General features: G+C 41.0%; 69 protein-coding genes, 4 pseudogenes and 2 riboswitches (1 of these 75 running past the window's edge). Of the genes and pseudogenes, 64 read left to right on the top strand and 9 right to left on the bottom strand.

The annotated features are described in order from the left end of the window. The 14 genes from FZC78_RS23870 to FZC78_RS19255 form a co-directional block, all read left to right on the top strand. Positions 1–53, top strand: the 3' portion of a protein-coding gene (locus FZC78_RS23870; protein WP_187445016.1) for a hypothetical protein. The gene continues 121 nt to the left of window position 1, outside the view; 53 of the gene's 174 nt are visible here — the last part of the coding sequence; the start codon falls outside the window, past its left edge; it ends in the stop codon at positions 51–53. Then, positions 50–211, top strand: a complete 162-nt coding sequence (locus tag FZC78_RS23865; protein ID WP_187445015.1) for a hypothetical protein — start codon at positions 50–52, stop codon at positions 209–211. Before FZC78_RS23870 ends, FZC78_RS23865 begins: the two co-directional genes overlap by 4 nt. Next, positions 208–768 (top strand): host-nuclease inhibitor Gam family protein, encoded by a 561-nt coding sequence (locus tag FZC78_RS19310; protein WP_148941715.1) that lies wholly within the window; start codon positions 208–210, stop codon positions 766–768. Before FZC78_RS23865 ends, FZC78_RS19310 begins: the two co-directional genes overlap by 4 nt. After that, a complete protein-coding gene (locus tag FZC78_RS19305) occupies positions 769–1,137 on the top strand; it encodes a zinc-finger-containing protein (RefSeq protein ID WP_252183688.1) in 369 nt (122 codons plus the stop codon). A gap of 14 nt (positions 1,138–1,151) precedes the next feature. Further along, complete coding sequence (locus tag FZC78_RS19300; protein WP_215727413.1) at positions 1,152–1,841, top strand: AAA family ATPase; 690 nt, start codon at positions 1,152–1,154, stop codon at positions 1,839–1,841. Continuing rightward, complete coding sequence (locus tag FZC78_RS19295; protein ID WP_148941714.1) at positions 1,841–2,275, top strand: DUF669 domain-containing protein; 435 nt, start codon at positions 1,841–1,843, stop codon at positions 2,273–2,275. Before FZC78_RS19300 ends, FZC78_RS19295 begins: the two co-directional genes overlap by 1 nt. A 70-nt stretch (positions 2,276–2,345) precedes the next feature. Next, on the top strand, positions 2,346–4,733 hold the full coding sequence (locus FZC78_RS19290) for a phage/plasmid primase, P4 family (RefSeq protein ID WP_148941713.1): 2,388 nt from the start codon (positions 2,346–2,348) through the stop codon (positions 4,731–4,733). A gap of 298 nt (positions 4,734–5,031) precedes the next feature. Further along, complete coding sequence (locus tag FZC78_RS19285; RefSeq protein ID WP_148941712.1) at positions 5,032–5,469, top strand: hypothetical protein; 438 nt, start codon at positions 5,032–5,034, stop codon at positions 5,467–5,469. Next, positions 5,466–5,864 carry a YopX family protein gene (locus FZC78_RS19280; protein WP_148941711.1) on the top strand — a complete coding sequence of 133 codons (399 nt, stop codon included), beginning with the start codon at positions 5,466–5,468 and terminating at the stop codon, positions 5,862–5,864. Before FZC78_RS19285 ends, FZC78_RS19280 begins: the two co-directional genes overlap by 4 nt. Before the next feature lies 1 nt (position 5,865). Further along, positions 5,866–6,405, top strand: a complete 540-nt coding sequence (locus tag FZC78_RS19275) for an ERCC4 domain-containing protein (protein ID WP_148941710.1) — start codon at positions 5,866–5,868, stop codon at positions 6,403–6,405. Next, positions 6,402–6,602, top strand: a complete 201-nt coding sequence (locus FZC78_RS19270) for a Fur-regulated basic protein FbpA (RefSeq protein WP_148941709.1) — start codon at positions 6,402–6,404, stop codon at positions 6,600–6,602. Before FZC78_RS19275 ends, FZC78_RS19270 begins: the two co-directional genes overlap by 4 nt. Then, on the top strand, positions 6,583–6,927 hold the full coding sequence (locus tag FZC78_RS19265; RefSeq protein WP_148941708.1) for an organic solvent tolerance protein OstA: 345 nt from the start codon (positions 6,583–6,585) through the stop codon (positions 6,925–6,927). Before FZC78_RS19270 ends, FZC78_RS19265 begins: the two co-directional genes overlap by 20 nt. A gap of 53 nt (positions 6,928–6,980) precedes the next feature. Beyond that, a complete protein-coding gene (locus FZC78_RS19260) occupies positions 6,981–7,169 on the top strand; it encodes a hypothetical protein (protein ID WP_148941707.1) in 189 nt (62 codons plus the stop codon). 121 nt (positions 7,170–7,290) lie between these two features. Further along, complete coding sequence (locus FZC78_RS19255; protein WP_148941706.1) at positions 7,291–7,629, top strand: hypothetical protein; 339 nt, start codon at positions 7,291–7,293, stop codon at positions 7,627–7,629. 107 nt (positions 7,630–7,736) lie between these two features. Here the strand turns inward: FZC78_RS19255 and FZC78_RS19250 are convergent, their stop codons facing one another. Beyond that, positions 7,737–7,958 (bottom strand): hypothetical protein, encoded by a 222-nt coding sequence (locus FZC78_RS19250; protein WP_148941705.1) that lies wholly within the window; start codon positions 7,956–7,958, stop codon positions 7,737–7,739. Positions 7,959–8,066: 108 nt separating this feature from the next. On the opposite strand from FZC78_RS19250, the gene FZC78_RS19245 reads away from it, so the two are divergent. Then, positions 8,067–9,533: a DNA cytosine methyltransferase gene (locus FZC78_RS19245; RefSeq protein ID WP_148941704.1), complete on the top strand. Its 1,467-nt coding sequence runs from the start codon at positions 8,067–8,069 to the stop codon at positions 9,531–9,533. A 30-nt stretch (positions 9,534–9,563) separates the two neighbouring features. Here FZC78_RS19245 and FZC78_RS19240 read toward each other — a convergent pair whose 3' ends face one another. After that, complete coding sequence (locus FZC78_RS19240) at positions 9,564–9,788, bottom strand: hypothetical protein (RefSeq protein WP_148941703.1); 225 nt, start codon at positions 9,786–9,788, stop codon at positions 9,564–9,566. 86 nt (positions 9,789–9,874) lie between these two features. Here FZC78_RS19240 and FZC78_RS19235 point away from each other — a divergent pair, with 86 nt between their 5' ends. The 22 genes and pseudogenes from FZC78_RS19235 (at position 9,875) to FZC78_RS19120 (ending at position 27,071) form a co-directional block, all read left to right on the top strand. Further along, positions 9,875–10,324 (top strand): ArpU family phage packaging/lysis transcriptional regulator, encoded by a 450-nt coding sequence (locus tag FZC78_RS19235; RefSeq protein WP_148941702.1) that lies wholly within the window; start codon positions 9,875–9,877, stop codon positions 10,322–10,324. 112 nt (positions 10,325–10,436) lie between these two features. After that, the gene (locus tag FZC78_RS19230; RefSeq protein ID WP_148941701.1) at positions 10,437–10,898 is read left to right on the top strand and encodes a hypothetical protein; all 462 of its coding nucleotides are present in this window, start codon (positions 10,437–10,439) and stop codon (positions 10,896–10,898) included. Positions 10,899–11,485: 587 nt separating this feature from the next. Next, the gene (locus FZC78_RS19225) at positions 11,486–12,082 is read left to right on the top strand and encodes a hypothetical protein (protein ID WP_148941700.1); all 597 of its coding nucleotides are present in this window, start codon (positions 11,486–11,488) and stop codon (positions 12,080–12,082) included. A gap of 382 nt (positions 12,083–12,464) precedes the next feature. Further along, entirely contained in the window at positions 12,465–12,761 is a 297-nt protein-coding gene (locus FZC78_RS19215) for a hypothetical protein (protein WP_148941698.1), read from the top strand. Further along, positions 12,761–13,120 carry an HNH endonuclease gene (locus FZC78_RS19210; RefSeq protein ID WP_148941697.1) on the top strand — a complete coding sequence of 120 codons (360 nt, stop codon included), beginning with the start codon at positions 12,761–12,763 and terminating at the stop codon, positions 13,118–13,120. The genes FZC78_RS19215 and FZC78_RS19210 overlap by 1 nt, the downstream gene beginning before the upstream one ends. A gap of 111 nt (positions 13,121–13,231) precedes the next feature. Then, positions 13,232–13,381, top strand: a pseudogene (locus tag FZC78_RS19205) (phage terminase small subunit-related protein); the annotation flags it as partial. A 93-nt stretch (positions 13,382–13,474) separates the two neighbouring features. After that, on the top strand, positions 13,475–13,771 hold the full coding sequence (locus FZC78_RS24915) for a hypothetical protein (RefSeq protein ID WP_148941736.1): 297 nt from the start codon (positions 13,475–13,477) through the stop codon (positions 13,769–13,771). After that, entirely contained in the window at positions 13,768–15,513 is a 1,746-nt protein-coding gene (locus tag FZC78_RS19195; protein ID WP_148941696.1) for a terminase large subunit, read from the top strand. Before FZC78_RS24915 ends, FZC78_RS19195 begins: the two co-directional genes overlap by 4 nt. Before the next feature lie 160 nt (positions 15,514–15,673). After that, positions 15,674–16,159: a hypothetical protein gene (locus tag FZC78_RS19190; protein ID WP_148941695.1), complete on the top strand. Its 486-nt coding sequence runs from the start codon at positions 15,674–15,676 to the stop codon at positions 16,157–16,159. Between the two features lie 140 nt (positions 16,160–16,299). Next, entirely contained in the window at positions 16,300–17,502 is a 1,203-nt protein-coding gene (locus tag FZC78_RS19185; RefSeq protein WP_148941694.1) for a phage portal protein, read from the top strand. Next, positions 17,480–18,055, top strand: coding sequence for an HK97 family phage prohead protease (locus FZC78_RS19180; RefSeq protein WP_215727412.1), 576 nt, complete (start codon positions 17,480–17,482; stop codon positions 18,053–18,055). Before FZC78_RS19185 ends, FZC78_RS19180 begins: the two co-directional genes overlap by 23 nt. Next, positions 18,052–19,428: a phage major capsid protein gene (locus FZC78_RS19175; protein WP_148941692.1), complete on the top strand. Its 1,377-nt coding sequence runs from the start codon at positions 18,052–18,054 to the stop codon at positions 19,426–19,428. The genes FZC78_RS19180 and FZC78_RS19175 overlap by 4 nt, the downstream gene beginning before the upstream one ends. Positions 19,429–19,441: 13 nt before the next feature. Further along, positions 19,442–19,747, top strand: a complete 306-nt coding sequence (locus tag FZC78_RS19170) for a phage gp6-like head-tail connector protein (RefSeq protein WP_148941691.1) — start codon at positions 19,442–19,444, stop codon at positions 19,745–19,747. Next, positions 19,747–20,082: a head-tail adaptor protein gene (locus FZC78_RS19165; RefSeq protein ID WP_148941690.1), complete on the top strand. Its 336-nt coding sequence runs from the start codon at positions 19,747–19,749 to the stop codon at positions 20,080–20,082. The genes FZC78_RS19170 and FZC78_RS19165 overlap by 1 nt, the downstream gene beginning before the upstream one ends. Further along, positions 20,072–20,401 (top strand): hypothetical protein, encoded by a 330-nt coding sequence (locus FZC78_RS19160; RefSeq protein ID WP_148941689.1) that lies wholly within the window; start codon positions 20,072–20,074, stop codon positions 20,399–20,401. Before FZC78_RS19165 ends, FZC78_RS19160 begins: the two co-directional genes overlap by 11 nt. After that, on the top strand, positions 20,401–20,781 hold the full coding sequence (locus FZC78_RS19155; protein ID WP_148941688.1) for an HK97-gp10 family putative phage morphogenesis protein: 381 nt from the start codon (positions 20,401–20,403) through the stop codon (positions 20,779–20,781). Before FZC78_RS19160 ends, FZC78_RS19155 begins: the two co-directional genes overlap by 1 nt. 8 nt (positions 20,782–20,789) lie before the next feature. After that, positions 20,790–21,419, top strand: a complete 630-nt coding sequence (locus FZC78_RS19150; RefSeq protein ID WP_252183687.1) for a major tail protein — start codon at positions 20,790–20,792, stop codon at positions 21,417–21,419. Between the two features lie 5 nt (positions 21,420–21,424). Beyond that, positions 21,425–21,820, top strand: coding sequence for a hypothetical protein (locus FZC78_RS19145; protein WP_148941687.1), 396 nt, complete (start codon positions 21,425–21,427; stop codon positions 21,818–21,820). A gap of 237 nt (positions 21,821–22,057) precedes the next feature. Next, positions 22,058–24,277 (top strand): hypothetical protein, encoded by a 2,220-nt coding sequence (locus FZC78_RS24910; RefSeq protein WP_148941685.1) that lies wholly within the window; start codon positions 22,058–22,060, stop codon positions 24,275–24,277. After that, positions 24,274–25,068, top strand: a complete 795-nt coding sequence (locus FZC78_RS19130; protein ID WP_148941684.1) for a phage tail domain-containing protein — start codon at positions 24,274–24,276, stop codon at positions 25,066–25,068. The genes FZC78_RS24910 and FZC78_RS19130 overlap by 4 nt, the downstream gene beginning before the upstream one ends. 12 nt (positions 25,069–25,080) lie before the next feature. Beyond that, complete coding sequence (locus tag FZC78_RS19125; RefSeq protein WP_148941683.1) at positions 25,081–26,664, top strand: hypothetical protein; 1,584 nt, start codon at positions 25,081–25,083, stop codon at positions 26,662–26,664. Beyond that, the gene (locus tag FZC78_RS19120) at positions 26,661–27,071 is read left to right on the top strand and encodes a hypothetical protein (protein ID WP_148941682.1); all 411 of its coding nucleotides are present in this window, start codon (positions 26,661–26,663) and stop codon (positions 27,069–27,071) included. Before FZC78_RS19125 ends, FZC78_RS19120 begins: the two co-directional genes overlap by 4 nt. A 26-nt stretch (positions 27,072–27,097) precedes the next feature. On the opposite strand, the gene FZC78_RS19115 is transcribed toward FZC78_RS19120, so the two are convergent. Then, complete coding sequence (locus tag FZC78_RS19115) at positions 27,098–28,348, bottom strand: hypothetical protein (RefSeq protein WP_148941681.1); 1,251 nt, start codon at positions 28,346–28,348, stop codon at positions 27,098–27,100. A gap of 179 nt (positions 28,349–28,527) precedes the next feature. Here FZC78_RS19115 and FZC78_RS19110 point away from each other — a divergent pair, with 179 nt between their 5' ends. From FZC78_RS19110 to FZC78_RS19085, 6 genes are all read left to right on the top strand, one after another. Further along, positions 28,528–30,426: a phage tail protein gene (locus FZC78_RS19110; RefSeq protein WP_148941680.1), complete on the top strand. Its 1,899-nt coding sequence runs from the start codon at positions 28,528–28,530 to the stop codon at positions 30,424–30,426. After that, positions 30,426–30,608, top strand: coding sequence for a hypothetical protein (locus tag FZC78_RS19105; RefSeq protein WP_148941679.1), 183 nt, complete (start codon positions 30,426–30,428; stop codon positions 30,606–30,608). Before FZC78_RS19110 ends, FZC78_RS19105 begins: the two co-directional genes overlap by 1 nt. Positions 30,609–30,675: 67 nt before the next feature. Further along, a complete protein-coding gene (locus FZC78_RS19100) occupies positions 30,676–30,957 on the top strand; it encodes a hemolysin XhlA family protein (protein ID WP_148941678.1) in 282 nt (93 codons plus the stop codon). Between the two features lie 15 nt (positions 30,958–30,972). Continuing rightward, positions 30,973–31,215: a PTS mannose transporter subunit IID gene (locus FZC78_RS19095; protein WP_148941677.1), complete on the top strand. Its 243-nt coding sequence runs from the start codon at positions 30,973–30,975 to the stop codon at positions 31,213–31,215. Positions 31,216–31,265: 50 nt separating this feature from the next. Then, positions 31,266–31,934, top strand: a complete 669-nt coding sequence (locus FZC78_RS19090) for a M23 family metallopeptidase (RefSeq protein WP_148941676.1) — start codon at positions 31,266–31,268, stop codon at positions 31,932–31,934. Between the two features lie 140 nt (positions 31,935–32,074). Then, complete coding sequence (locus FZC78_RS19085) at positions 32,075–32,356, top strand: AbrB/MazE/SpoVT family DNA-binding domain-containing protein (RefSeq protein ID WP_148941675.1); 282 nt, start codon at positions 32,075–32,077, stop codon at positions 32,354–32,356. 11 nt (positions 32,357–32,367) lie between these two features. Here the strand turns inward: FZC78_RS19085 and FZC78_RS23860 are convergent, their stop codons facing one another. After that, the gene (locus FZC78_RS23860) at positions 32,368–32,517 is read right to left on the bottom strand and encodes a hypothetical protein (RefSeq protein WP_187445014.1); all 150 of its coding nucleotides are present in this window, start codon (positions 32,515–32,517) and stop codon (positions 32,368–32,370) included. After that, a complete protein-coding gene (locus FZC78_RS19080; protein WP_148941674.1) occupies positions 32,495–32,710 on the bottom strand; it encodes a hypothetical protein in 216 nt (71 codons plus the stop codon). The genes FZC78_RS23860 and FZC78_RS19080 overlap by 23 nt, the downstream gene beginning before the upstream one ends. A gap of 130 nt (positions 32,711–32,840) precedes the next feature. Here FZC78_RS19080 and FZC78_RS19075 point away from each other — a divergent pair, with 130 nt between their 5' ends. The 12 genes and pseudogenes from FZC78_RS19075 to FZC78_RS19020 all read left to right on the top strand — a co-directional run bounded on the left by FZC78_RS19075 (position 32,841) and on the right by FZC78_RS19020 (position 38,280). Next, positions 32,841–33,047 (top strand): hypothetical protein, encoded by a 207-nt coding sequence (locus FZC78_RS19075; RefSeq protein ID WP_148941673.1) that lies wholly within the window; start codon positions 32,841–32,843, stop codon positions 33,045–33,047. Positions 33,048–33,130: 83 nt separating this feature from the next. Continuing rightward, the gene (locus FZC78_RS19070) at positions 33,131–33,400 is read left to right on the top strand and encodes a hypothetical protein (protein WP_148941672.1); all 270 of its coding nucleotides are present in this window, start codon (positions 33,131–33,133) and stop codon (positions 33,398–33,400) included. Positions 33,401–33,405: 5 nt separating this feature from the next. Then, positions 33,406–33,660 carry a hypothetical protein gene (locus FZC78_RS19065; RefSeq protein WP_148941671.1) on the top strand — a complete coding sequence of 85 codons (255 nt, stop codon included), beginning with the start codon at positions 33,406–33,408 and terminating at the stop codon, positions 33,658–33,660. Between the two features lie 28 nt (positions 33,661–33,688). Continuing rightward, a pseudogene (locus FZC78_RS19060) lies at positions 33,689–34,321 on the top strand (ATPase, T2SS/T4P/T4SS family); the annotation flags it as partial. After that, the gene (gene comGB, locus FZC78_RS19055) at positions 34,318–35,352 is read left to right on the top strand and encodes a competence type IV pilus assembly protein ComGB (protein ID WP_148941670.1); all 1,035 of its coding nucleotides are present in this window, start codon (positions 34,318–34,320) and stop codon (positions 35,350–35,352) included. The pseudogene FZC78_RS19060 and the gene comGB, both read left to right, overlap by 4 nt. Before the next feature lie 381 nt (positions 35,353–35,733). Continuing rightward, entirely contained in the window at positions 35,734–36,042 is a 309-nt protein-coding gene (comGC, locus tag FZC78_RS19050; protein WP_148941669.1) for a competence type IV pilus major pilin ComGC, read from the top strand. Further along, a complete protein-coding gene (gene comGD, locus FZC78_RS19045; protein ID WP_148941668.1) occupies positions 36,032–36,478 on the top strand; it encodes a competence type IV pilus minor pilin ComGD in 447 nt (148 codons plus the stop codon). Before comGC ends, comGD begins: the two co-directional genes overlap by 11 nt. After that, complete coding sequence (locus FZC78_RS19040) at positions 36,465–36,794, top strand: hypothetical protein (protein WP_148941667.1); 330 nt, start codon at positions 36,465–36,467, stop codon at positions 36,792–36,794. Before comGD ends, FZC78_RS19040 begins: the two co-directional genes overlap by 14 nt. Beyond that, positions 36,791–37,210, top strand: coding sequence for a competence type IV pilus minor pilin ComGF (comGF, locus tag FZC78_RS19035; RefSeq protein ID WP_148941666.1), 420 nt, complete (start codon positions 36,791–36,793; stop codon positions 37,208–37,210). The genes FZC78_RS19040 and comGF overlap by 4 nt, the downstream gene beginning before the upstream one ends. Next, complete coding sequence (gene comGG / locus FZC78_RS19030; RefSeq protein WP_187445013.1) at positions 37,200–37,559, top strand: competence type IV pilus minor pilin ComGG; 360 nt, start codon at positions 37,200–37,202, stop codon at positions 37,557–37,559. The genes comGF and comGG overlap by 11 nt, the downstream gene beginning before the upstream one ends. A 1-nt stretch (position 37,560) precedes the next feature. Then, positions 37,561–38,058, top strand: a complete 498-nt coding sequence (locus FZC78_RS19025; RefSeq protein ID WP_148941664.1) for a shikimate kinase — start codon at positions 37,561–37,563, stop codon at positions 38,056–38,058. Positions 38,059–38,103: 45 nt separating this feature from the next. Next, a complete protein-coding gene (locus FZC78_RS19020; RefSeq protein WP_148941663.1) occupies positions 38,104–38,280 on the top strand; it encodes a YqzE family protein in 177 nt (58 codons plus the stop codon). Positions 38,281–38,783: 503 nt separating this feature from the next. Here FZC78_RS19020 and FZC78_RS19015 read toward each other — a convergent pair. Then, a complete protein-coding gene (locus FZC78_RS19015) occupies positions 38,784–39,569 on the bottom strand; it encodes a YqhG family protein (RefSeq protein WP_148941662.1) in 786 nt (261 codons plus the stop codon). Then, on the bottom strand, positions 39,538–41,235 hold the full coding sequence (locus FZC78_RS19010; protein ID WP_148941661.1) for a DEAD/DEAH box helicase: 1,698 nt from the start codon (positions 41,233–41,235) through the stop codon (positions 39,538–39,540). Before FZC78_RS19010 ends, FZC78_RS19015 begins: the two co-directional genes overlap by 32 nt. 171 nt (positions 41,236–41,406) lie before the next feature. Next, positions 41,407–41,499, top strand: a riboswitch (glycine riboswitch). Between the two features lie 3 nt (positions 41,500–41,502). Continuing rightward, positions 41,503–41,583, top strand: a riboswitch (glycine riboswitch). A gap of 121 nt (positions 41,584–41,704) precedes the next feature. Here FZC78_RS19010 and gcvT point away from each other — a divergent pair. The 5 genes from gcvT to FZC78_RS18985 all read left to right on the top strand — a co-directional run bounded on the left by gcvT (position 41,705) and on the right by FZC78_RS18985 (position 47,841). Then, positions 41,705–42,811: a glycine cleavage system aminomethyltransferase GcvT gene (gene gcvT / locus FZC78_RS19005; RefSeq protein ID WP_148941660.1), complete on the top strand. Its 1,107-nt coding sequence runs from the start codon at positions 41,705–41,707 to the stop codon at positions 42,809–42,811. A gap of 17 nt (positions 42,812–42,828) precedes the next feature. Next, positions 42,829–44,175, top strand: coding sequence for an aminomethyl-transferring glycine dehydrogenase subunit GcvPA (gene gcvPA, locus FZC78_RS19000; protein WP_148941659.1), 1,347 nt, complete (start codon positions 42,829–42,831; stop codon positions 44,173–44,175). Next, positions 44,168–45,631: an aminomethyl-transferring glycine dehydrogenase subunit GcvPB gene (gene gcvPB / locus FZC78_RS18995; protein WP_148941658.1), complete on the top strand. Its 1,464-nt coding sequence runs from the start codon at positions 44,168–44,170 to the stop codon at positions 45,629–45,631. Before gcvPA ends, gcvPB begins: the two co-directional genes overlap by 8 nt. Before the next feature lie 179 nt (positions 45,632–45,810). Further along, a complete protein-coding gene (locus FZC78_RS18990; RefSeq protein ID WP_187445022.1) occupies positions 45,811–46,425 on the top strand; it encodes an ArsR/SmtB family transcription factor in 615 nt (204 codons plus the stop codon). A 159-nt stretch (positions 46,426–46,584) separates the two neighbouring features. Beyond that, positions 46,585–47,841 (top strand): MFS transporter, encoded by a 1,257-nt coding sequence (locus tag FZC78_RS18985; protein WP_148941734.1) that lies wholly within the window; start codon positions 46,585–46,587, stop codon positions 47,839–47,841. A gap of 286 nt (positions 47,842–48,127) precedes the next feature. On the opposite strand, the gene FZC78_RS18980 is transcribed toward FZC78_RS18985, so the two are convergent. After that, a complete protein-coding gene (locus FZC78_RS18980; RefSeq protein WP_187442743.1) occupies positions 48,128–48,442 on the bottom strand; it encodes a rhodanese-like domain-containing protein in 315 nt (104 codons plus the stop codon). 807 nt (positions 48,443–49,249) lie between these two features. Here FZC78_RS18980 and FZC78_RS18975 point away from each other — a divergent pair. The 4 genes and pseudogenes from FZC78_RS18975 to FZC78_RS18960 all read left to right on the top strand — a co-directional run bounded on the left by FZC78_RS18975 (position 49,250) and on the right by FZC78_RS18960 (position 54,709). Next, positions 49,250–50,086 (top strand): lipoate--protein ligase family protein, encoded by an 837-nt coding sequence (locus FZC78_RS18975; protein WP_148941655.1) that lies wholly within the window; start codon positions 49,250–49,252, stop codon positions 50,084–50,086. 380 nt (positions 50,087–50,466) lie between these two features. Beyond that, a pseudogene (locus tag FZC78_RS18970) lies at positions 50,467–51,261 on the top strand (ribonucleotide reductase N-terminal alpha domain-containing protein); the annotation flags it as partial. Positions 51,262–51,672: 411 nt separating this feature from the next. Then, positions 51,673–53,442: pseudogene (locus FZC78_RS18965) on the top strand (vitamin B12-dependent ribonucleotide reductase); the annotation flags it as partial. Positions 53,443–53,821: 379 nt separating this feature from the next. Then, a complete protein-coding gene (locus FZC78_RS18960; protein WP_148941652.1) occupies positions 53,822–54,709 on the top strand; it encodes a patatin-like phospholipase family protein in 888 nt (295 codons plus the stop codon). A gap of 87 nt (positions 54,710–54,796) precedes the next feature. Here FZC78_RS18960 and FZC78_RS18955 read toward each other — a convergent pair. Then, a partial coding sequence (locus tag FZC78_RS18955) for an IS30 family transposase (protein ID WP_148941651.1) occupies positions 54,797–55,235 on the bottom strand: 439 nt, incomplete at its 5' end.

The following is a 55,235-nucleotide window of genomic DNA, read 5'->3' as shown; positions in this document are numbered from 1 at the left end:
ACTTAATCCAAACTTATGAGTCATTAGACCAAAGTTATAAGGAGAAAAAATGAGTGAGTCTCGCACCGATAAGCTATTCAGATACTTTGAACTTCTAAGCAAAGCTTATTACACAGATGATCCTTTAAATGTTAAGCCCAGCATCGAAAAAGTCATGCTCCTAATTGAAATGGAGATCAATAAAAATTATGAATCGGAGGAATCGAAATGAATCAGTTACAGCAAAATGAATTGGTTGATGAACAATATATTGAAGAGGTGGAAAGCAGTCCACAGAGATTTGAAATCACAGATATTGATTCTCTGAATTGGGCCTTCCGTAAAATGTCTGCCTTAAAAGCCAAAGAAAAAGAAATTCAAAGATTAGCAGATTCAGAGCGCGACAGAATTTCATCTTGGGAACATAAGGAAACAGCTCCAATTAAGAGTAGCCTGGAGCACTTTGAAACTCTGATTGCACAATACCATGCTAAGCAGCTGCAGGAAGATCCAAAGGCCAAAACAATCAGTACTCCTTATGGTAAGTCCAAGACTAGAAAATCTAAGGAAACTCCAGAGAAACAAAATGAAGATCAGTTGTTGCAGCATGTTATGGAATCTGAGCTCTTCGAATATGTGAAGCAATCACTTAAATGGGGTGACTTCAAAAAGAATCTTAAGATCGTTGAGATTGCCGGGGATAAAGTTGTTGTGGATGATACCGGTCAGATTGTCCCTGGTGTATATGTAAAACCTGAATCCGTTTCTTACAGCGTTGAGGTTGAGTAGGTGATCGTCGCCTGCCCATACTGCGGCAACAATGCAAAGTTTATAACCAGCAAGGAATTTTACGGTAAGGATTACGGGACAAACTTATACAGCTGCCGGCCATGCGATGCCTATGTTGGTACTCATGGGAGATCTAAAACTCCCTTAGGGACATTGGCAAATAGAAGCCTAAGAGAAATGCGAAAAAGAACGCATGCTTCCTTCGATCCACTTTGGAAATCTCGGAGAATGAGCCGTTCGGAAGCTTATCAATGGATAAGTGAAGTAATGCAGTTGCCACCGGAAAAGGCTCATATCGGAATGTTTAATGAGAAACAGTGCTTTGAATTACTAAAACACATCAGAAACTTATCATTAGTTCATTTTTAGAAAGGAGTGCAGCAATGATTCAAGTTACAAATGCCAAGGAGATAAAGACAGAAGTTGCCACCTATCTCATTTACGCTCCGCCGGGTATGGGGAAGACATCAACTGTAAAATACTTCCCAGGAAAGACATTAGTCCTTGATGTGGATAGAACTACCCGGGTCCTGAAAGGCCAAGAGAATATCGACATTGCTTATGTTGATAACACAAATACTTGGGAAGTCTGGGAAAAAATCATTATGGACCTTAACAAGAACTACAAAGGAAAATACGACAATATTGTCGTTGATAATATCAGTGAGCTGGAACGATGCTTGCTCTCAGATCTCGGCAGTAAAGGGAAAAATAAAGGCGTCCCATCACAAGGGGATTATCAATACATGCAATTTCGAGTGGTTAACAGCTTGAGATTCATGAAAGGCTTAGGTGCCAATCTCATCTGGACAGCTTGGGAAACCGATGATCTTTACACGGACAGCAGCGGGCAACAATATAACCGGAGTTACCCGCAAATTAATAAGAAAATCATGAACAATGTTTTAGGGTTATGTGATGTTGTTGGCAGGCTCATGGTCAAATCCGAAGGTGAACGAGGGTTTGTTCTCAGCGCTTCAAATAGCACATATGCGAAGAATCAAATCGATGATCGAAGAGGTTGCCTGCAAAGTGAATTATTAAATGCTACAGAAAATAAGGAGGAAAATTAATGTTTAAAGTAGATCACAGTCAAGGAGATTCATTTGAAATCGTTAAGCCAGGTGAGTACGAAGTTACCGTTGTAAATTACGAATTGAAGAAAGCAGAATCCGGTAACAATCGTGTAGTTGTGGATTATGAAATCAGATCTGATTATGACCAACCATCCCAGGGACAAAAAATCTTATTCGATAACTTCACAGTTACAGATAATGCTATGTGGAGATTCCAGCAAGCATCAAAGGCAGCGCAGTTCCCGGATGGAAAACAGTTTTCTTCTTTCAAAGAATGGGCAGAAAATTTCCTGAATAAGCATCTACGGGTAGTTGTGGGAGAGCGTGAGTATAACGGTAAAAAATACCCTGAGGTAAAAGGATTTAAGGTCTCAGAAATCACTGCGCCGTCCACTGGAGTAACCATAAATGATGATGACATTCCATTCTAAAAAATACTTAATAGATTCAATGAATAGGAGGGAGCTATAAAGGCTCCCTTTCTAAAAAGGGAGTAATTAAATGACGCACCAATTTCACAACATACCAACTGAATTAAAAAACACTCCTCATTGGATCCTGTGGCGGTCTGAAAGACGTGATGGCAAACCTACAAAGGTGCCATACCAAATAAATGGGGAGATGGCCCGGTCGAATGATAAGCGCAGCTGGTCGACATTCCCTACCATCATTAAGTTTTTTGAAAAAGGCGGGTATGACGGAATAGGCTTTATGTTCTCAAAGGATGACCCATTTATCGGAATAGATGTTGACCATTGCGTTAATGAAGGTGCTCTTACTGAATTGGCTGAGGACGTTATAGAAATAGTTCAAAGCTATACGGAATATTCCCCAAGTGGTGAAGGAATACACATCATCACCAAAGGTAAGCTTCCTCTCAAAGGGCCTGGAACCGGGCGGAAGAATCCATCAATTGGACTTGAAGTTTATAGGCATGGGAGATACTTCACCTTTACCGGGAATAGCCTGGGCGCTGGGAAGATTGAGGAGAGGACAGAGGAGCTTAGGGAATTATTTGATAAGCACCTTAAGGAAAAACCTAAACCAGAGTCAAAACCTAAATCAAACCCAGTTAGTGATCGTGAAGATATTAGCAGCCTTTCAAACTCTCAACTTTGGGAAAGAATGTTCAACAGCAAAAACGGAGGTAACATAAAAGACTTGTTCCAGGGTGTATTGATAAACAATGATCACTCTGCAACTGACATGGCACTTTGTAATCACTTGGCATTCTGGACAGATAAGGATGCTGCCAAAATGGATTCGATGTTCCGGGAGTCCTCACTGTTAAGAGAGAAGTGGGACCGACCGCATTCATCTGATGGAAGAACATATGGAGAAATGACAATCGACACAGCCATTGTCTCAACACCATCAACCATTGCCGACTATGAACCTCCAGAAGAAAAAAAGTATGAGATATACATTTCTGATGGTGATTCCGAAATTGAAGATACTGAGGAAATCATTGATAAGGCACCAAGCTTTCACCTTACTGAGTTAGGGAACGCCGAGAGGATTGTTTACTACCATGGTGAAGATCTTAAATATTGTAACGAACTCGAGTGGCTGATCTGGAACGGTAAGCAATGGCAAGAAGACAGCAAACGTAAAATTGAAGCTTTAGCTGCTAAAACATTACGCGGCCTTTATGCAGAGGCAAAAGCTGAAGAAGATAAATATAGATCCAAATTGTTGAACGATTGGGCCAAGAAATGCGAGAAACGGGCAATACGGATTAACAGCATACTGGATGCCCGGCCTATGGTGTCTGTGAGAAAAAAAGACTTCGATGCACATAGTTTTCTTTTTAACTGTGATAACGGAATTATTGACTTGCAAACTGGAGAGCTTCAGCAACATGATCGTGAACTTTTACTCACAAAGATTTCTCCAATTGAATATAAGAAAAATTCCAAATGTCCGAACTGGATTGCTTTCTTGGAAAGTATATTTTTAACTCCAGCAGGCAAGCCGGATAAAGAATTAATCACATATCTCCAGAAAGCTATCGGGTATTCACTGACAGGGGTAACAAAGGAGCAAATAATGTTCTTCCTCTTCGGAAATGGCCGGAATGGTAAATCAACTTTCATTAATGTAATTCAGGACTTAATGGGAGATTACGCAAAGCAAACCAACAGTGACACTTTTCTTAAGAAGAAAAATGACTCTGGGATAAACAATGATGTGGCCAGATTGGACGGGGCACGTTTTGTATCAGCTGTAGAGAGTGAGGAAGGGCAGCAGTTGTCTGAAGCGCTTGTCAAACAGATAACCGGTGGAGAAAAAATGTCGGCCCGTTTCCTTAGACAAGAATACTTTGAGTTTACACCTGAATTTAAGGTTTTCTTTACAACAAACCATAAGCCAATTGTAAAAGGTGGCGACAATGGGATTTGGCGAAGAATCAAACTGATTCCATTTACAGTTACCATTCCAGAAGAAAAGATTGACGCGGATCTTCCGGAGAAATTAAAAAAAGAAATGCCAGGTATTCTTCGCTGGGCTGTTGAGGGGTGCTTGATGTGGCAGGGTGAGGGAATGAGGGATCCTCAAGCTGTTAAGGAAGCAACCGATAGTTACCGTCAAGATATGGATATTCTCGGACCATTCATTGATGAGAATTGCACTCTTCATCCAGAAGCAAAAATTGAAGCCAAGACACTTTATGAAAATTACACAAAATGGTGTTACCAGAACAGTGAATTGGAATTAAAAAACCGAGTGTTTTATCGACAGCTGGAAGTGAGAGGGTTCAAAAAGGAAAACGGTGCTAAAAACAGAGTGTACTTCCATGGCATTACATTGAACCAATATGGAACTAACTTATTCTCCAAGGGTGAAGAAGAGGAGAAAGTAACACCGATTTCAAGGAAAAAGCTATAAGGGTTAATGAAGGGTTAACGGGAGTGAAGTGTTATTAACCCACTTTAACCATTGATATGAAAGGGTTTATAGAGGGTGGGTTAATGAGGGTTAATGGTTTTCTATAACCATTCCCACGAAAAATAAATAAATAAATAAAAAAATAATATATATATAAGGCTCTAATACCAAAATAGATAACCCTCGTTAACCCATTAACCCATTTAGGGGGATAAACCTTGATATATCAACGTTTTGAAGGGTTAACGAGAAAATTTCGCCATTAACCCCATTAACCCAAAATTGTAGAGGTGGTTAAATGCATCCTAAACAAATGTGTTCAGATGTTGAGTCAATGGGAGCCAAACTTGTTCTGGATGGTGAGGATCTATTCATTGAGCAACCAGAGAAAGTACCTCCAGAAGTGATTGGCTTAATTAAAGAATATAAGAACAGGATAATCAAATATCTAAAAGGCTCCTACTCAGATAAAGAGCATTCAGTTAGACAGACCATTGATAAAATCATTGATTTTTACCATAAAGGCTGTCCGGTAGATTCCAAGATTAATAAGTGGCTGCAGCAGGATATAAAAGCACTTGAATTACTTCTTATTCTTTGGAGGGAACTTTATGATAACGGCTGGTCCTACAGTGTTCATATTTGTAACTTTGAAAATGAAAAAACCGTTGAATTATCAAAACAGATATATGACCGGGCAATGCATTTCTTTAAGAAAGGAGCTGTGATGGAGTGAAAGAGATTAAGTATCAAGTTTGGATAGGACACACGATGTTACAAGTTACGAAAATGAGCTTCATGAAAGACACTTTCGGAAATTATGTTGATCATGGCAGAGGGTATTTCTTGAACGGAGAAAACAAAGGCGTGCATACCGGCTTCAAAATGTCAGAAGTGAAATTTCGGGAGTACACGGGATTAAAGGATAAAAACGGCAAGGAAATTTATGAAGGGGATATTGTTATAAGTCACTTTAAGGATGTAAATGGATGGAGCTACAGGCAATTCACCATTAGATGGAGTGATAACCCTTATTCTTATGGTGGTCGATGCTTAGGATTTGATTTAAGCGGAACAAACTTTGAAGTTGTCGGTAATATCTACGAAAATCCAGAACTATTGGAGCAATAAAATGAACAGCCTAAATTATAGATTCACAGATAAAGAGCTTAAAACTCTCCTGGATAGTTTGATAATAACTGTGGATACCAGGGAGCAGAAAAACCAACATGTGCTTGACTACTTCCGGAAGAAAGAAGTTCAGTATCGCATCAGAACGATGAAGACAGGAGATTATTCCGCCTTGATCCCGGCTAATCCCGAATTAGGACTTAACCGTGATATATTCCTTAACTCTCTTGTCGAGAGAAAAAACGGGGTAGACGAGCTGGTTGAATCGATTAAGGACCGGACTAGATTTGAAAATGAATTAATCAGAGCGTCCAGATCCCCATTCGTTCTGATTGTGGAAGACCTGGAGGGTTACCAGAAAATCTTAAAAGGTGAATACCGAAGTAGATACAAGCCTGAATCATTACTCGGCAGCTTGAAAACATTTGAAGCACGGTATAATTTTTCAACTGTTTTTATATCAGCAAATACAACAGGAAACTACATATATCATCATTTGCTGTATGCGGCCAGAGAGTGTCTGAAAGGAGGGTTAATATGATTAGCAAAATCCCCTTTGGACAGTTAAGAAAAGGTGTCGAAGCCAAAAAGGATTTTTATAAAAGTGAGCTGCTAAAGATGGGCTACTTCAAAACACCAGATGGATCACAATTATATGAATTGAATTTAACTGAGTCAGAACAGGTTTATGAAAACGAAAAAGCTAGGAGGAACCAAAATGTCAAAAGTACAACTTAACCAAAAAGAGCAACATTATGCAGATACTCGCGAAGAAGCAGAAGAAATCATTTCAGCTGCTAAAGAAAACGACAATCTACAAATGCATAAAATCACTGAGAAATATAACAAGTACGGTCAATATTTCTTAATCGATTTAACTTATGCTTATCAAACTCCAAAAGAAGTAATGGAAAGCCGTCCGAAAGATGACAACGTACCGGAAGGACAAATGAGCATAGACGATCATAATGGCATTGAGTATTCTGTGGACGGCCAGGGCAATGTCGAGGTATCGGATGGGCAGCAAAGTAATGATGAAGACGATGAAAAGGAAGTTCACTAATAGATTGAGAGGGCAGTGTTGCGACACTGCTTTCTCCTTAAATAGGGGTGGAAATGATGGATGAAAAGATAAAAGCTTACCAGGAACATTCAAGCACCTTTGCCCAATTACAACTTCAGAGAGCTCAAAAGGAACGAGATATGCTGAAGCTCAAATATGAAAAAGCTGATTTTGCTCGTTTTGGATGGAAGCTGGCCTCGGTGGCCCTGGCAGCCTTTATCGTTGGTCAGTGGCTAGGGTGAAAGTGGAGCTGAACCTTCTGGAACTAATCAGGGATTGTATCTATTCGGTTCCGGAGGCTCTTGAAAAATATGAGAGGTTGTTCGGTAGGACTTTCAAGAGCTTAATAAAGGAGGGAAATAAATGAAAATTATATATGAGTTAGGTGACAAGGTGAAGTTCTCTAAACACTTGATAAAAAATGAAGGTCCGAACTTAGAAAAGTTATTAGAAGATGATGAAATTGTGGATTATCAACACCATAAATATAAAGCTATTGAGCATAACGAAATGACAGGAATGATTGTCGGTAAAAGATTAATCGGTAAGACTAGTTATTTATCGTACGAAGAGAACACTTATACAAGCGAGTTTAATTGGGTTTGTACAGACACAATTTATCAGACTGTCTACTTGGTCGCAACAAACATGGCTGGTCTAAATCGCGTAAGAGAAGAAGATATAAAGTTTATAGGCAATTAATTCTAGATAGGAGTTGATAGTAATGGCAACTTACAACTCTGTGAAACTAACAAATATAGAAGCTCATTGTTAAATAAGAAGGGGGATACATACATATCCCCTTTAGATTACAGTTCTTTCACAAGTTCAAGCACAAGTTTGTCGATATCTTCACCTGATGGATGATGTTGGCTCGCTGGACCGAAAACTCTTTTACCTGTTAATGCATCTTCAACAAAGATTACTCTATGCGCACCAACATTGCTAGTACACACTAGAATATCTCTAGAGTTTACCTGAACAACAGCGAAAGAAACTTTACCATTAGTTAACCAATTCGAAATTGACATAATACGTCCTCCTTTCTAATTACTAACAGGAATGTAAGCTGTTTACCATAAGGTTGTCAATGCATTTTTTGAAATTTTTTAAAGAATTACAATTGCTGAGGTGAGAATTTGATACATCAATTAGATTTATTTAGAGAAATAATCGTAGACAATTTTGCTGGCGGTGGCGGGGCCAGTACAGGTATTGAAATGGCAACCGGATTATCGGTGGACATAGCAATTAATCATGACCCAGCTGCTATAGCAATGCACAAAGCTAACCATCCTGATACTGAGCATTATTGCGAATCAGTGTGGGACGTTGATCCAGTGAAGGCTGTCAAAGGAAGAAAAGTTGGTCTTGCCTGGTTTTCCCCGGACTGTAAACATTTCTCCAAGGCAAAGGGCGGGAAGCCGGTTGAGAAGAAAATCAGAGGACTGGCTTGGATAGCCGTTAAGTGGGCAATCGCGGTCCGGCCGAGGGTAATCATGCTGGAGAATGTGGAAGAGTTTAAAACTTGGGGCCCATTGAATGATGGAGGTTATCCTGATGAAACTCAGAAGGGGAAAACGTTTAAATCCTTTGTTAAAGCACTGACATCGCTTGGGTACCAGGTAGAGTTCAAAGAGATGAGCGCATGTGATTATGGGGCTCCTACGACAAGAAAAAGGTTTTTCATGGTTGCTCGCTGTGATGAAAAGCCTATTGTCTGGCCAGACCCATCGCATGGTGATCCAACTAGTATTCAAGTACAGGCAGGAAAGATTAAGCCCTGGAGAACTGCTGCTGAAATAATTGATTGGAGCATAGAAGCACCTTCAATATTCGCCAGAAAGAAACCGTTAGCTGAAAATACCTTACTCCGGATAAGTAGAGGTATCCAGAAGTTTGTTATTGAAGCTGAGAATCCATATGTAGTTGATGATAAAGCTCATTTTATCCAGCACTACTATACTCACCAGGGAAAAGAGACTAGGGGAAGCAGCCTGTATGAACCAATTGCAACTATTCCTACAGCGAATCGTTTTGGACTGGTTACAGCCTTCCTCGCTAAGCACTATGGAGGAAATTACACTGGAGCAGGAATTAGTTTAGAAAATCCTTTGCATACCATTACAGCTGTAGATCATCATGCCCTAGTGACAGCATTCCTTACCAAATACTATGGACAAGGTGTAGGACAGGGGTTAAATGAACCTATTCACACCATACCTACCAAAGATCGGTTTGGTCTTGTAACAGCCTTTATGATGAAATATTACGGAACAAATATTGGGCACAGATTAAGTGAACCCTTGCATACCATTACTGCCGGCGGCAATAAATTCGCTTTAATAACTGTGAACGGCGAAAATTATCAAATTACGGACATAGGCATGAGGATGCTCCAACCTAGGGAGCTTTATAACGGAAATGGTTTTCCGGGGACATATATTATTGATCGGGATTATAAAGGGGATCCTTATCCAAAGACAGCGCAGGTCGCTAGATGTGGAAACTCAGTTCCTCCTCCATTTGCTTATGCACTAACGAGAGCCAACTTACCCGAATACTGTTACGGTAAATCTAGATATAATATATCTGTTGCAAATTAAAAAGCCAGGATTTGTCCTGGCAGGAGTTAATTAAATAAATAATCTTTGTAAATCCAAATAAAACATCCCATAAATCCATAAAGCAAAGCCACCAAGGATAATTGGACCGACAAGGAAGTTAATTACTTTCTTAGAAATACCCAATCTTTCTAATATTACTAAGGGAACAACTGCAATGATTGTAACAAAAATAACTAAAGAGAATAAGGCCCAAGCAATTCCGTCAAGCGATGAAGTATCAATATTGTCAAACATATTTTCACATCCAAATAAAAAAGACCAGGAGTTATCCCGGTGGTAAAACTTCTCGACAAGAATATTTTACCATGGGAGGGGTCTAGATGGGGAAACAATTATTCATGCTTCCTGAAATAGACAGAGATAAAACAAAGGAAGCTGTTGAGTCGGCCTTGGAGAAATACCGTTTTTATTTGTTAACCGTTCCAGAAGATAAATTGCCAAAAGTCACTGCTACGTATTCACTCGTTCCTCCTTCATTTTCAAATGAGTTTCATTCATCAACAGAGCAGGCTGTGATGGATCGTATAGAATTAGAAATCGCCAAGAGTAAGCACATCGAATGGGTCCTAAGGGGAGTCAACAGGCTGAGCAAGATGGAGAGGGAAATCATCTATAAGCGATACCTGGAGGATGAAGAGATCTTCGATTATGAAATATATAATGAAATTGGAATGAGTGAAAGAAGGTATTACCGGCTGAAGGCAAGGGTGTTTTATAAGCTGGCTTTCATTTTAAGAATTGAGGTTTATAAGAGTGAAAGACTCCCTTGAGAAGAGGGGGTCTATTTTTAGGATTCGTAGGTAATTTATTACATTTATTGAATCATTGAACAATTTATGATACATTTAGACAAGTTGTGCTAAAGGAAAAGGTGATCAAAAAATGAGATCTATAAAAATTGTGCTGTTTTTTATAGGAATAATTCTAATGAGGTATGTAGGTGGTGTGCCTACAGATTCTCATAATTTTTTTATTACCCATTTTGTTTTTTTTACACCTTTTTTGTTAGATTATTATAAGCTATTATCAGTTGAAAATAAGTTAATAAAATTTTTTGTTATTCTTGGTTTTGCGGCAGGGATTGGAATACTATTGTTGAATATTATAGGTATATTCCAAATTGTTGAAATAACTGGAGATGTGCATTCATATACTCTAACGATATCAAACGAATATTATATGGGGTTTGATAACTTAATGTCTATGCCGTTTTTCCTTAATTTAAGTGGGGTAGTATATGGGTATATCTTCTTTGGTTATATTGTTTTTGAGGATTTGATTAATGTGTCACCAAAAATTTCAGAGGCGAAAGGTAGGAGAGAGGCTCATGCTAATACTGGATGATATTCTAATGGTATTTGGTTTCTTTTTCGCTTTCTTTATATTATTTACCTTTTTAAGAATGTATATTCAAGCTAAACACTTTTTTACTTCAGTTGTACTAACTTTCTTTTTCTTCGATATATTTTTTAGGATGCCGTTTACTTTCGTAAATCAAGTATATGATCAGAGGCACGAAATATTGAAAAATGCTTCTAAAAATAAAAAGGCAGAAAAGGTTTTTAATTCCAAAATTCGACTCTTCATATTATTTTATAAACAAGGACTGTTTTCTTATTCAAGGGTTCTTGGTGTTATGATGAAAAGATATAAGATGAGACCATTTAAATGTAGAATTTCTGTAAATATTGCTAATAAGAGACAGTCAATCGAAAAAGGATATATAAAGGATATCTCTAAAGAGTTATATGTCTAATTAAAAAACACCACCAACTTATTGGTGGTGTTTTTTTATGTTTCATAAAAAAGGATATAAGACTCCCGGATAGAATATCTTATAAGTTGGCTTTTTATAATGTAGGTCGAGGTTTATAATGGGCTGGGCATCCATATTAGATTATTGGGGCCTTTAGACACAAGGAGAGGATTATTTGACTCGAGGGTTAACTCATATTGTAGTAGCATACATAGGTCTAGCGATAGTTTTTATTGGTATCTTTTATTCGGATTTACAAGTTCCAGGTATTTTTATTTCCTGTGCAACTTTGTCGGCTTTATTTTTTACAATTGTAGATTTTTTTTCCCTTTTCGATAATAAAATGAATTTGGAAATTGAGAAGAAGGATAGTTTCTCGGATAGGATAACTAAGAAAATGATTAATAAGCTTATTGAGAAAAGAAGAGATGTCATTCAGATTTGTTTGCTGTTTGCCATTTTTTCAATCATTTTTATTCCCTACATTCCTAATATAAATAGTTTCTTAACTGAGGATAGTAACAATAAGATAACTTTAGTATCTTTAGGTTTAGTTATTTTTATTATTAGTTTTAGGCAAATAAAAACAGAAGCAGAATATGAAAAAGAGTTAAAGAGAAATATTGAAGAGTTAACAAGTATAACTGCTGAATATAAAGAATGGTCCAAAAGCGGAATGGCTGCCTTGGAAGAATCTCAAGATAAAAATGAAAAGCTCCTTGAACATATTAAGGAGTTAAACAAGAAGCTTGAAAAATATCAAAGTAGATAACATGGCAGACAATAGGCAGAAAAATGGCAGTATTACGGCAGAGCATTTCTCTTTAGAGGTGCTATTATGGTATTAACGAAATATATCAAAGAGGCGTCTATCTAACCGATAGGCGCTTTTTGTATGCAATCATATTCGGATGGTTCATAAAATTGAATCTGAGCCAATCTGAGAAGAATGTGAAGGTGAATGTGATGAAGTTTGCTGATCATTTGTCACGAAAGGAAATACAGAAATTCAATCAGCTTAGAAGAAAGAAACATAATGCAAAGCCAATCAAAGTCCAAGAGCAGCTGTCCAGGAGAGAATGGGAGGAAGTTATGGGAACAAATAGGGACACTTACAAAAGGCACAATGGTGCTATTAGGAGGAGATGAATGCAATGAATGTTGAAACAAGAAAAACTGCACAAGGAACTGAATACTGGGATTCAAAAGAGAAGCGTGTAAGGTTTGTACCTGCAGGTAAGGAGCCTGACTTTGAGGTGGCTGAGAATCCTAAATCAATGGTTAAAGAAGAGAAGCAAGATACTGAAACAGACATTGATTTAGATAAAATGGATGCTGACCAGCTGCTTGCCTTTGCGGAACAGAATGATATTGAGGTTCCAGGCAATATGAAGAAGGCGGAGACTATCCGTAATCATATTGAGGAATCGCTTACTGCAGCTGAAGAGTAATGAGATATTGTGGTGAACAAGGCTGCAAGACGTTAATATCTTCTGGCCGGTATTGTCCGAATCATAAGCGTAAGAAGAAGGAGAAGGCTGTGTATTCTAAGAACAAATCCTTTTATAACACTCAAGCATGGAAAGACTTGAAGGCATACTGTTATGAAAGAGACAAAGGTTGTTGTCAACGATGCGGCAAGTTTGTGTTTGGTAAGAGAGCACACCACCATCATAAGGTACCGATCAGTGTCAATCCATCATTGAAGTTATCGAAGAGGAATGTGATCACTCTTTGTCCAAGGTGCCACATGATTGTGGAGAATGAGGGCAAGACGAAAAAGAATACCGGCTTCGACTGGAAGCTATAGCCCCCCTACCCAAAAGGGCTTTTTCACATTTTAGGGAGGATAGGGAGAGAGGGTGCTTCCGCGCACCTCAGAAAAAATTTTTGAAAAAAATCGAGTACTGCAAAAGGGGAGGTGAATAGGTTGCCGAGGAAGAGAGACCCGAATCGCGACAAGGCATTTTTAATTTTTCAGGAGCACAAAGGAGATATTACAAACCGTGCCATTGCTGAAGAATTAGATGTTTTGGAAAAAACAATTTCCGCGTGGAAGAGCCGGGATAAATGGTTGGTGAAATTGGGTGGGGACGTTTGTAGTACTACAAAAAAGAAACGTAGTACTACAAAAAAAGAATCGGGTGGCAAAAACGTCCGAGAAATAAAAAAGCAGCAGGTTGTGGAAGCCCTGGTTGAAGCCGGGACCTATTCACCTGCTCTTGATTTACTTATTGAAATCTACTTGGATGCTTATGAAGAATACGCCAAGGACAGGAGCGAAAAGCTTCGAAAGGAATTGGCCAAGTATCTTGGGCAGCTGGGGCTTGATGGTAAGAATAAGGATCTAATTAAGAAGAGCGGTGTTCTCCTCGAAAAAAGTAAAGAAGAACCACCGGAAGAAAAGCCAGCTGCTGAAACCAATAAGCTACTCCAGTTTAGGCAGAGGATGAGCAAATGATTGACTTTGAAACTAACTATGCCGACATATTTATTTCTGAGGTCGAGGCGGCTCCTGAAAAATATCCGGACTCCATTCATCTGGCGGTAAAGCGGTATAAGCGCTGGAAGAAACGGAAGGATTTTTGGTTCGATGTAGAAAAGGCTAACGCAATGCTGTATTTCACTGAGACTTTCCTGAAACATGCAAAAGGAAAGTGGGCGGGACAGCCTTTAATTCTGGAATCATGGCAGCGTTTCTTCTTTGCAAATATCTATGGATGGCAAAAATATAATGAACATCAGAAGGCAGTTCGGGTAATCCGGACGGCTTATTTGCAGGTTCCCAAGAAAAATGGAAAGACCATCATGGGTGGGAGCCCGGTCATTTATGGTGTGTATGGCGAGGGTGTGAAAGGAGCCGACATCTACATCTCGGCCAACACCTTCGAACAATGCCAGAATGCGGCCGTCCCCATTGCACTTACTATTGAAAACAGTCCGGACCTGCGGCCAGATACGCGTATCTACAAGGGTAAAGAGGACACAATCAAGTCCATCAAGTACACCTTTGTGGAAGATGGAATGAAATTCGCGAACATGATTAAAATCCTCACAAAGGATAATGCGGGTAATGAAGGTAAAAACCCATACATCAACTACTTTGATGAGGTTCATGCCCAAATGGATCGTGAGCAGTTTGACAACTTGCGTTCAGCACAGATTGCCCAGGAGGAACCACTCAACATCGTCACCTCCACAGCCGGAAAGCAAACGGGATCCTTGGGCACTCAAATCTATACCTATGCCAAAGATGTTGTTGAAAACGATAATGATGACTCTTGGTTCGGTATGATTTATGAACCGAATAAAAAGTTTGACTGGGAAGACCGGAAAGTATGGCAGATGGTAAATCCAAACATTGGTGTTTCAGTAAATATGGAATTCTTGGAGAATGCCTTTAAAGAAGCACAGAACAACAGCTTCAACAAAGCTGAGTTCCTTTCCAAACACTTGGATGTATTCGTCAATTATGCTGAGACCTATTTCGATAAAGCGCAGTTGGAGAAGATGTTGGTTGATGATCTAGGTGAGGTGCTTGGTGAAACTGCAGTTATAGGTGTGGATTTATCCAGACGGACGGACCTTGCTTGTGTGAGTGTGGACATCCCTACCTTTGATGATAATGGCCATCCACTTTTAAAAGTCTTGCAGAAGTATTTCATTCCCGAGTTCGGTATCGAAGAAAAAGAGCAGCAGAGAAATGTTCCTTATCGGGAGCTTGCGGAAAAGGGTTATGTCACTCTTTGTCCTGGTAAGACGGTGGACGAGGATATGGTCAATGAATATGTGGAATGGGTATTTGAAAACTTCAATCTGGTCCAAATCAATTATGACCCGGCCCTTGCTGAGAAGCTTGTAGAGAAGTGGGAGATGCTTGGTGTCCAAGTGGTGGAGGTTCCCCAGTACCCGACACATATGAATGAGCCATTTGATGATTTTGAGGTGTTGCTGCTACAGGAAAGGACCTTTAATGGGGTTGAAACACCTGCAGTTATCACTGATAATCCATTGCTCATTTTCTGCGCCAGTAATGCCAAGGTAATCACCAATATTAATAACCTGAAGACTCCCTCGAAGCGTAAATCACCTGAGCACATTGATGGATTTGTGGCCATGTTGATTGGTCACAAGGAAACGTTGAACATGATGGAAGAAAGCTCAGAGGGAATGGATGAATTGATAGCAGATATATATAGATGAGGAGAAAAATATTTTGATGAAAAAAGCTTGAGAACTATAACCGGATTAATGAATTACTTTTGCCGTAAAGTTAACAGTTGTTGTTAACTGGAAGAATATCTATTTTTTTCATTCTTTATATCAGATTGGGTTATAATGCTAATTATAAGGAGTGAAGATTATGGATTTAAATATTTTGATTACTACCATAGTTACATCCACTGCTGCATTAGTAGCTATTATTGGAGGATTTTTGGTGAGTAGAATCATATCTTTATCAAGTGAGCAAAATGCTGCTGAAAAAAGGTTACAGGAGATAGAAGAGGAACACAAAACTCTCAAATCTCAACAACAACTTATGAACTTAACTGGGCAAGGGGATCAAATTATTCGGACTGAGCTTCAAAGCCTTGAAGAACAGAAGTTAAAACAAAAATCGAAAATTGAAAGTAACTCAAAACCCGCGGGTATATGGAGTGGATTGGTTGTACTCTTTTATGCATGTTTAGTAGGTATTTGTTGGCCAAGTATGCTATTACCTTATCCACTTGATACTTTTAATGATGGGTTAACAAAAAATGTTCTCCTGATTCTCTTTTACAGTGAGTTATTTGTTATTTTCCTCTATCTTGTTATTAATATACGTAAATTAACCAGGAATTTATAGCAATCAATAAAACACCTCAAAAGGTGTTTTAATTTTAGTATTTATGAAATTAAATAGTCTTAAAAAACGGAAGTTGATTACAAACTAAAGTTACTCAAATAGGAGTAGCTTTTTATTATGCCTTAAAAGGTGGTGAGAAATTGGGATTAAGAGATATGTTCTCCAACTATGTATATAGACAAATGGAAAAGCGGGGCTTGAATGAAGACATTCATTCACACTCCATTAGGTTTGGCGGCAGGTATGCTGATGATGGAAACATCCTTGAATCAAGTGACGTGTATGAGCTGCTGCAGGATATCAGTAACCAGATGATGCTGGCCGAGTGTGTTGTGGAAGACAGGGACGGAAATGAAATCAGAAATGATCCAGCCTTGAAAGTCTTAAAGAATCCGAATAACTACCTAACCGGTTCTGAGTTCATCAAGCTCATGACGAATACTTATATGATTCAGGGGCAAGTCTTTCCGTTATTGAATAAAGACCAGTTGCATATCGCGACCAACATTCATACTGAGCTTGATGAACAGTTGGTTGAACATTTTAAAACGGGTGTAGGTGGAACAAGGATTCCTTCCTCTATGATTCGTCACATTAAAAACATGGGGACAAACCATCTAAAAGGTGTTGGCTTATTGGAGTTAGGTAGAAACACACTGGAGGGTGTTATGAGCGCCGAAAAGGTTCTGACTGATAAATACACCAAAGGTGGCTTTCTGGCTTTCCTGCTTAAGCTGGACGCCCATATCAATCCACAGAATGGTGCTCAATCAAAATTGATAAACGCTATTCTTGATCAGCTCGAATCAATCGATGAGTCTCGGACTGTTAAACTGATTCCTCTTGGGAAAGGTTACTCAATCGATACAATGAAAAGTCCTATCGAAGATGAGAAGCTGCTTGCCTATTTGAACATCTATAAAAAGGACCTGGGGAAGTTCTTAGGTATCAATGTGGACACATACACAGCCTTGATTAAGTCTGATTTAGAAAAGGCCATGATGTATCTCCACAATAAAGCAACTAAACCAATGATGAAAAACTTCGGAGAGCATTTGACTCTTCTTTTTTTTGGCCCTGATTCGGACAAGCGGATTAAGTTCAAAATTAATATTCTTGATTTTGTTCCATATAGCACCAAAACGAATATTGGTTACAACATTGTTCGAACTGGTATTACATCCCCGGATAATGTGGCCGAAATGCTTGGCTTCGAGAAACAGAATACACCGGAGACACAGGCGATCTATTTATCTAATGACTTAACGAAAATCGGTGATAAGAAGGCAACTGATGACAGCTTGAAAGGGGGTGATGACAATGACAAAGAAGAAGGAGGTTAGGACACTTGACATCACCAATATTAAAACTCGCAACTCAGAAAACGAGCCTTTAAAGGTGAGTGGTTATGCTGCAGTTTTTAATTCTCGTACATCTATTGGTAATTTCTTCGATGAAATAATTAGTCCTGGAGCTTTCTCGAAATCAATTTCTAATGGCGATGTCCGGGCGCTTTATAACCATAACTGGGATAAAGTTCTTGGCAGGACCAAAAGCGGCACTCTCCGATTAAGTGAAGACGAACGCGGACTGAAATTTGAAGTGGATTTGCCCGATACAACTGCAGGCAGGGACCTTGAAATCAGTATGGATCGTGGGGATATTGACCAGTGCAGCTTTGGATTTTATGTAACAGACGAATCATGGAATTACAATGAAGAACCTGCAGTAAGAACTATAAATGAAGTTGAATTGTATGAAATTACGATACTGGCTCTGCCGGCTTATGAAGATACTGAAGCCCATCTAGTCAGAAGTAGAGAAATAGATAAAACCGTTGAAACAAGGATTAAGCTAATCCAACAAATAAATAAAACATTGGGGGAAACAAAATGAATAGAAAACTATTATTGTCTTTGCAAAAACGTAATAAGTCACGTCTTACAGAGCTGCGTACTAAACTTGAAAAAGGTGAAGTTCGTGAGGAAGAGGTAGAAGCGGTACAAACAGAAGTGGATGAACTGACAGCTGAAGCGCAAGAGATTGCGGATGAGTTGGCTAACCTTGAGGATGATGGTGAAGGCGATGCAGGGGCTGCTGGCAGCGACGGTGATTCTAAAGACGATGACAATGGTGATGAGTCAGGTGAAGGTAACGCTGATGGAGAATCGGGGAAAGACACTGGCGACGAAGGTGAAAGTCGTTCAAAAGGTATCTCAACTGAACACCGTGATAATATCATGAGCCAGATTGGGAAAGGTCTTTCCACTCGCGGCCATAAGTCAACAAAGAAAAAGGAAAAAGAAATTCGATCTGCTTTTGCAAACTTTGTTGTTGGTAATATTACTGAGGCTGAAGCACGTTCACTGGGTGTAGATATTAATAATGGCTCTGTTACAGTGCCAATTACAGTTTCAAGAGAAGTAATCACATATGCTCAAGAAGAAAACTTACTAAGGAAATATGGCTCTTATGTTGCAACAGATGCAGATGTAAAATATCCAGTGCTAGTAAAAAAAGCTGATGCTAATGTTAACAAAACAGAACGGACTGATAACGAGATCCCAGAAACTGATATTGAATTTGATTCAATTGATTTGGATCCAGCGGAATTCGATGCCCTTGCAACAATTACGAAAAAGTTACTAAAACGTACTGGTGTAAATATTGAAAATATCGTTATTGAAGAGTTGAAAAAAGCATATGTACGTAAAGAAACTAACTACATGTTCAATGGTGATGATGCGGGGAATGAGAATCCAGGTGCACTCGCTAAGAAGTCTCGTCCTTTCTATGAAACAGTTCCAGTGGTTGTTGGAGAGGAGAAATGGTCACAAGTATTACAAGACCAATTGGCAATTATGATTGGTGAGCCGGTTACAGAAGTAATTAAAAAAGGTCGTTGGATTGTAAACCGAGCTGCATACAACATTTTAAACCGAATGACAGATGTAAATGGACGGAAGTTACTAACAAAAACCAATGGTATTTATGAATATGAAGGCTTCCCTTTAGATTTCACAGATGCTGCCAATAAATCTACAACTGATACTGTGACACCAGTGTTCTATTTTGGTGATTTTAAAGCATTCCATATCCAAGAAGTTAAAGGTGGTATGGAATTGCAAAAACTAGTTGAAAAATACGCTGGCACAAACAAAGTAGGTTTTAAGATTTATTATCTTATAGATGGTCAGTTAATCTACTCTCCATTTGAGCCAGCAGTTTACCGTTATGAAGTGGGAGCCACTGATTCTGCAGGAGCATAAGGAGTGATACCTCATGACTGAGGAAGAATATATTCCTAAAGTGAAAAGCCATATTGGCTGGGAGGAGGGCATGGATGATACCATGCTCCCTTTTTATATTAAGCAAGGAAAAAACTATGTTTTAAAAGCTACCGGCAAAGAGGTGGAATACCTGGTCATTATGTGTTCAGGAATTTTCTATGACTACCGGGTTGCGGAAAAAGAACTTTCGGAAGCACTTGATGCAATTACTCCTTTCATCGTACAAGAAGTGTACTCTGACTTAGAGGAGCCTGCCCAAGATACTTCAACCTCTGAAGCAATTCAGGAGGTGTACTGATGCCTAAAAGAGCAACAAACAATAGGAAATGGAATGGAGAGCTCCTAAAGCTGGGAGAGACCATTGATCCAGAAACAGATCGTCCAGTGATGGGATATCCGAAAGTTCGAGATATCAAATACAAAAATCTCGGAGTGACTTCCACAGACAAGATTTTTGCCGAGAGGGACACGAATGAGGTTATTAAGAAAATCGAGGTTCGGATTGACCGAGAAATCGAAGATAACCAAAAGGACTACCGCATCGGAATCCGCGGCAGAAAGTATGACATTGAACGCATCTATACACGGGAAGCTGATGGGGTTATGGAGATGAGTTTATCTTATGCAGATTAACTTTCAGCAATTAAGAAGCATCATGAAAGAGTCAGGGTTGCCGGTATATAGGGATGAAGCTATCACAGGGGCATCCTATCCGTACATTGTTTATGAGTTCGTAAATGAGGGATATAAGAGGTCATCCTCAAGAGTGTTCAAGTCGATGCCTTTATATCAAATCGCTGTCATCACTGATGGAACTGAAGCGGATTATGAGCCTTTGAAAGAGGTTTTGGACTCCCATGGTGTTGCCTTCGGTCAGTTTGAAGGGTTTCCCTATGATGAAAATGATTCCACAGTGACACAGTTTATAACCATGATTAGGTGTGTGAATTAATGGCTGCAAACAACAATGGTTTCGCAGAAGCATTGAAAGAAATAAACACACTTTTGAAAGTGAATAAGAGAGTTGAAAAAGATGTCCTGAAAGATGCAGCTGAGTACTTTGCGAAAAAGTTAAAGCCACGTATCCCAGTCTCAGACTATAAAGGAAATCACCTTAGAGATGCGCTGAAGGTAGTAGTGAAAAATGATATGGTCAGTGTGGAATTTGAGGACTGGGCTTTTTATTGGCACCTGGTTGAACATGGCCATAAGAAAGCGAATGGTCGCGGGAAGATTAAAGGCCGGCACTTTGTCCAGAATACGTGGGACGGTGAGGGCGATAAAATAGCTGAGATTATGAGAACGGAAATATTAGATAGAATGAAAGGGTGATAATTTTGGTGAAAGCAAAAGAAATGTTATATCCGGTTGGTGTGGAGAACTTGTTCATCGCATTTATGACTGGTGGAAAAGATACTGCAGATGAGATTCCTGAATATGATCCTGAGATTTATAGCCTGCCGACTATTGAAACCATTGGTATAGCCGGAAACCCAACAACTGCAACAAAGTGGGCTTCAAATAAGATTTTTGTCAATGTAACAAAGAATAGTACATTCACATTAACATTAGATCATACGGCCCTGCCTATCGAGGTGCAGGATAAAATGAAAGGATTAACTGCTCAGAAGGGAATTGTATTCGAAAACGGAAAACCTATGGAATACCCATACTTTGCTGTTGGATTTATTGCGCCTTTAAGTGGTGGAGAAAAAATTGCTCGTTGGTACCCGCGAGTTCAGATTACTCCTCCTGAAGAGAGCTATACATCTGACAATGAGGAAACGACAATACCGACACAGCAGTTGGTCATGACAGCAAGTCCACTATTATTCAATGAGAATACAAAAGTGGATTTCAACTCTGCTCGCGAAAGTGCCACTGGGATAACTGCAGAGGATTTCATGAAACAAGTAGTCTTAGATGAATCTCAACTGGAAACATTGTTCCCGGAAGATACAGGAGCGTGATCTAATTGGCTAAATTAAGTGATTTGGTAAACGTTGATATAAATCGGAATGCAATTACTATTCAAGGTAAAAGTATTCCGGTCGTTTTTACTTTCAGGTCATTCCCTTATGTGGAAGAAGCGTATGGGGAGGAATATGAAGTATTTGAACAGGAAATCAATGAAATGTTAATTAACAATGGTGGCCGTATTTCTCTTGGGAAAAAAGAAACTAAACTTATGCATTGTTTGATTTATGCGATGGTCAGAGCCGGAGGAACCGAATGCACTATGCAAGAAATTGAAGGTTCTATTCCTTTGAGTGACCTACCTGGAATATTCCAAGTAGCCCTGGATCTATTCAGCAACCAAAACTTCCAGAAGTCCGATATGGATATGCTTAAAACTGAAAAAAAAAATTAGTTGGCCAGAAAATGAGTAAGTCCCAGTCTGCAGGGTTAGATTGGGACTTTTATTTTTATGTAGGCAACACGCTTCTTGGTTTAAGCATGGATGACTTTTTCAATATAACCCCAAATCACTTGCTGAAACAATACATTATGCACCTCCGATATCATAATCCAGATGCCCTTGTGGAAGAACATTCCACAGAAGTTTATACCCTAGATCAGACACCGTTTATATAAACGAGGTGAGAAGATGGCTAATAAGGAAAAGAATGTTGTTCTGAATTTCAAGATGGATGGTCAGGTCCAGTACGCAGAAACGTTAAAAGAAATTAACGCAGTGATGAATACAGCTGCTAAAGAATATAAGAACCACATTTCTGCAATGGATAAAGATGCTAAGGCAACCGATAAGTTGGCTGCCGAAAAGAAGAAGCTTGAGATTCAGATGGAAGCAGCGCAAAAAAGAACCGGCATGTTACGGGCCCAATATGAGGAAATGTCTAAAAGCTCGAAGACAACGACCGGGCAGCTCACCCAAATGTATGGGAAGCTCCTTGATGCTGAAAAAGCTGAAAAGGCATTGGAGAAGTCAATGGAGCGGGTGAATGAGGGTCTATCTGAGCAGGCACAGGAGACCCGGGAAGCAGAAGGAGCTCTTAAAGAACTGAAGCAAGAGAGCGGGCGAATGGAAGCTGAGAACAAAAAGTTGGTAAGCTCATTCAAACTTCAAACTGAAGAGCTCAGTGATAACGCAACAGAGGCTGAAAAAGTTGAATTGGCACATAAGCAATTAAAGTCTCAGTTGAACTTGAGTGAGCGGGCCGTCCGAAACATGGAACAGCAGCTTCGGCAGACAAAGAAAATATACGGAGAAAACTCAACGGAAGTCTTTAAGATGGAGTCCAGGTTAGATGAGGCAAGAACCACAATGACCAAATTTAAAAGGTCTCTTAAAGAGGTTGAAGAAGGCAGTGAAAAAGCCAGAAAGTCCATTAAGGAATTAGGCGGTGGAATGCAAGCGTTAGCTGGTGCCGCCCCTGCTGCAGCCATTGGAGGACTTGTCACAGGGATGCAGGAATACAATGAAGTTCTGGCTAGGCTTAAAACCAATGCCTCTACGTCTGGTAGGGATTTAAAGGTTGTCGAAGATGCGTTCACTCGTATAACTGCCATTACTGGAGAACCAGATTCAGCTGGGGAAACACTTGCGAACTTGTTAGCAAGTGGATTTGACGATAGTCAATTGGCAACAGTTATTGATGAAATAAATGGTGCATATATTCGGTTCAGTGACACACTTAAAACTGAAGGTATTGCTGATGGCATACAGGAAACTTTGGCAGCTGGTGAGGCTGTTGGCCCATTTGCAGAGCTTTTAGAACGAAGTGGGGTTGATCTTGAAAGTTTCAACGGTACTTTAGCGTCCATGATTTCCATTGGTGAGGGATCAAATTACATTTTGAAAACTTTATCCAAGGAGGGTTTTAGTGAGGTTTATAACAAGTATCAAGAACTGAATCCAGAAGTACAGAGGAACGCTGAAGCAAATGCCGAGTTACAAAGGAACCTGGCTGACTTGGGCGTCATATTGACTCCGTTGGTTTCTCAAGTGGCTGAATTTACAACCAAAATTATCGAATGGGCTAATGAGAATCCGGAACTTACTGCGGGAATTGCTACCGGTGCTGCAGCGATTGGTGGATTGATAGCTGTATTAATGATAGCTGCCCCTATCGTCACCTCAATGACTACATTGGCTGGATTTCTTGGTGTGGGTATCGGCGCGATCGCGGTACCAGTTGCCCTGGTAATTGCAGGTATTGCCGGGTTAATTGCTATCGGTGTCTTGCTATATAAAAACTGGGACGATATCAAGAGGGCTGCCGGCATATTAAAAACTTATGTCGTAAATAAGATTGCTGAATTAACAGCAAGTGGAGTCAGGAAATTCAATGAGTTGCGAGACAAAGCTGGCCAGGCAATGGACAGAGCGAAAGAAAAGGTAGTTTCCCCCATCGAAGACGCGAGAGATAGAGTTGAGAGAATTGTCAAAAGTATTATTGGATTTTTCTCAAACATGAAGCTAAGCATTCCTAAAATCAAGTTGCCGAGACTCCCTCAACCTAAGATTACGGGTAGTTTTAGTTTAACCCCTCCAAGTGTTCCAACAATCAAATGGAATGCGAAAGGCGCAATCTTTACTCGTCCAACAATCTTTGGACAGTATGGCGGACAACTGCAGGGCGGTGGAGAAGCGGGACCTGAGGCAGCAATACCTCTCAATGAAGAAACGCTTGGTGCAATAGGGAAAGGCATCTTGGAAGCAAGCGGAGGAGCTGGGGGTACTGTGGAAGTCCATGTGTATCTGGATACAGAGGAATTGAACACAAAAATGGCACCAGGCATGAGCCGAAAGCTAAACCAGAATAACAAGATAAAAGCCAGATCACAAGGAGTGGTGATGGCATGATAACAATGGATGATCAATATCGGTTTGAGGACTTTGGTTTCTATTGTGAACCCGGCAATGAGGACCCCGCCACTCCCGATTATGAGAATAAAACTTTATTCATACCAGGGAAAATTGGCGAGTGGGATTTTGGGGCAGAGGTTAAAGGAAGACCTTTCTCTTTCCCTCTAAAAATTATGGATCGCTTTTACACGAATATGCAGCGGAATCTTAATGATTTCGTTGCTTTTTTGTTGGACCCATATGGAAAACCAAGGCTGATAAAGATTGAATTTGACTATGATCCAGGTAAGTATTGTATGGCAAAGCTTAATGGTCCAGTTGTTCCACAACGAGTTGATGGTGAGTGGGTTGTTAATTTGAATTTTAAAGCTAATGACCCATTAAAATACTCAAATACTGAAAACCATGAAGTTCATTGGGATAGCACCACAGTTACTTTCGATGATGTTTATTCTATCAATACAGTATTTGTGGATGATATTCACATAACATTTCCCCAATCTGTAGAAACAACAGTTACGGGTTATGCGTTGATTCCGACTATTTTGGTGTCTGGATCAGGAGATAACGTTATCTTAAGTGCAAACGGAAAATCCTTAACGCTAGGAAACTTTTCAAACGCTACTTTAGAAATTAGAGGTAAAGATTTCACTATTTTAAAAGATGGTGAAGAAGAATTTATTGTCGGGGAATTTCTTTATCTCCAGCCAGGGCTTAATCAGATAACGGTTTCGGGTAGCAACCTCAATTTCAATTTATCCATAAGAGTTCAAGATCAATATGTTTAAAGGATGGTGGTGATGTTGTCACTTCAAAAAATTCCTACAGGGATTAAATTCCCTCTGTATGAAGGAGTAAAATTAATAAATGCTGCCATTGAAGAAGCTGGCCGATCTAGAGGAGAATCTAGTAATGCGCTGAAGACTTCTAATGAAGCAAAAACAACTGCCGACGATGCTAAACAGACCGCAGTTCGAACAGAAGCTCAACTTGACCAGGTAACAGGCGCCTCCACAATCGATCCAGCAGTCGAGCAAATGAAGATCGATTTAGAAGGTTTTTCACACCCCAGTCCAGACGCAAGATTGCGGTCAGAATTACAAAAGCGTGATGAACTATTGGCAGATGAAGCAGCAAAGGCAGGGAGTTTAATAAGTGTAACTCAATTCCCCTACAACGCTAAACTTGATGGTGTTATAGACGACTCACAGGTTATTCAGGATGCTTTAAATTACGCTAAGATGAATAAGATAGGTTTTGTCCTTATACCTTATACTTCAAAAGGAGTTAGGATTGTTAACCCTCTTACTGTTCCCAAAGGTGTAACGTTAATAGGTCAGGGAACTTCACAAGCGGGATACTTATCAGGTGGATCAGTAGGAATGGGGATTTTTACAAAATCTCATTTTATCCTTGATGATCTTACTGGAACAAAACCTGCAATTACTGTAGAAGACAATGCCACACTACAAAATATTGGTTTTTACTATAAATCCGTCGATACAAATCTTACAATCGGAGATGTGCCAACATTTCCATTTACCATTAAAGCAAAAGGATTTGGATACACATTAAAGAATTTATCTGTAGTAGGGGCTAGTCATTTTATTGATCTTGAAAGCTTTGAGCGTGGGACAGTAGAAGGCATTTATGGTCTGGTTACCAAGGTAGCTTTTCGAATCAGAAGATCACGTGACATCTCACGTATTAAGGATGTTCATATTAATCCGAACATCGTGTTTCCTGTAATTGAGGGAGCATCTTCTGAATATTGGAGTGAGCATTTTGTGAGTCTTCTTAAAAGGGACTTAACGATCTTTATGGTTGGAAGTGCAGATTTTTATTATTATGATAACGTCCTAGCTTGGGGATCTAATAAATTCTTGCATGTCGTACCAAGAAATTTCGTTGATTCGGATGGTGTAGTATTCGATGACTACCCGTATACTATGTCAGGGTCAAACATTGTTGCTGATAATACTAAATTTGGATTATATATAGAAAGACCGCTAAGTTTCACCATGAAATTTTCCAATCTTGAAATTGTTCCTATTTCAAAAGACGGTCAAGCCCAAGGAATAGTTATGACAGGTGGAGCAAGTGGTTTAATTGATATTGTAAATTATGAATCAAAAGGAAGTACAGGGGAGACAGACAAACATATTGTACTGGATACCAATACAGTTTCTATGGTTAATGTTAGCGGTCGATTTATACGTCCTGGTGACGATACAAACCGAACTTCGTTTGAAGATATGTTTACGGTGACCAAAGATAATAAACTGAATGCTGAAATAATTTTTTCGAAAAAAATACAGCTGGGAAGTACCGGACCGTTCACTATTCAAATGAAAATCGTCAATACCCGAATGGATTGCAGTTGAAAAACACATCTCTGGATGATGAACAAAATTTCACAATTAATCTTCGTGATGGAGCTGACGGAAAGAAACCGATTTTAGGAGTAGACAATGTAGGAGGTTTAACCGGCGGCTTCAGTAAAAATATCGCCAACGGTGCCACAGAAGTTTATGATTTGCGTGGAACTAATAATCCAAACGGAAGGGGATTTATACTTGTGTCAGCAAGTATACCAGATGCAGGTTACCTTATAGGATTCTCAGATGGAAATGCAGTCCATCAAATTAGTTTCGGAAGTGCTGTGACAGAAACAAAGGACACTGTTGGTAAGTTGAATATTTTCATGGTGTCCCCTGGGAGGTTAGGGATCCAGAATAATTATGGCTCAGAACGAATCGTAAGCGTAACTCTACTCGCAGCATCACGCTAAAATATTAACTTGCAAAAAAGAGAAGCCTACAATACGGCTTCTCTTTTTTGTCTATTAAGTTGGTTATATGCTATACCTAAAAACAACCAAATACTAAGAAATGAATATTCAGGTACAGAGATCATCATTATTAAATAAATAACAAATAAACTCAATTTTAAACCAAAGTTTTTATAAGTGTTTTTTAACTTAAATATCGGTACGAAAAATAAAACAGTGAAAATTATAACGCCAATAAAGCCATTATTAATTAGTAAAGTTGTAAAAAAGTCTGTTGAGCGAACATATCCAAAGCCGATGCCAAAAATCATACTGAAGAAATTTAGGCTAAAAAAGTAATCTAGATGATTTTCAAAGTAATATGATCGCATAATACCTGATTCAGTTTGTTGGTTGAATTTTTGTAACACAATCTTATCGAGTAATTGAAAGACAAATTCATAGTTTAATAGTATGAAAAGAATGGAAAATCCAATCAGATAAAAAATTAAGAGTTTATTACTCTTTTTGAGAGCTGAAGTAAAGTAAAAAGCAATTCCTACTAGAGCTGAGGTTGAAGTTGATAAACACAGACCAATAAAAAGCAGGATTGAGGTCTTTTTTCTCTTAGTAAAAATTGAATATATCCAAAATGGAAGCAATGTAAAAGCGAACATTGACGGTTCAAGTGCTAAGCTGTTTATTCTTTGGAAAGTAACAGAACCTATTGTCATTAGCTGATTACCTAAATTAATTGTTTCATGATCATCATATTCTCTATTAGTCAGAAAGTCTCCAAAATCATTAAAAGCTAGGTAATAAATAAATTCAAATAGACCATAAATCACAAAGAAATTGATACCTAGAAAAATATACTTTTCCCAAGATAGGGTAAAGTACCTTTTTACAAATACAAAAGTAAGTATTCCAGACAATAAGTATAGGGATTGTGTAAAAAAAGTAGTTCTAAATACCACTTTTGAAGGATTGTCAGGATCAACTAGGGTGATTCTATCAAATGCTGGAATGGTAAAAAAGCTATTCAGTAATTGTGAAATAAGGGAAAGTAGTATAAAAACAAAAATAATCATTATTAACTCTGATAAATACCCCTCTAACTGTACCTTGTATTGATTTACAAATAAAACTAATAGTAGAGATGAAAATGCTAACAAATAGCTTGGTAACGTTCCTTGAACAGTTGGAATAAGTAAAATAGATGTTATAGGAATAAAAAACGCCCACAATTTAAAAAAGTTTGTTAAGGTTCTTGGCGTTTCTAATGTAGCTGCATTCATTGGTGTCCTCCTTGGCATGTTAATATCATGTAATATATTAACACTTTAGTAAAATGAAAGGTATAGAATCTTGCAATTTCCTAATTATTAGTAGCTAAAATTGTTGAGGAAACTATACATATAGAGAGACACCTTTATAAAAGAGGGTGTCTTTTTGTATAGATATGAGGTGAAATTAATTGCTTAAAACGTTAAATCTCGAAAGGAACGTAACTGCCATTTTGGAAAATGCATATGGAATTGGTTATGAAAAAACAAACAATGAAATCTGGACAGCATCCTTTTCACTTCCGTTGGACGATCCGAAAGTGAATAAGGTCCAGGCTCTAAAGTATGTGGAAATAACCCACGATAAAGATTACATTGGATTATTCCGCGTTATCCCCAAGCAAACGGTTAAAAACGAGAATCAAAAAAGTGTAACCTTTCAACTGGAACATGTTTTAGCCACACTGATCGGCAGTACATTATTCAAATACCACCAGCTGACCAACAAATCTACAATAGAAGTCATTGACTACTTACTCGCCCAGCAAAAGGTTAAGCACTGGAAAAGAGGCAAAGTCGAGATTGTAAGATACTTTCACTATTCTTGGGAAAATGAAAATGTTGCTTCGGGAATCTTCAGTGTTCCAAAACCTTTTGATGAGCCTTATAGATGGACCTTTGACACCACTTCTTATCCTTGGACTCTCAATCTCATTAAACCTGAAACTGAGCCCGCCTGCCGCATTAAAGAGAAACATAACCTTTTAGGTATTGAGATTGAGGAAAATCCCTTGAGTGTATTCAACAGAATCTATCCTCTTGGCTATGGTGAAGGTGTTAATCAACTGGGAATTGAGTCAGTTAATGGTGGTGTCCCTTATATCGAAGATGCAGAATCCATTGCTGAAAACGGATTATTTGAAACTGTGTGGGTAGACCGGCGCTTTGAAGATGCAGCCTCTCTTATGGCCAATGGAAAAGCTTTACTTAAGAAATGGAAAGAGCCAGTAGTCACATGGAAAACATCTGCGGCTGATGTATCAAAAATAACAGGGGCTAAACTGGACGAATTAAAAGAAGGTAAGGTTGTGAGGGTGGAAGTAGAGGGATTCCCTGTCACTGATCTAAGAATTATGAAAGAGTCCAGGCGAGACATTAAAGGAGATCCCGGCAACGTGCAGCTGGAGATAGGAAATCTCGTTGAAGACTTGAGCACCACACAGGCTGATTTGGAGCGCCGGCAAAAAGTCAATGAGACATATGCCCAGGGGGCCACAAATATTGACTCCCACAATTACGTGGATAACTGCGATCAAGACCACCCTGCAGTCATCAGGTTTTATCTTCCTGCCGATTTGGTGAACGTTAATACGATGACACTCTCTTATGAAACAGAGCCATTCAGGGCTTATTCTCAGGCTACTCAGGGCGGTGGTTCAACTGTTAAGTCCACAAGTTCTGGAGGCGGCACGACGGCGACATCAAGCTCAGGAGGGGGAGTAGCGAAGTCAACTAGTTCGGGAGGCGGGACAACCCAATCGAGTACCAGTGGAGGCGGAACAACAGTTTCTAGTAGTGCTGTCAGTTTTAACGGTGTCACTTTAAGATCAGGTGTCCCAATAGGTGGAGAATTGGCTCCATATGATCAGCATGAACATTTAGTGTTAATTGATGAGGGTCAACTTGGGCATAGCCATAGTGTATCAATACCTGCTCATAACCATAGTGTGACTATACCCTCCCACTCTCATGAATTTAATGTTCCTAATCATTCGCACAATTTAACGATTCCTAATCATTCACATGAGATAACATTGCCGGATCATACTCACGAAATAAAACATGGGATATTTGAATTGTCTTCCACACCGTCAAAGGTAACTGTAAAAGTGGATGGAACTACAGTGCTTGGGGATTCGCCTTCAGGTAATGACATCGATTTAATTCCTTACCTCTCCAAGGATGACAGCGGCCGGGTAGAACGAGGGGCCTGGCATGAGGTAACGCTGACTCCTAACGGTTTAGGGCGTATCAATGCAAATATCATTTCAAGATTATTTATCTCATCGCAAATTGGAGGGACTTTCTAGTGAAGGAAATAAAGATTCTAACACATGATGGAGCTGAGTATACGGCTGCTATTGAAGAGTATGATGCTATAACTTTAAATGAGCAGCTTAATAGCCCTGAGATAAACACAGTAATCATAGGGGAGTTCATTTTCTCCAGGATAAATATAAAGAGTGTGGTTCCAATAGATGAAAGCCAGTAAGGCTTTTTTATTTTGCCTTGAGAGGAGGTGGTCCAAATAATGTATAAAGGGAGAGGGGGAGATGATCATGTCAAACACTGTGGAGGTGCCACCTGAGATGAATCATTATGATAAAGAAATCGTGGAAATGAAAAGTGACATCAAGGACCTAAAGAAAGAAGTCAGTGAGTTGAAAAGCACAACCATTCGGCATGATGAGCAAATCTCTGCGATTAATAAAACCATGGGGAATATCGAGGAAAATACAACCTGGATCAAAAGGAAAATAACAGGTGCCATAATTACAGCGATTATCTCCGGAACCATCGGAGGAGCAATCGCTATTTTTTATGTCGCAATTCAGAACTAGGGAGGAAGAATGAGAATGAAAAAGGATATTTTCACTTTAGTTGGAGGCTTTTTGTCTGCAATGTTGCTGTTTTTAGGATCTATCGATGTAAGCTTTGACTGGTTTACTCAAACAAGCATAGATGCGTTTGTCATTTTGTTAGCTGCAGCTGTGGCTTTGGTGCTTAATCTCTACGCCATTTGGAGAAACACCTTTGTCAGTAAGGATGCACAGTTACAGAAAAAAGCACTGCAAGCCCAGGGGTTAATTAAGAAATAGGAGCTGCCAATAGGCGGCTCTTTTTCATTTCATAAAAAGGAGAGGGTTAAATGTTTATTTATCCATGTAAAGGAAGACTGACTTCGCCGTTTGGTAAAGATATTTTGCAGGGGGCAGTTCGCTGGCATAACGGAATTGACTTAGCACAAGGTGGCACTGTTGAGATTGTAGCGGCAGCTGATGGAGTTGTTCATCGATCTTATCGTTCTAGCTCTTATGGTGAGGTTATTTTCTTGCTGCATAATATTGGTGGCCAAGAATATGAAACAGTTTATGCTCACCTGAAAAGCGGTTCCAGGAGAGTAGAGGAAGGTGCTAGGGTGAAACAAGGGCAAGTGCTTGGTGTAATGGGCAATACCGGGATGTCAACAGGTCAGCATCTTCACTTTGAGCTCCATAAAGGCAAATGGAATAGCAACAAGTCAAACGCAGTAGATCCACTTCTTTATTTGGGTAAAGACCTGGACGGAGATAAATACCTCAATCTTCACAAGCACATGAAAGAATGGAACCATTACGCTACCGATGTGCAGCCGGTGACAGAGAACGCTCACAAGGTACCATTAAAACCTGCTAAATTTGGTGGATTGTCTTACAAGATTGAAGGAAATCCTTATCCAAATGTCTACACCATTAAAACTGGTCAATTTGGTTACCAGAACATCTATGCTCCAAGGGATAAAGATAGCTCAATTACATCAAGTCCTGTGTACAGATAAAACAAAAGCCCTCATTCCTTATGGAGTGGGGGCTTTTTTTATTTGGTGTAAATTATTTGTATATTTTGGTAAAAATATGTTGAAATTTCCCGTCTGTAAATTACAATTAATGTAAGGTCGAGTTAAAGGGGGAATTTGCATTGAAATCAACTGGAATCGTTCGTAAGGTAGATGAATTAGGAAGGATTGTAATACCAAGAGAATTGCGTAGAACTCTCGGAATTGAAATTAAAGATCCTCTAGAAGTGTACATCGATGGTGAAAAAGTGATTCTGCAGAAATATAGACCCAGCATGGCCTGCTTTATAACGGGGGAAGTTTCAGATGATAACATTAAACTTCCTGATAGTGAACTGATAATAAGTCGTAAAGGTGCAGAAATGCTCACCCAAGAACTACATAAAACGTTAGTAACAAACTAAAGGTAAAGCCCTCACACATTCGTGGGGGCTTTTTCTTCATATTTCTTATCAATTTCTAAATCGACTTTAAAACATTCCTCAGCACAGTTAATGAATCTATACATATAGTCTGCTGGCACTTCACTCTTCTTAATCATTTCAATCAAGTCCTCTTTGGTCATGTTCCTTCACCTCTTCAGTGATATCATCTTCGTTGGCCATTACTTTTATAATCTCAAATCGATCATATGACAATTCTGATTTAATTCTTTTAATCAGCTTAAGCCCTAATATAACTTTATCTCCGTACGCATTATCGAAATGCATTGACTTGACCCCATCAGTTTCCACTATCGCTTCCAAGTTCCATTTCATATAGACCATCCACCTTAAATTTCATCCTATAAATAATACCATATAAAGAATATTTGTCTTGTTCGCCTCATAACTATTTATTAAGTAGTTCAGAAGTGGACTGCAAATATACGGTAGGGGAGAGGTTGAAATGAACATTAAGAAAGTGTCTCTTTGTTTAAACGTTGATGATCCAGAGCAAAAGACGCTTCATGATTTCGTAACCAAGCTTCCGAATGGTGATAAGCGAAACGGAAGCCAGTTTTTAAAGACACTTGTAGATAGGGAGCACCAACGATCACTCCAAAAAAAAGAGGTAATTAAGACAGCTGGGGGCGGGATCACCTTGAGATTATAACCTCCCTCCCCCAGGTCCCTTTTGTTACATTGTTACACGGTTGACACTGTCAATTGTCATGACATTTGGAAGGGGGTGATGTGATGATAGAAGGAAAGGGGTTAGGAAATAAGAAAGTGAATCGGGTAAACATTTCACTCACGAACAAGATGAGTGCCAAACTGAATAGGTTGTCCAATGCCTGCAACATGAAACCAACTACCTTGGCCTGTCTCCTGGTAGAAAAATGCCTAAACGATCCTGAGCTCGTCTTCCAGCTGCAGCAGGAGCATGGTGTTTATTCAGCCTATAAGATTGTCCCTGTGAAAGATTTCAACACAGGGGAGCTGCAGTACATTCTTAATGAGGGGTGATTAATATGGACTGGGTGAGTTTTGGGACCGGTGTAATGAGTACCATATTTTTGTTTGCTATGTGGCCAGATAATGAAGAGGCGGGTGAGGCAGAAGAAGTCATGGACCAGGAAGAAGATGTGGAGATTAATGATTTTTCAGTAAGACATGTCACTCTATCCTGCCAGACCTGTAGAAAGCTGAAAAGGCATAAGGAAGTAAGTCCAAACCTTTATCAATGCGTGAAGTGTAAAAGACATGTTGATTTAAGAGTGTCTTGACATGAATGTGTTTAGTTGTATCTACATAACATTACCAACTGGCAGCGGCAAGACCACAACCTTATATTCCCTTGTTGAACATTGCTCGTCCGCTTTACAAAGAAATGTCGTCACATTGGAAGATCCAGTTGAAAAATTCAATGATTCTCTTGTCCAGGTCCAGGTCAATGAAAAAGCAGGTGTCACATACTCCTCGGGGCTTCGCGCCATTCTAAGGCATGATCCCGATATCATCATGGTAGGGGAGATCCGGGACGAAGAAACCGCAGAGGTCGCTATCAGGGCCTCGCTGACAGGTCACCTAGTCTTGTCAACACTTCACACCAAAGATGCAAAGGGAGCGGTTTATCGGTTGATGGAGCTGGGTATTCAGTGGCATGAAATCCAGCAATGCCTTATTGGAGTTTCAGCTCAACGGCTGATCACCCTGATTTGTCCAGTCTGTGGTGAGACGTGCCTCGAGACGTGTACAAGGAATCCTCGTGATAAAAGAGCAGCAATCTATGAGATTTTAAGCGGGAAGGCTTTGAATGAAGTGCTGAAAGAAGCGAAAGGAGAACTTGCTCATTACCACTATCCCACTCTGACAAATTTGCTGCGGAAAGGCTGTGCACTTGGGTATATACCTGAGCGTGAGCTGAACAGGTGGAGAATAGAATGAAAAGAAAAAAAGGGAACATAAAAGATCATGGATCCTTTTTAAAGCGTCTGGGTGAACTCTTGTCCAATGGCTATTCTCTGACAGATGCCATCGAATTTGTATTCATTGGACACTATCAGGGGCAAGATGCCATTAAACAAAAGATGCTGTCTCAGTTACAAAATGGCTCATCCCTCTCTGCTGTCCTTCAATCTGCCGGTTTGCCGCTCCATGTTTGTACGCAGATTTATTTCGCCGAGATGCATGGGAGAATTGCAGAGACACTTATCCAGGCAGGTAAGTATTTACATGCCAGGCAAAAAGATAGAGAGGCATTAATGAAAGTGCTGACCTACCCCCTCGTATTAATTTTCATATTAATTGGTGTAATGATCCTTCTCAAAAGCGTGCTTTTCCCTCAATTTCAAATCCTTTATTCTTCCATGGGATACAGTCCGGAAAATAACTTGCGTATATTCCTCGCTATCGTCGAACGTCTTCCAGCTATATTCCTGCTGCTTCTGGTCCTTTCAGTGTTTGGGGGAGCATTGTTTTACCAGCGTTTTCAGTCTCGTACACCCTTAAAAAGGGCAGAGCTGCTCCTGCGGATTCCGCTTATTTCAAGATACTTAAGACTGCTGTACACTCAGTTCTTTTCCCGTGAAGTGAGTTTTTTATTAAACAGCGGGATGTCGATTAATCAGGCTTTGAGTGAAATGGGGAGCCAGACATACAGGCCGCTGTTCAAAGAAGCAGCAGGCCGGATGATTCAGGATTTGAGAATCGGAAAGAGTTTCCCTGAAACAGTCGAATTCTTCGGTTTGTTTACTGATGGATTTTTAGAAGTAATCAGACATGGTGAAAGAAGAGGACAGTTACCCCAGGAGCTTTTCATATACAGCCAGTTCTGTATGGAATCCCTTGAGGACAGCGGCAAAAAATTGCTGACGGTTATCCAGCCAGTTGTTTTCTTGTTCATAGGTGTGTTTATCCTTCTCATTTATTTCTCTATTATGGTGCCGATGTTCCAAGTGATGCAGTCACTAGGGTGATTATTTTGTGCTAATGTAACTTTTTGCTTCGTTTATAAACTTTTTTTCTAAAGAGCCAGCCTGGGTACATGAACTTTGCCAATGACCCATGAACATGTCCCCAAGCAGCCAGTATGGATACATGAACTCCGCCAGTCACCCAAGAACATGTCTCCAAGCAGCCAGTATGGATACATGAACTCCGCCAATCATCCGAGAACATGCCTTCAAGAAGCTGGCTTGGATACATGAACTCCGCCAGTCATCCAAGAACATGTCCCCAAGCAGCCAGTATGGGTACATGAACTCCGCCAACTAAAAAAAAAAACGCCGAATAATCAAGAGAGCTAATGTTAGAATATCTACCACTATTAACTAATTCAAATGAAGGAGCTAATGAATATGTTGAAGAACCAAAAAGGCTTTACGATGATTGAAATGATGATTGTCCTCCTGGTGATTTCGGTCCTCCTGCTCATCACAATACCCAATGTTACAAAGCAGGGGACATCCATAAACAGCAAAGGCTGTGAGGCATTCCAGAACATGGTGGCAGGACAGGTGGAAGCCTATCGCATGGAAGAAAAAAGTCTGCCGGCCGATCTGCAGGCTCTGGTTGATAAGAAGTATCTGAAAGCGGAGAATACAAAGTGCCCTGATGGAAGGACGATTACGATCAATACTGAGGGAGAGGTCCTCGTTGGAGAATAAAGGGAAGGGAAAACCAAACGGGTATACCATGCTTGAAATGCTCTTGGTTCTATCGATATCCATTACTCTTCTCTTTTTCACCTCATTGAGTTTCCTCCCATTTCGCGATGCTCTTATTAAGAAGAACTTTGTTTCTATGCTGAAAGCAGACCTTTACTATTTACAAAGTTATGCTCTCAATAAGAAAGAAAAAGTCATTCTGCAGTTTTATCCAATTCAAGGAAAATATACCGGTAAAGACTTCAGAGGGAAAAGCCTGCTGGAGAGAGCTCTTCCGGAAGGTATTTCACAATTGCCTAATACCTCTTTAGATAGGATCTTCATATATGAGAACGGTAATACAGATAAATTTGGAAGTCTTTATTATATGGCTGGTGAAGACCAGATCAAGCTGACTTTTCAGATTGGGCAAGGAAGGTTCAATGTTGAAGAGTGAGAGTGGTTATGGTACTGCGGAAGCACTGTTGTCCATTTCTTCCATCTTCATGGTTATGCTGATTTTCATCCCATTTGTTATAAATCTGGTTGTGGATCTTGAGAAAAAGGAAAGTGATTTCAGAGCTTCAAGGGTACTTTATGAACATTTGGAAGAAGACCTCTTTTCAGGAGCAGCAGAAAATCACATATACAGAAGGGAAGGGCAGGTGTTTAAAGTTATTGAGAATAAGGAAGAGGGAGGAACCTGTATCCATTACAAGGATCATATGGGCAAAGACCAACGCTTCTGCTTATCGGAGGAGGTGAGAGGTTGAGAGGCCAAAATGGATATACTCTCCTTCACGCTGTTTTTACGCTTTCTATCTTTTTGCTGGCCGCAGCCTGTGTGCCTGTGATCATGAATGGGGTACTATTTGTGGAGGATGAGCTGGCCCCTTCCAAAGAATATGAATGGAACCTGTTCAGCCAGCAATTCAGACAGGAATTCCGGGGGGCTGAGAATATTAAGGTGACGGATACATCTATTGCATTTACTAAAAGTGGTGAAGAGATTTTATACGAAAGATATGGTGATTTTCTAAGGCGGAGGGTGAACAAGAGAGGGCATGAACTTGTTCTGGGACCCGTACAGGAAACCAAGCTTTCTTCTCATGCGAATGGAATTGAGATAGCAGTGGTTTATGAAGGAGAACTTCAATGGACGGGGAGGTTCTTTACCTATGCTAAGTGAAAAAGGTTATATACTGCCTTTTGCCATGCTGCTGACAGCGGCGATTTTGGTTTTCTCCGTAAGCTCAGCTTCAATATTCATCTCCAGATATTCTTACCTGGATGTGATGGAATCTGGTTATAAAAGAGAGAGTATGGTGCTTTACACCGTAGAAAAGCTTTTAGATGAAGAGAACTCAATGGATGGTTTTTCTGTGTATCCGGATGGTATAGTACGGTATAAGGCAGTAGAAGAGGGGAGTGTGGGCATAATAACACTTACCCTTGAAACGGATGAAAAGATAGGTAAACCGGTTATGGTGACTTACCGGAGTGATACTAAAGAAATTCTTGATTGGGAGCAGGGATGAGATGATTTTTTTAATAGGATTTATGGGATCAGGCAAATCCACAATAGGGAGAGAGCTGGCAAAAGAATTAAATAATGACTGTTTGGATAGTGATCAGTTGATTGAAGAGAAGTATAAAATGACCATTGGAGAGATTTTCGCCCGGTACGGCGAGAATAGATTCAGAGAGATGGAGACAGAGATCCTCAAGGAGCTGAAGGGTGGAAAATGGAGTATAGTCATGACCGGAGGAGGAATGGCAGAACGAAAAGTCAACCGTGATCTGATGAAGAACAAAGGAAAGGTCATTTGGCTGAATTGCAGCTTTGAAGAGACAGTGAGGCGGATTGCCGGCGATACTACTCGGCCGCTGGTCAAGGAGAAGGGAATGGATGGATTGAAGGCACTCTATGAAAAAAGAATGCCTCTCTATCAATCTTCCTCAGATTTGAAGATCGAGACAGCAGGATTAACCATTGAAGAAACTGTAAAAAAAATACTGGCTGGTTTAAAGTTATAGACACGTGGTGACACTATTGATGAAGCCTGAAGGATGGTGGAATCAATGTCAATCAATGACTACGTGAAATATATGACCCAAACAGCAGTCCGGCACTTTGAGAAAACACCGCAGGAAAGAAAATCCATTAAGGAACTCCGGAAAACAGAAAAGCAGTCCTTTTTGTTCCGCTGGTTTGGTGTCATCCCCTATGCATTAATGTTTTTCTTTAAGAAGAAGTGAAAAAACGGGATTAGAAACGTAACGTTTCCATCCCGTTTTTTTGTTGTATAGAAAATTATAAAATCACCTTCTGTTGATAACTAATAGATATATTATCCACGTCCAGCTTCAGCGCCTGAGGGTCCGTACCCACTGGAACGGACTTAGCCCCTCGGGGTCAAATAACCCTCAGAGAATAAAAGGATAGTGCGCCTTTTTTCTCTGAGGAACATTTGCCTGTCGGGGCTGATCGAGGCGCTTGCGCTTTTGATCCGTCCAGCTTCAGCGCCTAGCCCCTCGGGGTCAAATAACCCTCAGAGAATAAAAGGATAGTGCGCCTTTTTTCTCTGAGGAACATTTGCCTGTCGGGGCTGATCGAGGCGCTTGCGCTTTTGATCCGTCCAGCTTCAGCGCCTAGCCCCTCGGGGTCAAATAACCCTCAGAGAATAAAAGGATAGTGCGCCTTTTTTCTCTGAGGAACATTTGCCTGTCGGGGCTGGACAAGGCGCTTGCGCTTTTGTACTTTATTGGTGAAGATAAAACAGTCCTCCGTTAATAATCTCCACATTTATTTTGGGTTCGTATTGTTCAGAAAGTGCCTGCTTTTCAACATAATAGGACTCTGGTTTTTCTTCCAGCCCATCATAGAATTGATCCAGCAAATCTAAATCTTCCTGCCAGCGTTTTCTTGCTGATTCCGCCCAGTCTGTCGGCTGCGAGAGAAGTTCTCTCTGGATCTGAGAACGGATCCTCGCAATTCCGCTGGCTGGTTTGATGATCGGCGTCAGGGTGAAGGAGAAATCAGGTATTTTAGGAGTCAGGTTTTTTTTCATGAGTTCTCTGTGGAAGTTCTCCTGCATGGCTCCGTTGATCAGATTTAACCCTATTGATTTCAGTAGGTCTTTTTTGAGATCGCATTGATAGGAAATTTTGATATTTAAACCCAGCCAAGGATGCAAGGGTGTTTGTTTTCCCGGAACAGCGGCCCTGCTTTCGTAAAGGCGGGTGTAGCTCGCCAGCTGCCGGGCCGAGCGGAAAATTTGGTGAAGGCGGGGAGAGCCGAAATGGAGCACCTCGCCTTTGATCGTCTCTGGTGCCCTGTCCTTGTTGGTAATCAAGCAAAGTCTCATCGGGTTGGGAACCCCGCCGGTCTTCTCCAGGTAATGCCAATAAAACGGGCGGTTCATCAACTCTTTGTCCATATCAATCGTAAGTTGAACGTTCATATAGCCTGGATGGTTTTCAACTATCTGGCATTCATTGGCTGTGAAGTATCTCTCAAGAAATTGATGAATTTCGTTTTGCTGCATTTTCCTGCTCCTCCTTCATCGTTTCCGCGAATTGAATCATTGCCGACAAATTATCCATCTTGATTTTCATTTCTCCTTGTGATCGAGACTTGGTGAAGATATCCTCCATGTGCTCCTCAAATTTCCCGAAATCAAGTTTTGTCAGGATGTCATCGAGCTGACCGATAACTTTTTCAAAAAGAGTAATTTTTTCATAGAGCAGCTTCAAAATATGCTCCTCGACTGTATTCTTCGTTGCAAAATTATAAATATGGACATCTTCTGTCTGGCCGAGCCTGTGGACCCTGCCGATTCTTTGTTCCAGCCTCATTGGATTCCAGGGCAGGTCAAAGTTGATGATATGGTGGCAGAATTGAAGGTTGATTCCTTCACCGCCGGCTTCTGTTGCTATCAATACTTGTGCATGGTTTTTAAACAACTCCCGCATCCAGTCTTTCTTCCCTCTTTTAAAACCGCCCCTGAATGGAACCGAGGTAATACCGTGCTGCTTGAGAAACCATTGTAGATACAGTTGTGTGGCACGGTATTCAGTAAAGATGATGACCTTATCGTTGACAGATTGTATGATTTTAAGCGCCTCTTGTGCCTTGGAATTGGATTGAACCTGTTCGACCTTTTTCATCAGCTCATTGACCCTTTGAGTGAGAATGGGGGAGGGCTGCTCTTGGCGTTCGAGCATATTTTTCAGTGTATAGAACACCGCTTCCCGGCTGCTGCACGCCTCTCTTTGCAGAGTCAACAGGGAAAAGGAACTTGATACCCATTCATCATACGGCCCCTTAAGCATATTAAAGCTGTCATAAAGATCTCTTTCCTGCTCAGTGAAATCAATGAGGACGGTTTTGACATGCCGTTTGGTCCATTCGATGCCCGTATCGCTTCTGCGGTTGCGGATCATCACTTTATTGACCAATTCCTTCAGGTGAGCATCATTGCCCACAGATCGGGAGCCTTTTTTATACTTTTCGGAAAAACCGGATTCGTTTCCGAGGTGCCCCGGCTTTAAAAGAGAGACAAGATGGAAAATCTCTTCTACCCGATTCTGAATAGGCGTAGCCGTCAGAAGAAGGCAGAATTTCTTCTTCAGATTTTGAACAAATTCGTAGTTTTTCGTTTTATGGTTTTTTAGTTTATGTGCCTCATCGATGATCACGAGGTCGTAGTCCTGATCATAAACCTTCTCTCTGTGGGGACTCCTTTTGGCTGTGTCAATAGAAGAGATGACGATATCGCATTGATCCCAGACATAACTTTTCTTTTGAGCTACAGCCGGGATGAAAAATTTTGAATTCAGTTCAATAGCCCATTGAGAAACAAGTGACGCTGGAACGAGGATCAATACTTTCTTCACCAGTCCTCGAATCATGTATTCTTTTAAAATCAATCCGGCTTCTATTGTTTTTCCAAGTCCGACTTCATCTGCTAATATCGCTTTTCCATTCATGGACTCTACAACTTGTCTGGCAACTTCAAGCTGATGGGGAAGGGGAGTAAGGTTAGACAAATGTTTCGGTGCCTGCAGCCCTTCAAAGTTCGGAATGACGGTATGTTCCTCGACCTCTACGGCCAGCTTGAACAGGTCCCAATCTGACCAGGGGCCGTCCTTCTCGATGCGGGATTCGAATTCCCTGCTCCAGCTGTCATCGAATAGTACTTCTACGTCCATAAAAACAACTCCTTATTTTAATCATAAAAATGATTGCCGAAAATGCTTCGTTAATGATAGGATGTAAGTAGATTTTTAAAGTTTAGAAATTTGTAAAAAACCGAACATTCTATTTCGAGCAGAATTCTTTATATTGTTAGTATGACCAATTTATTCAATGAATATTGGCGAATGAAAGCAAGAGGAGAGACTGTTGGATGACAGCGCCGAAGGAGCAAGCAAATTTCTTGTGAATCTCTCAGGCAAAAAGACTCTTGCCGGACGCATCTCTGGAGAGTGTTTCAGTTTTACGAAGCCACCCACGAAGAAAGCCATCAAGATGGTAAACTTTCAGGTGAAAGGACAGAGGATCTCTTAACAGGGGTTTTTCTGTCCTTTTTTGTGTGTTTGAATGACATCTCTTGTTAACCGGTCGGGACTAGTAAAGAAGGTTCGTAGAATGAAGATATCAGGCAAAGGGGGAAATATAATGGCAGAATTGAAACGAACGCCTTTATTCCAAGTCTACAAAGAAAATGGCGGGAAGTGCATCGATTTTGGCGGATGGGAGCTGCCTGTCCAATTCTCAAGCATCAAAGAAGAACATGAAGCGGTGCGCACCAAAGCCGGCTTGTTTGATGTATCTCATATGGGAGAGATTGAAGTCAAAGGCAGCGGTTCACTCGATTATCTTCAAAAAATGATGACAAATGATATTTCACGCATCAAAAACGGGGGTGCACAGTATACAGCCATGTGCTATGAAAACGGGGGAACCGTTGATGATCTGCTGGTTTATAAAATCGAGGATCACCATTATCTCCTGGTTGTCAATGCCTCCAATATTGAAAAAGACTATAAGTGGCTTCTGGATCATTCTGAAGAAAATGCCGAACTGAAAAATTTATCTGAAGAATATGCCCAGTTAGCAATACAAGGACCGCTGGCAGAACAAATTCTGCAAAGGGTGGCCAAAGACACGACCTTAAGTGATATCGGATTCTTTAAATTCCAAAATGAAGTAGACTTAAACGGCATCAAGGCACTTGTTTCAAGAACAGGTTATACAGGTGAAGATGGATTTGAAATCTATTGTGCAGCCGGAAGCGCTTCAGATCTATGGAAAGCGATCCTGGAAGCAGGCGAGCCTGAAGGTATCCTTCCATGCGGCCTCGGTGCTCGTGATACTCTTCGTTTTGAAGCGAACCTTGCCCTTTATGGACAAGAACTCTCTGCGGATATCACTCCGATAGAAGCAGGCATCGGTTTCGCTGTGAAAGTTGATAAAGAAGCCGATTTCTTTGGAAAAGAAACATTGGCTCAACATAAAAAAGAGGGCGCTCCCCGAAAACTTGCAGGGGTTGAAATGCTTGAGCGCGGAATTCCCCGCCATGGTTATAAAGTCTACGCCAATGACGAAGAGATCGGCGAAGTTACGACAGGTACACAGTCTCCTACACTTAAAAAGAATATCGGGCTTGCTCTCATTAAGTCCGAATACAGCGGCCTTGATACAGAGGTATTTGTTGAGATTCGCAATAAGAAACTTAAAGCTAAAGTAGTGCCTACACCATTCTATAAAAGACCAAAGAAGTAGCAGGGAGGGGATTCCTTATGAAACATCGTTATTTGCCGATGACAGAACAAGATCAAAAGGAAATGCTGGACACGATTGGAGTCAGCTCGGTTGATGAGCTGTTTGAAGATATTCCTGAAAAAGTAAGGTTTAAAGGGGAATATAACATTAAGAAAGCGGAACCTGAGACGACCTTGATGAAAGAGTTAAGCCGGATGGCTTCAAAGAATGCGGATTTGCGCTCTCATACTTCTTTCATTGGTGCAGGGGTTTATGACCACTACATGCCTGTTATTGTGGATCATGTATTGTCACGTTCGGAGTTCTACACTGCCTATACACCATATCAGCCGGAAATCTCTCAAGGGGAACTGCAGGCAATCTTTGAATTCCAGACAATGATTTGTGAATTGACTGGCATGGACGTAGCTAACTCCTCCATGTATGACGGCGGTACGGCGCTTGCTGAAGCGGCGATGCTGAGCGCAGGCCAGACAAAGCGGAAGAAGGTTCTTGTTTCAAGTACAGTCCATCCTGAATCAAGAGATGTCCTGCGTGCTTATGCGAAAGGACAATATATTGAAGTAGTTGAAATTCCTCATAAAGATGGTGTGACGGACACGGCAGCTTTAGAAGAAATGATGTCTGATGAAATCGCAGCTGTCATTGTTCAATATCCTAATTTCTTTGGAAGAATTGAAGAATTAGCGAAGCTTGAGGGCATCGTACATGACAAGAAAGCGATGTTTGTTGTGTCATCTAATCCATTGGCGCTTGGCGTGCTGACGCCTCCTGGAAAGTTGGGTGCTGATATTGTGATTGGTGATGCACAGCCGTTTGGAATTCCGACAGCGTTCGGGGGACCGCACTGCGGATATTTCGCTGTAACGAAGAAACTAATGCGTAAGGTTCCTGGCCGCCTGGTCGGACAGACTGTTGATGAGGATGGCCAGCGAGGATTCGTCTTGACTCTCCAAGCGCGCGAACAGCATATCCGTCGTGACAAAGCGACTTCCAATATTTGTTCGAACCAGGCCCTTAATGCCCTTGCTGCTTCCGTTGCAATGACGGCTCTTGGTAAGAATGGGGTTAAAGAAATGGCAGTCCAGAATATCCAAAAGGCTCATTATGCTAAGGAAGCCCTTAAACAAAATGGTGTGGAGGCTGCATTCGAAGGTCCTTCCTTCAATGAATTTGTCATTAAAACCAGCCGGCCTGTAAAAGAAATTAATTCAGCTCTGCTTCAAAAAGGAATCATCGGAGGATATGACCTTGGTCTTGTCGATTCCGATCTAAATCAGCATATGCTTGTAGCGGTTACAGAACTTCGCACAAAAGAAGAAATCGATACATTTGCTAAAGAATTGGGGGATTATCATGAATAAGAACGATCAGCCTCTCATTTTTGAATTATCAAAAGAAGGACGTACCGGCTTCAGCCTTCCTGAAATGGATGTTCCGCAAGTAGACTTGTCTCAACTGATTCCTGCAGGATACACACGTGAAGAAGCACCGGAACTTCCGGAAGTTTCTGAACTGGATATCATGCGTCACTACACTGCCTTGTCCAAGCGCAATCATGGGGTGGACTCCGGTTTTTATCCGTTAGGTTCATGTACCATGAAATACAATCCGAAAATCAATGAAAATGTAGCCAGGTTCAACGGCTTTGCCCATCTTCACCCTCTACAGGAGACAGAAGGTGTTCAAGGAGCATTGGAGTTGATGTTCGACCTGCAGGAACATTTAAAAGAAATTACTGGAATGGATGAAGTGACTCTTCAACCTGCGGCAGGTGCTCACGGGGAATGGACAGGATTGATGATGATCCGTGCCTACCACGAAGCAAATGGAGATACAAAACGTACGAAAGTCATCGTTCCAGATTCTGCTCATGGAACGAACCCTGCTTCCGCAACCGTGGCAGGATTTGAAACAGTTACGGTGAAATCCGACGATAACGGATTGGTTGATATGGAAGACCTTAAACGTGTTGTAGGTGATGATACAGCCGCTCTAATGCTTACGAACCCTAATACATTGGGCTTGTTTGAAGAAAATATTTTGGAAATGGCTGCGATTGTCCATCAGGCCGGCGGAAAGCTGTATTATGACGGCGCCAATCTTAACGCGGTTATGTCGAAAGCACGTCCTGGAGACATGGGCTTTGATGTCGTCCACCTTAATCTTCATAAAACATTTACTGGACCTCATGGAGGAGGCGGACCTGGAAGCGGACCTGTTGGTGTCAAAGCCGATTTAATCCCGTATCTTCCTAAGCCTATCCTGGTTAAGCGCGAAGACGGATACGCCTTTGAATACGACCGTCCTCAGTCAATCGGACGTGTGAAGCCTTACTATGGCAACTTCGGCATCAATGTCCGTGCCTATACGTACATTCGTACAATGGGTCCTGACGGGTTAAAGGCAGTGACGGAAAATGCAGTCATCAATGCCAACTATATGATGAGAAGGCTGGCTCCGCACTTTGATCTTCCGTACGATCGTCACTGCAAGCATGAATTTGTCATCAGCGGAAAGCGTCAGAAGAAATTGGGAGTCCGTACCTTGGATATCGCCAAGCGCCTGCTTGATTTCGGCTATCATCCGCCAACCATCTACTTCCCATTGAATGTAGAGGAATGTATGATGATTGAGCCGACCGAAACAGAGTCCAAAGAAACAATCGATGATTTTATCGATGCAATGATTCAAATTGCTAAAGAAGCAGAAGAAAATCCAGAGATCGTACAGGAAGCACCGCATACGACTGTCATCAAGCGTCTTGATGAAACACTTGCGGCACGTAAACCTGTGCTGCGATATACAAGAGAAGGTTAACAGTAAAAGGATGTCCTTAACGGGGCATCCTTTTTGCAATCCCGAATGGAAATCGAATTATAAAAATGGTTGAAAATGGGTATTGCCAAAGATTACCAAGTTTGATAAATTAAACTTAACCAGTAAAATTAATTTAACCGAGTTAAAAAATGAAACGGTGGTGAGAAAAATTGGAATCTATGATGATCATCAGGGACTACAATCAGTTAAAAGCTTTAAGTGACCCATTCAGGGTGAAGTTGATGTTGAGGCTGGTGGAGAGCCCGTTTACTGGGCAGCAGCTGTCAGAGGTATTCGATCTTTCCCGGGCAAGAATTCATTATCACCTTCGTGAGCTGGAAAAGCTGGGATTGATTGAAATCGTCAAGACAGAAGAAAAGAATGGAATCATTCAAAAGTTCTATCAGTCTGTAGCCAGCGGATTTTACCCGGATGCCAGCCTTATGCCCCATAAAGAGGAAATCAGCAATACAAAGAGGCAAATGCTTTATGGGATGTTGGATAGAACCATGACCAGGCTTCTGGAGGCTCCAAATGATGCGTTTGAAGAAGCGGGCCCTAATGATCCCGCAGACTGGAATATCCTTGCGACCTCATGGGAAACAAAGGTGACAGAAGAGAATTTCAGATGGTATACCAAAAAATATTTTGAGCTCTTGGAAGAGTTGCAGAATCGAGCAGAGAAGGATGCCGATAATCCCGACGCCAAGTATTATTATATGTCAGGTTATGGTTTCCAGGTAAATGAATCGAACTTTGAGAAAAGGGTTTCCAATACAGATGAAAATGAATAATAAGGAGATTCAGTATTGAATCTCCATTCTCAGATCTGACAGTAAAATAATTTTGACCGGTAAATTTATTTTGTAGGACAATACCCTATATTTTTTTAGGTCAACGGTAAAAAAAATTTACCTGTATGGAAAGGAGTTTTAAAGGTGAAAGAACTGTTGATGAGAAATCGGAATTTTGCTGCTTTATTCTTCGGAAGAATGGTAACGAATATGGGTGACAGTCTTTATTATGTAGCAGCTATGTGGCTTGTATTTGAATTAGGTGGAAGTGCCTTTTATACTGGCTTAGCAGGTTTTCTGACCCTTCTGCCTGGAACTTTGCAATTTTTGACTGGACCGGTCATCGATAAATTGCAGATTCAGAAACTTCTTGTATGGACTCAGATATTGCAGGCGATACTGGTGCTGCTTATTCCTATAGCCCACTATGCAGGGTTTCTCAGTGTGTCCTTTATACTTGTGATCATGCCGGTTATATCTGCTATTGAACAATTTGCTTATCCAGGTCAATCGGCACTATTGCCAAGGCTTATCCGAAAAGACCAGCTTGTGAAGGGCAACTCGCTTTTTTCTTTCGCTTATCAAGGTGTCGACTTGGCTTTTAACGCCATTGCGGGCATTTTGGTCGCTTTAGTGGGTGCAATCACTCTTTATATGATCGATGCCGTCACATTCATTATTGCAGCTATTCTCTTCAGATTGATTAAGGTAAAGGGGGAGAAGCAAGGAACTGGGCAAAATGGAGCTTTGGTAAAAGAAAAAGTTGTTTCGTATAAGAAAGATTTAGCTGAAGGATTTGGCATCGTCTTCCGATCAAAGCTGGCAAAATTCTTACTAGGTTCCGTTGTGGCAAATTTTGCTATCGGTTCAACATACGCGGTGCTGCCTGCCTTCGCTGAGCTCAGGGGAGGTTCTGAAGCCTATGGGCTTTATTTAGCAGCCATATCGGGAGGTGCATTGATCGGCGCTCTGTCGGCTTCTTTCTTTGGAAAATACCCACTGGGGAAACTTGTGATCACATTATTCTTCCTGGGAGGCAGCTGCTGGATGATATCAGGATTCATTCCATTCACCACTGTCAGTATTCTTTTTTTCGGAATATCGTGGATCCCGATTGGAGCAACGAATGTGATCATGGGAGCGGCGATTCAATCGGTTGTTCCTCAACATTTAATGGGAAGAATTTTTTCGGTCACTGCTTCTCTTGGGGCAGCTGCTATGCCATTTGGCTCTTTACTGGGAGGATACCTGGCCGATGCAGTCAATCCGGTGACGGTGTTTGCCGGCTCAGCTGCAGGGGTGATCTTTGTTTCGATCGTTTGGTTATTGGACCGGGCTTTACTTACACTGCCCAGCTCTGTGGACATCAACCCGGAAGAGCTTGGGCTTTCAACTGATGTAAAGCTGACTTCTTGAATGAAGGTTCAATCCTGGGAGGATTCGCCGCCCATTATTATAGTGGGAGGGTATGCTTGGTTTTAAGCCATAAATAAAAAGCCGATTTCAACTGAAATCGGCTTTTGCGCTCAAATAAGAAAATATACTACTTTCTTATCGTAAATCAGGAAGCGTTCTGAATCCAGCTTCAGCGCCCAGCCTCTCGGGGTCAAATAACCTCTGGAGAATAAAAGGATAAACCCCCTTTTCTTCTCCAAGGAACATTTGCCTGTCAGGGCTAAACGGGGCGCTTCCGCTTTTTTTATTATTTCTTCTTTTTAATTTTTCCTGTCCATTTCTTGAACCCGCCCTGTAATTGGTGAAGGTCCCTGTATCCATTACGGCGAAGCATCTGTGCTGCCCTGCCGCTGCGCATGCCGCTCTGGCAGTAGAGATATACCGGCTGGTCATTGCGGACTTCCTGCTTCCTTTGTTTCAACTGGGAGAGCGGAATATTCCTTGCGCCGAGGATGTGGCCGTTTTCGTACTCATTCGGTTCCCTGACATCAATCAGCTGGGCTTTACGGTATCCTGCACGGAACTCTTCTTCCGTAAGGTTATTTACAATACGCTTTTGCATAAAAAACGTAATTATTGAATAGACGATGATCGCCCCTAAAACGACTAGTAAAAAATATAAACCTGACAAAATTCCTGACCCCTTTCACAATTCACTATTCTCTATTATATTCTCTCTTCTGTGCAGATACAAAAGAAATCTATTACTATTATATTATTGTCTATTAGGGAGAACAAGAACTCTTTTTGAAAGGTATGTGACTTTTGAAGGGCAGGGAGTTTTCCATGTTCTTTTTTACGAAGATTCTTTTACCCTGACTTAACGGGGGGATTCCCGGCTAATTATAGCAATCACTTTTGGTCTATCTGACTTAATGGTGCGATTCCAGGTTAATCATGCCATTAACTTTTGGTCTATCTGACTTAATGGTGTGATTCCCGGCTAATCATACCAATAACTTTTGGTCTATCTGACTTAATGGTGCGATTCCAGGTTAATCATGCCATTAACTTTTGGTCTATCTGACTTAATGGTGCGATTCCAGGTTAATCATGCCATTAACTTTTGGTCTATCTGACTTAATGGTGCGATTCCAGGTTAATCATACCAATAACTTTTGGTCTCCCTGACTTATTGGTACGTTTTTCTATATTAACTCACCTCCCCCGGGCATGCCCTCTATCTTTAAAGAAGAGTAAATAGAAATCGAACCTTTTCCTGGATTGACATATGCTAAAATTCATCTTCTGCCAATCTACTGTCGTATCCGGTGCCCATTCAACCAAGCGGTCTTTTCTTCTTTGTTTTTTTCTTATACTTTGATAGACTAGAAATCGACTTTAATAAGAGTAAAAGAGGTATGAGGTTATGACCAAAGAAGTATGGCGGTATATCGACTCGGGGAATTGTTCTCCGTCCTATAACATGGCATTGGATGAAGCACTGCTCGATTGGCATAGTGAAGGAAAAATCCCTCCGGTTATCCGCTTTTACGGGTGGGAACCTGCGACTCTGTCGGTAGGCTATTTCCAGAAGGTTGAAAAAGAAATCAAGATGGATGCTGTGAAAAAACATGGTCTGGGATTTGTCCGCCGTCCGACAGGGGGAAGGGGCGTCCTTCATGAGCATGAACTTACATATAGTGTGATTGTAACGGAAGAGCACCCGGAAATGCCTAAGACGGTCACAGAGGCTTACCGGGTCATTTCAGAAGGAATTCTCAGGGGATTCAGAGCTTTGGGGCTGGAAGCTTATTTTGCAGTGCCGAGGACGGAAGAAGAGAAACAGGGTTTGAAAAGTCCGCGGTCAGCTGTCTGCTTTGATGCACCAAGCTGGTATGAACTTGTGGTAGAAGGCAGAAAGGTAGCCGGTAGTGCCCAGACCCGCCAAAAAGGCGTCATCCTCCAGCATGGTTCTATTTTGCTTGATCTTGATGAAGATAAATTATTCAGTTTGTTCAAGTATCCGAATGACCGGGTGAAGGAACGTATGCAGCGGGCTTTTAAGAGCAAGGCTGTGGCTGTCAATGAAATCAGCAGTGAAACCGTCACCCTTGACATGGCGAAGGCCGCTTTTAAAAAAGGGTTTGAACAGGGACTGGGAATCGAGCTCGAGCCATATGTACTTTCCCAAGAGGAAGCACGATATGTAGAGGACCTTGCTAAAAGAAGATATGAATCAGATGAATGGAATTTTAAAAGGTAGACTTTTTGTTCAAGGGGAAAAAATTGAATTAACTTTTTTCGGATTTCAAAAGCGATGAAAATCGCTTTTTTCCTTTTCATAAAGGGGTTAGAAGAGGACTGTTATTTTTCAACCTTGAAAATTGTCGGGTTTTGTTGGTTTGTGCTGGCTAATCTATGATTCCCTTTCGATCTCTTCTCTTTCCAGCCTATTTTCAGTTTGACAAAAAAGTTTTAACATGAACTGAACACAACATATAGTGTGTCGAAAAATATTTTACACACTATATATAGTGTGTATTGGTTGATTTTCATTACCGGCTGTGATAAATTTATTTTTGAATTTAACAACTAAGATAGAAACAGAAACCATTCAATATAGTAGTTTAAGGAGTTGTATTTATGTCTGTCGTATCCAAACAAGAAATGATAGTTAACAGAGAGAGTCTGAATAAAGCGATCGGTATGTTTCCGCAAGTCCATCCCATTACCCCGGATATGAACATTACACATAAGGGTGTATCCCGCCTCGTAATGATTGACCGCTACTCATTTAAAGACACTGAAAAGATCACCCTTACTGAAGGAGATTTCGTTGTATTAACAATCAAGGAAGATCCTAAATTCCCTGCAAGAGGGCTTGGTTTCATTAAGAGCCTTGACCGGGAGAACAAGCAGGCTGAAGTCTTAATCATTGAGGAGTACAGAAGTTCCATTGATAACCCGGTGGAAGCTGAAAGCGGTGTTGTTAAACGTTCATTGGATGTGATTGAAAAACCGCTCGAGATCTTCTATGAGCAAATTGCCAAGAGAAACGCAACAGGGCTTGCCGGTGTCGAGACGACAGAAGAAAAAAGACAGGAATGGTTCGAGAAATTCTACCACGAACTCGTAAACATGAATTTTGTGCCGGCTGGCCGTGTATTGTACGGAGCAGGTGCTGATACGGACGTCACTTATTTCAACTGTTATGTTATGCCGTTCGTAAAAGATTCCAGGGACGGCATTTCTGACCACCGCAAACAAGTAATGGAAATCATGAGCCGCGGCGGCGGAGTCGGAACGAACGGATCGACTTTAAGGCCAAGAAACGCACTGGCACGCGGTGTGAACGGAAAATCATCTGGATCTGTATCGTGGCTGGATGATATTGCGAAGCTGACTCATCTTGTAGAACAGGGTGGATCAAGACGTGGTAAATAAGTGCCTCGTCTATAAATAAACCTCGTGAATTGCTGGAAACTCTTTAATAGTAATCGTGTAAATGTCATCCGAAAATGAGAGAAGAGAAGACAGTCATGAAACTATTTGACGCTAATATTTTACTAATATAAAAATTAGCGTATAAATGACTTACTGGCTACAACGCAGCTGGAAACGGCAAACGTGAATGCTAAAAAACAGTAAGTGGAAAAAGACAATCAGCAGCCAAGCTCCTTTAAAATGGAGAAGGTTCAACGACCATCGAAAGCACGCTGTAACAGCGGAAGCGAGTAGAGTAGGAATCAAGCGGTTCCCAAGTGCGAGGACACTCAAATGAGTGTAAGATATGGTCTGAACTCTAAGGTGACTTAGAGAGTTGATGTAGCGTATCAACGTAACGTATTGGCCCAAATGATCATGTTGTCAGATTGGCACCCTGACATCATTGAATTCATCATTTCAAAGATGCAAAACCCGCGTATCCTTCGCTATCTTCTTGAAAATACAGAAGATGAGCAGATAAAAAAAGCTGCACAGGACAAATTGAAATTCACTCCTCTTACAGCACAGGAACAAGATATGTACCAAGGAATCATTAACTACAAACAGATTCCCGGGCTGGGAGGATTTTCGGACAAGATCATCAAGGAAGCTGAAGAGAAGATCAGAACGGGCGGTACTTACTCTGTCCATAATTCTGAATTTCTTACAGGCGCAAATATTTCAGTCTGTCTGACAAGCGATTTCATGAAAGCCGTGGAAAATGACGAAGAATACAGCCTGCGATTCCCTGATGTAGAGAAATATGATGAAGAAGAGATGAAGTTCTATAATGAAAACTGGCATGAAATCGGTGACGTTAGAGAGTGGGAACAGATGGGCTACAAAGTCCGTACCTACAGAAAGATGAGAGCCAAGGAATTATGGAATCTGATCAATGTATGTGCGACTTATTCTGCTGAACCAGGTATCTTCTTTATTGATAATGCCAACGACATGACAAATGCAAAAGCATATGGACAAAAAGTTGTGGCGACAAACCCATGTGGTGAACAACCACTTGCACCATTTTCCGTCTGCAACCTCGCAGCTGTGAATCTTGCCCAATTTGCGGACAAAGAAAATAAAACAGTCGATTTTGAAAAACTGAAGAGGACAGTAGAAGTCGGCGTACGTATGCAGGATAACGTAATTGATGCCACTCCTTACTTCCTTGAGCAGAACAAAAAGCAGGCACTCGGAGAACGCCGAGTCGGCTTAGGTGTCATGGGGCTTGCTGATTTATTGATCTACTGTGAAAAAGAATATGGATCAGAGGAAGGCAACAAGCTTGTGGATGAAGTATTCGAGACCATTGCCGTGACAGCTTATCGTGCATCTGTTGAATTATCGAAGGAAAAAGGCAGCTTCCCATTCCTTCAAGGTGAGACAGAAGGCGAAACGAACCGCCTGAGAGAGGCATTCATCAATACAGGCTATATGAGTAAAATGCCTGAGGATGTCCGCCAGTCTATCATGGAAAACGGTATCCGCAACTCCCATCTTCTCACAGTTGCTCCAACTGGCAGCACAGGAACGATGGTGGGTGTGGCGACAGGGCTTGAACCTTACTTCTCCTTCACTTATTATCGAAGCGGACGTCTTGGGAAATTCATCGAGGTGAAGGCTGAAATTGTACAAGAATACCTTGACCGCAATCCTGAAATAGATTCAGACGCCCTTCCTGAATGGTTCGTTTCTTCTATGGAACTGGCACCTGAAGCCCATGCAGATGTGCAGTGTGTCATCCAGCGCTGGATTGACAGTTCTATCTCGAAGACAGTCAACGCGCCAAGAGGCTATACGGTTGATCAGGTTCAAGGAGTGTACGAAAGATTGTATAAGGGCGGAGCGAAAGGCGGCACAGTCTACGTGGATGGAAGCCGTGATTCACAGGTTCTGACTCTGAAAGCGGAAGAGAACAGCTTTGATGAAGAAGAAACGGCACCACAGGCACCACAAGGCAAAAAGCCGGTGGTACTGGTTGACACCATCCAGGATGTCAGGTCAACAGATGTGACAATTGGATCTGAAGTAGGAAATACATGTCCGGTCTGCCGGAAAGGAACCGTCAAAGATATGGGCGGATGCAACACATGTACCAACTGTGGAGCACAATTAAAATGTGGATTATAATCTAAGTAGAAGGGGGACTTGTTCCTCCTTCTTTTTTGTAGGCTCTTTTCGAAAACTTTGTTTCTATTTAACATTAAATGCGCAGATATCACCTTAAATCACCAAAAATAATGGTAAGAAAGAAAAGAGCTGCATCCTCTAATTAGAGAGGAAAACCTTAGTATCCGGAGAAAAATCCGGCTCTTGGGATATTTCTGAAAGCAACAATCTATGTGAAAACAGCCTTTTTGTATTGTGATTCTTTATTCCTTTAAAAGGGACTGTCCCTTTTATTACGGTGACGCAATGAAGTGTGCCCTGGAAATTGGCTTGTTCTTATTCTAAAACCCTTCGAAATGAATATGAAAGTTATAAGGAAACTTCGAAGGGGATGGTTCCCATGAACATCGATGGTGTGTTTTCAGGCGGCGGAATCAAGGGGTTGGCACTAATTGGCGCTTACAGGGCTATCGAAGAAAAAGGCTTTAGATTTCAACGGGTTGCGGGGACGAGTGCCGGCGCAGTTATAGCCGGGTTCATTGCAGCCGGCTACAACAGTGACAGCCTGCTTAATATAATGGATGAAATAGATTTGCCAGATTTACTGGATAAAAATCCATTGCTTTCTTCATTGCCATTAGTCCGGTGGCTGAAAGTGTATTGGAAACTGGGGCTTTATAAAGGGGATGCTCTGGAGCAGTGGATAGAGGAAAAGTTAAGGGTCAGGGGAATATATACCTTTGCCGATCTGAGGCCGGGCGCATTGAGGGTAGTTGCCTCCGACCTGTCCAATGGAAGGCTGATGGTGCTGCCTGATGACCTGGACAAATACGGTATTCCCAAAGAAACTTTCCCGGTAGCAAGGGCAATCAGAATGAGTGCGAGTCTGCCTTACTTTTTCGAACCGGTGAGGCTGAAATCACTGGATGGGCTAAGTATAGTCGTCGACGGAGGTGTCTTAAGCAATTTCCCGATGTGGCTCTTTGATAAAGAAAATACAAAGAAGGTAAGACCTGTTTTGGGGATAAAGCTTAGTCATGATGCACAGGAAAGACCGAAAAACGAAATCCACAATGCCATCGACATGTACGGAGCGCTGTTTCAGACCATGAAGGACGCACATGACTCCAGATATATTTCCAGGAAGCATTCTGCAAACATCATTTTCATACCGACAGAAGGCGTGTTGACGACTGAGTTTGAACTGACGGAAGAAAAGAAAAGAGAACTTGCCGGGTATGGGTATAATCAGGCGAAAGAATTTCTGCGGATATGGAGTTACGGCTAAGAGAGAGGAAGATCATAGAGCGGTTGACATTGCTCAATAAGAAGCAGATTCTTCCCCTGGAATTCATTAATAATGTAAATTGTCAACTCAAGTCGAACACGGCAAGAAATTCATGAATACCTCAAATGGCGTATTATAATTGAGCACTTTCCGGGGGACCTGGTTGAACGTCAAGAGAAAATCCATGATGTCCTTCTGGGTCATCCGGCTGAAATCGGTTCCTTTTGGGTATGTGCGCCTAATGCGCCCGTTACTATTTTCGTTGGTGCCACGCTGACCTGGTTTGCCGGGATCCGAGAAGTAAAAGGGAACCTCCAGCCCTTTTTCGACTTCTTCCCAAAGATGAAATTCCTTGCCGCGGTCTGCGGTGATGGACTTTACCACTTTTTTTGGCAAGTTCTTCAACACATGGATGATGGACTGTGCAGTTTCACTCGCCGTTTTCGCCGCCAGCTTATAGATAATCTCAAACCGGCTGGTACGCTCGGTCAACGTGAGAATCTGACTTTTGTGTGACTTGCCGATG

It is taken from the genome of Rossellomorea vietnamensis (genome assembly GCF_008180415.1).
Taxonomy (GTDB): Bacteria; Bacillota; Bacilli; order Bacillales; family Bacillaceae_B; genus Rossellomorea; species Rossellomorea vietnamensis_C.
The sequence above is the reverse complement of the archived record's forward strand: the minus strand, read 5'-3'. Positions and strand labels throughout refer to the sequence as shown.

Coding starts and splice junctions, on each gene's coding strand:
- FZC78_RS23865 (WP_187445015.1), top strand. CDS start 50: ATGAGTGAGTCTCGCACCGATAAGCTATTCAGATACTTTGAACTTCTA.
- FZC78_RS19310 (WP_148941715.1), top strand. CDS start 208: ATGAATCAGTTACAGCAAAATGAATTGGTTGATGAACAATATATTGAA.
- FZC78_RS19300 (WP_215727413.1), top strand. CDS start 1,152: ATGATTCAAGTTACAAATGCCAAGGAGATAAAGACAGAAGTTGCCACC.
- FZC78_RS19295 (WP_148941714.1), top strand. CDS start 1,841: ATGTTTAAAGTAGATCACAGTCAAGGAGATTCATTTGAAATCGTTAAG.
- FZC78_RS19290 (WP_148941713.1), top strand. CDS start 2,346: ATGACGCACCAATTTCACAACATACCAACTGAATTAAAAAACACTCCT.
- FZC78_RS19285 (WP_148941712.1), top strand. CDS start 5,032: ATGCATCCTAAACAAATGTGTTCAGATGTTGAGTCAATGGGAGCCAAA.
- FZC78_RS19275 (WP_148941710.1), top strand. CDS start 5,866: ATGAACAGCCTAAATTATAGATTCACAGATAAAGAGCTTAAAACTCTC.
- FZC78_RS19270 (WP_148941709.1), top strand. CDS start 6,402: ATGATTAGCAAAATCCCCTTTGGACAGTTAAGAAAAGGTGTCGAAGCC.
- FZC78_RS19265 (WP_148941708.1), top strand. CDS start 6,583: ATGTCAAAAGTACAACTTAACCAAAAAGAGCAACATTATGCAGATACT.
- FZC78_RS19260 (WP_148941707.1), top strand. CDS start 6,981: ATGATGGATGAAAAGATAAAAGCTTACCAGGAACATTCAAGCACCTTT.
- FZC78_RS19255 (WP_148941706.1), top strand. CDS start 7,291: ATGAAAATTATATATGAGTTAGGTGACAAGGTGAAGTTCTCTAAACAC.
- FZC78_RS19250 (WP_148941705.1), bottom strand. CDS start 7,958: ATGTCAATTTCGAATTGGTTAACTAATGGTAAAGTTTCTTTCGCTGTT.
- FZC78_RS19240 (WP_148941703.1), bottom strand. CDS start 9,788: ATGTTTGACAATATTGATACTTCATCGCTTGACGGAATTGCTTGGGCC.
- FZC78_RS19235 (WP_148941702.1), top strand. CDS start 9,875: ATGGGGAAACAATTATTCATGCTTCCTGAAATAGACAGAGATAAAACA.
- FZC78_RS19230 (WP_148941701.1), top strand. CDS start 10,437: ATGAGATCTATAAAAATTGTGCTGTTTTTTATAGGAATAATTCTAATG.
- FZC78_RS19215 (WP_148941698.1), top strand. CDS start 12,465: ATGAATGTTGAAACAAGAAAAACTGCACAAGGAACTGAATACTGGGAT.
- FZC78_RS19210 (WP_148941697.1), top strand. CDS start 12,761: ATGAGATATTGTGGTGAACAAGGCTGCAAGACGTTAATATCTTCTGGC.
- FZC78_RS19195 (WP_148941696.1), top strand. CDS start 13,768: ATGATTGACTTTGAAACTAACTATGCCGACATATTTATTTCTGAGGTC.
- FZC78_RS19190 (WP_148941695.1), top strand. CDS start 15,674: ATGGATTTAAATATTTTGATTACTACCATAGTTACATCCACTGCTGCA.
- FZC78_RS19180 (WP_215727412.1), top strand. CDS start 17,480: ATGACAAAGAAGAAGGAGGTTAGGACACTTGACATCACCAATATTAAA.
- FZC78_RS19175 (WP_148941692.1), top strand. CDS start 18,052: ATGAATAGAAAACTATTATTGTCTTTGCAAAAACGTAATAAGTCACGT.
- FZC78_RS19170 (WP_148941691.1), top strand. CDS start 19,442: ATGACTGAGGAAGAATATATTCCTAAAGTGAAAAGCCATATTGGCTGG.
- FZC78_RS19165 (WP_148941690.1), top strand. CDS start 19,747: ATGCCTAAAAGAGCAACAAACAATAGGAAATGGAATGGAGAGCTCCTA.
- FZC78_RS19160 (WP_148941689.1), top strand. CDS start 20,072: ATGCAGATTAACTTTCAGCAATTAAGAAGCATCATGAAAGAGTCAGGG.
- FZC78_RS19155 (WP_148941688.1), top strand. CDS start 20,401: ATGGCTGCAAACAACAATGGTTTCGCAGAAGCATTGAAAGAAATAAAC.
- FZC78_RS24910 (WP_148941685.1), top strand. CDS start 22,058: ATGGCTAATAAGGAAAAGAATGTTGTTCTGAATTTCAAGATGGATGGT.
- FZC78_RS19130 (WP_148941684.1), top strand. CDS start 24,274: ATGATAACAATGGATGATCAATATCGGTTTGAGGACTTTGGTTTCTAT.
- FZC78_RS19125 (WP_148941683.1), top strand. CDS start 25,081: ATGTTGTCACTTCAAAAAATTCCTACAGGGATTAAATTCCCTCTGTAT.
- FZC78_RS19115 (WP_148941681.1), bottom strand. CDS start 28,348: ATGAATGCAGCTACATTAGAAACGCCAAGAACCTTAACAAACTTTTTT.
- FZC78_RS19100 (WP_148941678.1), top strand. CDS start 30,676: ATGTCAAACACTGTGGAGGTGCCACCTGAGATGAATCATTATGATAAA.
- FZC78_RS19095 (WP_148941677.1), top strand. CDS start 30,973: ATGAAAAAGGATATTTTCACTTTAGTTGGAGGCTTTTTGTCTGCAATG.
- FZC78_RS19090 (WP_148941676.1), top strand. CDS start 31,266: ATGTTTATTTATCCATGTAAAGGAAGACTGACTTCGCCGTTTGGTAAA.
- FZC78_RS23860 (WP_187445014.1), bottom strand. CDS start 32,517: ATGACCAAAGAGGACTTGATTGAAATGATTAAGAAGAGTGAAGTGCCA.
- FZC78_RS19080 (WP_148941674.1), bottom strand. CDS start 32,710: ATGAAATGGAACTTGGAAGCGATAGTGGAAACTGATGGGGTCAAGTCA.
- FZC78_RS19075 (WP_148941673.1), top strand. CDS start 32,841: ATGAACATTAAGAAAGTGTCTCTTTGTTTAAACGTTGATGATCCAGAG.
- FZC78_RS19070 (WP_148941672.1), top strand. CDS start 33,131: ATGATAGAAGGAAAGGGGTTAGGAAATAAGAAAGTGAATCGGGTAAAC.
- FZC78_RS19065 (WP_148941671.1), top strand. CDS start 33,406: ATGGACTGGGTGAGTTTTGGGACCGGTGTAATGAGTACCATATTTTTG.
- comGB (WP_148941670.1), top strand. CDS start 34,318: ATGAAAAGAAAAAAAGGGAACATAAAAGATCATGGATCCTTTTTAAAG.
- comGC (WP_148941669.1), top strand. CDS start 35,734: ATGTTGAAGAACCAAAAAGGCTTTACGATGATTGAAATGATGATTGTC.
- FZC78_RS19040 (WP_148941667.1), top strand. CDS start 36,465: ATGTTGAAGAGTGAGAGTGGTTATGGTACTGCGGAAGCACTGTTGTCC.
- comGG (WP_187445013.1), top strand. CDS start 37,200: ATGCTAAGTGAAAAAGGTTATATACTGCCTTTTGCCATGCTGCTGACA.
- FZC78_RS19025 (WP_148941664.1), top strand. CDS start 37,561: ATGATTTTTTTAATAGGATTTATGGGATCAGGCAAATCCACAATAGGG.
- FZC78_RS19020 (WP_148941663.1), top strand. CDS start 38,104: ATGTCAATCAATGACTACGTGAAATATATGACCCAAACAGCAGTCCGG.
- FZC78_RS19015 (WP_148941662.1), bottom strand. CDS start 39,569: ATGCAGCAAAACGAAATTCATCAATTTCTTGAGAGATACTTCACAGCC.
- FZC78_RS19010 (WP_148941661.1), bottom strand. CDS start 41,235: ATGGACGTAGAAGTACTATTCGATGACAGCTGGAGCAGGGAATTCGAA.
- gcvT (WP_148941660.1), top strand. CDS start 41,705: ATGGCAGAATTGAAACGAACGCCTTTATTCCAAGTCTACAAAGAAAAT.
- gcvPA (WP_148941659.1), top strand. CDS start 42,829: ATGAAACATCGTTATTTGCCGATGACAGAACAAGATCAAAAGGAAATG.
- gcvPB (WP_148941658.1), top strand. CDS start 44,168: ATGAATAAGAACGATCAGCCTCTCATTTTTGAATTATCAAAAGAAGGA.
- FZC78_RS18990 (WP_187445022.1), top strand. CDS start 45,811: ATGATGATCATCAGGGACTACAATCAGTTAAAAGCTTTAAGTGACCCA.
- FZC78_RS18985 (WP_148941734.1), top strand. CDS start 46,585: ATGAGAAATCGGAATTTTGCTGCTTTATTCTTCGGAAGAATGGTAACG.
- FZC78_RS18980 (WP_187442743.1), bottom strand. CDS start 48,442: ATGCAAAAGCGTATTGTAAATAACCTTACGGAAGAAGAGTTCCGTGCA.
- FZC78_RS18975 (WP_148941655.1), top strand. CDS start 49,250: ATGACCAAAGAAGTATGGCGGTATATCGACTCGGGGAATTGTTCTCCG.
- FZC78_RS18960 (WP_148941652.1), top strand. CDS start 53,822: ATGAACATCGATGGTGTGTTTTCAGGCGGCGGAATCAAGGGGTTGGCA.